Here is a 56,658-nt window from a genome sequence, read left to right as displayed (position 1 = left end):
CAGGGTGGCCGTGAAGGCTGCCGCGGCTCCAATCGCCCCGGTCAGCTTGAGGAAGTTGCGTCGGCTGGCGTCGCTGACCAGCGGCAGGGTGTTAATCGTGTTGCTCATAAGATGCCTCACCATTCAAGTTTTCTGGTTATCGGATGTAGGACATCCGATGCTCGTAAAGAAACTGTAAGGGCGGTCACATGAAGTCGTCAAGCGAGATTTGGATCACTGGTGACCCGACGAGCGACTGTGGTGCTCCCGGCGGGTGCTGCCGATGGGCGCTGCGCCGCGGTTCACCTTGCGAAGTTCAGCCTGGGGCTCGGTCAAAAATAAGGGCGAACATCTATCAAGGAGATGGGACATCCGATATTGTATGTTGCGAAGCACTATATCCACGGTGGGCGCTAGGCTCACCTCAACATTAACACTGCACTGATTCCTTGTCCCCGGTCCTGAAAGGATCCGGGCCAAGGATGGGTACTTTTGCAAGGAGAGCCATGACCACTTCCGGTGTCGTTCCGCAGGCGCGGTTCAGCGCACAGGCCCGGCTCAGGGCCCTCCAGTCGGACATTATGGAATTGATCCTCGAACGCGAGCTCGAGGCGGGCGATCCTCTGCCCACGGAAAATGAACTCTCCGTGGCGTTGGGGGTAGGGCGCAATACCCTTCGCGAATCCCTGAAGGTGCTGCAGGCGCTGGGTGTCATCGAGATCCGCCATGGCTTTGGCATGTTCGTCGCCCCGAGCAACTTCGAGGCGCTCGCCGACGGCCTCACGTTCCGGGGCCGCTTGTCGCTGCGCCACCAGGGGCTCGAGGCGCTGCAACTCGTGGACGTGCGCCAAGCGCTCGAATCGGGGCTGATCGGCTCCTCCATGGACGTGATGACCACTGAGCAGCTTGCCCTGATCGAAGAAGCCGTCAAGCAGATGGAGGAGCTGGCGCACGCTGGCGAGAACTTCGTAGCCGCCGACGCTGAGTTCCACCGCCGGCTGTTCGAGCCGTTGAATAACGAGCTCCTCATCAACCTCATGGGCGTTTTCTGGAAGGTCTACCGGAAGATCCACGTGGAGATCGGCTCCGCGAACGAAGATCTAGTTGCCACCGCTGCCATGCACCGAAGTATCTACACCGCCGTCGCAACCGGAGACAAGACCGCGGCCGCCGAGCTGCTCAACCGTCACTTCGACGGAATCCGCCGTCGTATCAGCGAGGCCGTCGCGGTCTAAGGCCTGGCACCCAAGCGCAAGGGCCGCCGTCGTACTTTGTCATGAAGTACGACGGCGGCCCTTGCCTTTTGCGCGCAACCCCCGGAGACGCTGCCCTTCCTGACCTTCTTTGGTTTGGGAAAGCGCTTACGACACGGCGAGTCTCGTCATGTGGTGGCCGTGGGGCGGCAAAGAGGGTCAGAACGGCGCGCGCGTCGGCTTGCACGTTGGATCGTAGAGCGATGCCCTGGGTAGGCGTCGGATTCTGCTGGATCATTCCCCCTGCCGAAGGTCTCTGGCCGTGTGATTCCAAGGGTGCCGGGCCCGGGGAGTGCTTGTGATCCAGCAGAATCGTACGCACCTCCGCCGTGGAGTGAGGTCTGCTGGCCGCGTAGTGCCGGGGGAGTCCTCCGGGTTCTTGAAGGGCTGCCCTTCCTGACCTTCATTGGTTTGGTAAAGCGCTTACGACACGGCGAGTCTCGTCATGTGGTGGCCGTGGGGCGGCAAAGAGGGTCAGGACGGCGCGCGCAACCCTCGAGACGAGGCGCGCCAACCAACCCGGCCCGGAATTTAACGAAAAAAGACCCGCACCGGGACCGGTGCGGGTCTTCATTTGTGCGCCCAAAGGGATTCGAACCCCTGACCTTCTGTTCCGTAGACAGACGCTCTATCCAGCTGAGCTATGGGCGCATCTTGGTGATTCTCGGGAGTTTCAAACTCGCTCCCCCCTCGAACCTCAATAAACTTTACGCGAGATCCCCGTTCGTGCCAAATCGGCGCGGTGTAATCTGCCTAACTAGACCGGTCTATGTGACCTTGGTCACTAAATTTGGCAAGTCGTTGACGCAGATCCTTGATTTTTAGGGGTTTTGCTCCGAAATGGTCAAGAGATCCTATGTCTGGACCCGGATTGGTCTACTCCGCGACCCCTAGCATTTAGGACACACCACTGAACCCGAGGAAGGGAACCACGATGGGCGATCTGGCGCGACTGCCGTTGCTTGAGAAGGCACCTACTACGCATGCACGCCTGCTGGCCTGGGTGGAGGAAGTAGCCGAGCTGACACAGCCGGACCGCATCCACTGGGTTGACGGCAGCGAAGCTGAAAATAAGAAGCTGACCGACGAACTCGTCGCAGCGGGCACCCTGAAAAGGCTGAACCCGGAGACTTTCCCGAACTCCTTCGCCGCATTCTCCGATCCCGCCGATGTTGCGCGTGTGGAAGAGCAGACCTTCATCTGCTCCGAGAACGAGCGCGATGCAGGCTTCACCAACAACTGGATGGCCCCGGCCGAGATGAAGCAGAAGCTGCGCGGCTTGTTCGCCGGCTCCATGCGCGGCCGCACCATGTACGTCATTCCATTCGTCATGGGCCACCTGGATGCCGAAGATCCGAAGTTCGGCGTCGAGATCACTGACTCCGCCTACGTTGTTGCCTCGATGCGCATCATGGCCCGCATCGGTACCGACGTCCTTGAGCGCATTACGCAGACCGACGCTTTCTTCGTCCCGGCGTTGCACTCCCTGGGTGCTCCTTTGGAAGCCGGCCAGGCAGACGTGGCTTGGCCCTGCAACCCGGACAAATGGATCGTGCACTTCCCGGAAGAGCGCTCCATTTGGTCCTTCGGCTCGGGTTACGGCGGCAACGCCCTCCTTGGCAAGAAGTGCTACGCCCTGCGCATCGCGTCCGTCATGGCCCGCGACGAAGGCTGGCTGGCCGAGCACATGCTCATCCTGAAGCTGACTTCCCCGGAGCAGAAGACCTACTACATCTCTGCAGCATTCCCCTCCGCCTGCGGCAAGACCAACCTCGCGTTGCTCGACCCCACCATCAAGGGCTGGAAGGTGGAGACCCTCGGCGACGACATCACCTGGATGCGCTTCGGCAAGGAGGGCGAGCTTCGCGCCGTCAACCCCGAGGCCGGCCTGTTCGGCGTCGCTCCCGGCACCGGTTGGGGCACCAACCCCAATGCCATGCGTGCCATCGCCAAGGGCAACAGCATCTTCACCAACGTCGCGATGACCGACGACGGCGGCGTGTGGTGGGAGGGTATGACCGAGGAAACTCCGGCACACCTGACCGACTGGCAGGGCAACTCCTGGACTCCCGATTCCGACAAGCCTGCAGCGCACCCGAACTCGCGCTTCTGCACGCCGATCGACCAGATCGACATGCTGGCCGAGGAATACTTCAGCCCCGAAGGCGTGGAGCTTTCCGCGATCCTCTTCGGCGGCCGCCGCAAGACCACCATCCCGCTGGTCACCGAGGCCCGCGACTGGTCCAACGGCATCTTCATGGGTTCCACGCTGTCCTCCGAAACCACCGCTGCAGCGGCCGGTGCCGTTGGCGTTGTGCGTCGCGACCCGATGGCCATGCTGCCGTTCATCGGCTACGACGCAGGCGACTACCTGAACCACTGGGTCAACCTGTCCGCCAAGGCCAACCCGGAGCGACTGCCCAAGATCTTCCTGGTCAACTGGTTCCGCCGCACTGCCGAGGGTGGCTTCGCCTGGCCCGGCTTTGGAGACAACGCCCGCGTCCTCAAGTGGGCCATCGAGCGGCTCGAAGGCAAGGCCGACGCGGTCGAGACTCCCATCGGCTTCGTGCCGACCGGTGAGGCCATCGACCTCGAAGGCCTGGACATGACCCCCGCCGAGGTGGAAGCCGCAGTGCGCGTCGACCCAGCCGAATGGGAGACCGAACTGGCATCGATCGAGGAATGGTACGCAAAGTTCGGCGGTTCCCTGCCGGCAGCTCTGCTCTCCGAGCTCGACGGCCTGAAGGCCCGCCTGGCCTAGCCCACCTGCCGGCAACCCGGCTTACGACGACGGCGGTCCCGCACCAAGGGTGSGGGACCGCCGTCGTTTCCCCTTCCAGAGCATTGTGCCGCGATGTGGCCGAGAGTAGCTTTTAGAGAACCAGCAGTTCTCTAATTTTCGGGGGGTCCGGCCATGGACGATGCCCAGCGGTACACAAAAGAGTCCACTCTGGCGTCAGGACCGCGTGAGGGGTCCAAGGTAACCGGGCAGGCCACCGCGCCCTTGGCCGATTTCGGCGTGGGGGACGTCGCCGTCGCCGGTGGAAAGGGTGCCGCTCTCGGGGAGTTGGTGCGTCAAGGGTTCCCGGTGCCGCCGGGTTTCATCGTCACCACGGGCGCGTACCTGTCCTTCCTGGCGGAAACGAATGTTGGGGCGGCGCTGGGCGGCTTTCTGTCCGTCGAACCCGATGAAGTGCCCGACGGCGGTGCGCCCGACGGAAGCGACGGCACCGGCGGGGCCGCCCTGCGAGCCCTCTTCGCCGGAGCGGAAATGCCTGGCCGGCTGCGGCAGGAGATCCTCGATGCCTATGCGGGGCTGGGCGGCGGGGCTGTCGCGGTCCGGTCCAGCGCTACGGCGGAGGATCTTCCGGGAGCCGCGTTCGCTGGTCAGCAGGACACCTATCTCAACGTGCAAGGCGGGGACGATGTAGTCCAGGCGGTAGCCAGCTGCTGGGCATCGTTGTGGACGGACCGCGCGATGGCCTATCGCCGGCGGCAGGGGATCGATCCGCACGAGGTGGCCATCGCCGTCGTCGTGCAAAAGATGGTGCCGGCCGCCATGGCAGGTGTCCTGTTCACTGCGAACCCGGTCACGGGCGAGCGCGGCGAGCTGGTGGTGGACGCGAACCCCGGACTGGGTGAGGCCGTGGTCTCCGGGCGCGTGACGCCGGAGCATTATGTCCTGGACGCCTCGGGAAAGGTGCTGAGTTTCACGCCCGGTGGCCGCGAGGTGGTGATCAGCGCGGCTGAGGGCGGCGGCACGCAGGAAAGCTTCGGTGCCCAAGGTACGACGCCCGGGCTCGCCGCTGCGGAATTGGCGGAATTGGCCACACTGGGAAAGAAGGCCCAGCAGCATTTCGGCCGGCCACAGGACATCGAATGGGCGGCGGTCGGCGGAAAGCTGTACTTGCTGCAGTCGAGGCCGATGACCGCACTTCCGCCCCAACCGCCCGTCCTCAACGCGGTCCAACGACGGGTGGGGCCGTTCTTCATCGAGATGTTCCAGTCGCGGCCGTATCCCTTGGATGTATCCGGCTGGATGAGCCGGGGAATCCTTGCCATGCTGCACGGCATGGCCGGGAGCGTGGGTGTGGTCTTCCCTACGGTTGAGGAGCTGCTGCCGGAGGAGGAAGGGGTGGTGGTGCAGCTCATCCTACCTGTGCCGCGCCCGACCATTCGAACGCTTGCCGCGCCAGCGTCTTTGCTGCGCAGGGCGATGCGATTCAACGCCGGCGCTTGGACCCAGGATCCTCGTTTCTCCTCGTTTATCGACAACATCGAACGACTGAATGGCAAAGACCTCGGCCCGCTGCGGTGGCGTGCGGTCACTGCCTTTGCCGGGGAATGCTTCGCGGCGATGCAGGGCATCACGGACTTGAGGGTCTCCTACCTGCCCGGCATCCTCGTGCCGGTGCTGAAAATGCGTTTCATGCTCTTGTTCCTGGGCAAGACAAAGCTCGCGCCAGCCCTGATTTCCGGGGCGGAAACCCGGACGAGCCAAGCGAACCGGGCCCTTGAACGGCTCGCGTCCATCGCGGCGGACGATCCCGGGCTGTCCCGCGCGCTACTTGATTCAGGCCCCCTTGAGCTCCTGGACTTGCTGGAAAAGGAACACGGACATCGTGCATTCCGCGAGGCTTTCGAGGCGTTTCAGCTCGAGTACGGCCACCGTGAGACCATGAGCGTTGTCCTCAGCAGTTCGCCCACTTGGTCCGATGCCCCCGAGGTGGTTTTGGGGCTCGTGAAGGCCATGTCCGGAGAACGGCCCCAAACAGTTGAACAGGCCGGGAATGCGCTTGTGGAATTGAAACGCCATCCGGCTCTCCGCTTCGAACTGCTGCGGCGGAGGGTGCTCGCCGCCGTTGAGTCCGCCCAAGCCGGAATGGCGTTCCGCGAGGACAGCCACTTCTACGCCACCAAAGCCATCCCGCCGATCCGCCGGGCCTACCGGGAGCTCGGCCGCCGACTGGCGCTGGCCGGCGTGTTGGATGAGCCGGACGAAATCTACCACCTGCGGTTCGAGGAGCTCGAGTCCATCACTGACGCCGACGACGGCGCGCTGCCGGCTTCGCTCCGTGACCGTTTCCGGCCGCTTGTGCTGGCTCGGGCGGCGAAGCGGCGCGAGCTCGAAGGCATCCCGCTGCTCGATCCGGCTTTGCTCTTTGGCCGGGGCCGCCAGGGCCGCCAGGTGGAAGGGGCCCTCGTCTCCGGCACTGCAGCCAGCCGCGGCCGAGCGAGCGGGCCGGTCCGCGTGATCCGCGGGCCGGCGGAGTTCGGACTGCTGCGCAGCGGAGAGGTCCTCGTCTGCCCATACACCAACCCCGCCTGGACGCCGCTGTTCCAGCGGGCAGCCGCGGTTGTGGTGGACGCCGGTGGGCTCGGCTCGCACGCGGCAATCGTTGCAAGGGAATACGGAATTCCGGCCGTTATGGGCACCGGTTCGGGCACCAGCACATTGGTTGACGGGCAGGATGTGCTCGTGGACGGAACCCTGGGAGTGGTCCTTCCGGGCGCCTCGGCGGAGAGGCCTTGAGATGCCGGGGCAACGGGACCAGACACCCGAACAGCGGGACCATCGAAAGTTGCCGCGCCGCCGCGGGGCGGCCCTGAACAGTGCAATCTTCGAAGCAGTCCGGGCAGAGATCGCCGAGTCCGGCTACGCGGCGTTGACGATGGACAGCGTGGCCGAACGCGCCAGGGCGAGTAAAGCTTCGCTCTACAGGCGGTGGCCCGGACGTGCGGCCTTGGTGCTCGAGGCAGCCTACGATGCCATGCCCGGTCCGGCATCCGCGCCGGATACCGGCAGCCTGCGCGAAGACGCCCTGGCGATATTGCGGCTCGTGGCCCAACAACTGGAAGGAGCGGTGGGGCAAGCCATGCGCGGGTTGTTGGGGGAGGCGCTCCAGAATCCGGCGGTGGCGGCTCAGATCCGGGAGTACGCCCGCGGCAACGTAGCTAAGATCATGCGCGCGATCATTGAGCAGGCCGCGGCCCGCGGCGAATGCGATCCCCGCCTGGCCACGGAGACGAGGGTCGAAGCCGGCCCCGCCTTGCTCAGGCAGAGGTTCATCTTCTCCGGAATGCCGATTGATGAGGATTTCTTGGTGCACGTGGTGGATGAAGTGATGCTGCCACTGCTGGTTGGGCCGCCCAACTGACTCGCAGTTGTTGTCGTTTTGAGGCTCCAAAACGACAACAACTGCGTGGGCCCACGCCGCCAGGGTTCCCTGGCCGTGGGGCCCCACCGGCGAGGGTCCCTGCCTGAGCTTGCGAGGGCTGGGAGCCGGTGCGGACTTGCGCGGCGAGGGTGGCGGTGGGGACTAGTTGGGGTCATCTGCTGCTTGCTAGTTGGCGAGCCAGATATCAGGTCCGAAGACTTCGTAGTGAATCTTTGTGGCAGGGATTCCGGCGTTGATGGCTTCGTTGCGGATGTGCTTCATGAATGGCAGCGGTCCGCACAGATACAGCGAGGCATCCGCCGGAAGGTCCACTTCGCGCAAGGACATGAAGCCGGCATTGGACCCGGGCTGCGGTTCCTCCAGCCAGAGCTGGAGTTCCGCTGCGTCCAGGCGCTCGACGTCGTCCGTCATCTGCCCGCGCAAGGCCCAACTGTCCAGATTGCTCTCCGCGTGCAGGACCAGGATTTGGCGGTCGGAGCCGGAATCGGCGAGCGAGCGCAGGATGGAAGCCGTGGGCGTGCAGCCGATTCCGGCCGAGGCGAGGACCACGGGACCGTCGCCATCCTTGAGCGTGATCTCGCCGTAGGGGTTGGAGATCTCCAGGACATCGCCCACCACGACCGTGTTGTGCAACACGGGCGAGACCTCGCCGCCGTCGTCGATCTTGGTCGTGAAGCTACGGCTGGTGCCGGCATCGCCCGAAAGCGAGTACTGGCGGACCTGGCGCAGGCCGTCCGGGAGGGTGACCTTGACGCTGATGTATTGGCCCGGCAGTGCTGCGGTGATGGCGGTATCGTCGGCCGGCTCCAGGGTGAAGGTCATGGAACCGGTACCGGCGGGAGTCTTGGACACGACCTTCCAAGGGCTCCACATCTTGCCGTTGGCCTGCGCTGCGTAGAGCCCCTTTTCGAGCTTGATCAGCGCGTCTGCCATGAGCCAATAGACCTCTGTCCAGGCTTCGGCGATTTCAGGGGTGATGACTTCTGCCAGGTCCTCCGCGATGGCGGCGAAGAGGTGCTCGTAGACCACTTGGTACTGCGGCTCGGTGATCCCCAGGGAAGCATGGCGGTGTGCAATGCGCGACAGGACCGTCTCCGGAAGGGTGCCGGGGTTGCTCACCAGATGGCTTGCGAACGCGGCGATGCTCCCAGCCAGGGCCTGTTGCTGGTTGCCGGAGCGCTGGTTCGAACGGCTGAATAGCCCATCGAGCAGTTCGGGGTGCGCAGCGAAGAGGCGGGAGTAGAACTTGGGGGTGATGTCACCAATCCGGGAGCCGACGAGCGGCAAGGTGGCCTCGATGACGGGGAAGGACTTGTCCGAGAGCATAGGTACTCCTGTCGTAGTGGCCCGTGGGGGTGCATGCGGACCGGGATCAATACTTGTATTTGGAATGCAAGTATCTATAGCTAAATTTCTACACGCTGTAGAAGGATTTGGCGAATCGACAGCCCGGAGATGACAGAGGCGCGCCAGGACCCTGGTTTACAGCCCCGGGCGTAGCCCGATCGCCTGGAACGCCGGCGCCATTTGCCGCAGGCGCGGTAGGGAGGATACGACGACGTCGTCCAGTTCCCGGTAGAAGGCTTCCCTTGCGCGGGCCAGGGCATGGCGAAGGCCGCATTCGGTGATCAGGGGGCAGTCGCCATGCACGGATTGGCACTCGGCGGGATCGGGCCTGTTATTCAACTCCCGCAGGATGTGGCCAACGGTGGCCTTCTGTCCGGCGGCGCTGAGCCGGGATCCCCCTTTGCGTCCTCGCTCGACGTCGATGAGGCCCAGCTCCCGTAGCCGAACAATGGCCTTGCTGACGTGGTGGTAAGGAGTCCCTACTGCGTCTGCGATGTTTTGGGTCGTCAGGAGTTCACCTGCGGGCGCGGACGAGAGAACCAGGAGCGCACGCAGGCTCACATCCGCGAAGGCATTGATCTTCATGCCCTCAAGCTTACGGAGTAAGGTCTAGTCAACCCATACGAGGCGTTCATTGGTGTCAGCTTCGGCATTGTCAAAGGTGAAGCCTTCGGCGATCTGGACATAGGGGACGACGGCTGCCATCAGCCCGCCGCTACGGTGCTCAGCCGCGGCGTGAATCCCGTCCGAGCCGTGTTCCGGAAGGATGACGTCGCTGGCGATCGCCACCGCGCGGTATTCGTCACGGCCTTGGCGCAGCAATTCGAGGATGTCTGCCAACATCGACTCCGTGTCGACGTGTCCCTCGTCGTCCGGCTCTCCGGGCGTTACGAAGACGATCCGAAGTTCGTTATCCTCCGCGAGCGTGACTGCGAAGGGCAGGAAGCCACCGTTTTGTTCCAAATGTTCCTGCGCCGTCGCCAGGGCGGCACCAAGCGTTTCACGGACTTCGCGGAGCTCTTGTTCCTTTGTGCTTTCGAGGCCGTTGCTTGCGGTGCTCATGCTCCTGCTCGCCTTCGGGGCTGCCGGTTAGGACCGGACCAGTGCAAGCACGCGGTCCCGGACCTTTTCCATGGTGGCAACATCCTTCGCCTCGGCGTTCAGGCGCAGGAATGGTTCCGTGTTGGACGGGCGAAGATTGAACCACCAGCTGCCGTCCTTCGCGGTGAACGTGCTGCCGTCCATGGTGTCCACGTCGACGTCTTCGTCATCGAAATCGGCGCGGACCCGCTCAATGGCTCCTGCCTTGTCTTCGATTTCGGAATTGATTTCACCGGAAGAGACATACGGCTCGTACTGGCGGCCAAGCTCGGACAGCGGGCCGTCCTGCTCGCCCAGTGCCGCCAAGACGTGCATGGCCGCGAGCATGCCGGTGTCTGCGTTCCAAAAATCGCGGAAGTAGAAGTGCGCCGAGTGTTCGCCGCCGAAGACGGCTCCTTCTTCGGCCATGACAGCCTTGATGAACGAGTGCCCTACGCGGGTGCGAACGGCCCTGCCACCATCCGTCGCCACGAGTTCCGGGACTGCTCGCGAGGTCAGCAGGTTGTGGATGATCACGGGTGTCTCTTCACCCGCTGCCTGTGCGCGGGCGATTTCCCGACGCGCAACCATGCCGGTGATGGCAGACGGAGATACCGGTTCGCCCTTCTCGTCAATCACGAAGCAACGGTCGGCGTCGCCGTCGAACGCCAGGCCGATATCCGCGCCGTGCTCGATGACTGCGGCCTGAAGATCGCGCAGGTTTTCGGGCTCAAGCGGATTGGCCGGGTGATTCGGGAAGGAGCCGTCCAGCTCAAAGTACAGCGGGACGATCTCGAACGGCAGGGCAGGAAGCAGCTGGTCACCAAGCACTGCGGGAGTGGTCAGCCCGGCCATGCCGTTTCCGGCGTCGACGACGATCTTCAGCGGACGGGAGCCCTTGAGTTCAACCAGGCTGCGCAAGTACTCCGAGTAGTCCTTCAGGACATCGCGGGTGCTGATCTTGCCTTGTACATCTGCAGCCGGGATGCTTCCGTTGTTGAGGTACTTCTCCGCCAGCGTCTGGATTTCCTTGAGGCCTGTTTCGGAGGAGATCGGCTGGGCGCCGGCCTTGGACATCTTGATGCCGTTGTACTCGGCGGGGTTGTGGCTTGCGGTGAACGTGGCACCAGCCGCGTTCAGGGCACCGCAGGCGTAGTAGAGCTCGTCGGTGGAGATAAGGTCCAGGAGCTGGACATTGGCGCCGCGGCGAGCAGCGCCGTCGGCGAATGCCTTGATGAATTCGGGGGATGACGGGCGCATGTCGCCGCCAACCAGCACAGTCTCGCCAGCCAGGCCGAGGGTGTCGACGAAGGCCGCGCCGACGGATTCCACGATGTGGGATGTGATGGATTCGCCGACGATTCCCCGCACGTCATAGGCCTTGAAGGAAGCTGAGAGGTCAAATGTCTTGTTCTGCTCGCTAGTCACGCGCTCAATCTTACTGTGGAGCGGGGGCGTCGCTGCGCAGGGACGCCATCTCTGTGGAAAACGCTTGTCCACATAGATGACGTTCCGGGTTCTGGCTGTCTGCGGGTGCTGGAATACTGAAGCCATGCCCAACAACCCGGATGCTGCCCTACTCGCAGCGGAACAGTCCACCACCCGGCTGCAGGCCCTTGAAGTCCTGAAGGAGCTTGTGGGAAATGGAGACGCCCGATTCCACGATGGACAGTACGAAGCGATTGAGGCGCTCGTCGACGCCGGACGGCGCGCTTTGGTGGTGCAGCGGACGGGCTGGGGCAAGTCGGCTGTGTACTTCGTCTCGTCGTTGCTGCTGAGGCGCCGGGGCGCAGGGCCCACGCTCATCGTTTCGCCGCTGCTTGCGCTCATGCGGGATCAAGTGGCGGCGGCCGCGCGTGCCGGCGTGCGAGCCGTGGCGATCAACTCCGCCAATCAACTTGAGTGGGACAACGTCCGCGAGCAACTGGCCGCGGACGAGGTGGATGTTCTCCTGGTTTCGCCGGAGCGGCTCACCAATCCTTCGTTCCGGGAAAACCAGCTTCCCGAGCTCATCCGGCGTACCGGTCTCCTCGTGATTGACGAGGCTCACTGCATTTCGGACTGGGGACACGATTTCCGTCCCGACTATAGGCGCATTTCCGATCTCATCGAGCAACTGCCTGGCAGTGTTCCAGTGCTGGCCACCACAGCCACGGCCAACTCCCGGGTGGTTCATGACATCGAAGAGCAGCTCGGCGCCGGAGTGCTGACCATCCGCGGGCAGCTTGGCCGCGAGTCCTTGCGGCTGGGTGTCTTGAAGCTCGCCGATTCGCGGGATCGCCTTGGCTGGTTGCTGACCCATCTGGCAGACATGCCAGGCAGCGGAATCATCTATACCTTGACCGTTTCGGCCGCTGAAGACACCGCACGGCTGCTCTCCGAGGCAGGCCACAACGTCTTGTCCTACACCGGGCGGACGGACCCCGCGGATCGTGAACGGGCCGAGCAACTCCTCAAGGACAACCAAGTGAAGGCGCTCGTTGCCACCTCGGCGCTCGGCATGGGCTTCGATAAACCGGATCTCGGGTTCGTCATCCACCTTGGTGCCCCGTCATCGCCGGTGGCTTACTACCAGCAAGTCGGCCGTGCCGGCCGTGGCGCCGCGAATGCGGATGTGCTCCTCCTGCCCGGATCCGAGGACCGCGAAATCTGGCAGTACTTTGCGACTGCTTCTATGCCCTCGGAGGAAAAGGCCGCAGCCGTCCTCAACGTCTTGGCCGAATCCGGCTCTGCCTTGTCAACGGTGGCCCTTGAGGCGCGGGTGGACCTGCGCCGGACGCCCTTGGAACTCCTGCTGAAGGTCTTGGCGGTGGATGGAGCGGTGGAGCGCGTAGGCGGTGGCTGGAGGTCCACGGGACGTCCGTGGATCTACGACGCCGAACGCTACGCCCGCATCGCCGAGGCCCGGGTGGATGAGCAGGATTCCATGGTGATTTACCAGGACACCGCCGGATGCCGCATGGAATACATCACCGCGGTCCTGGACGACGAATCCGCACGTGCATGCGGCCGTTGCGACAATTGCGCCGGCAAGTGGTTCCCGGCGGACGTGGCAGCCGCAGCCGCCGACGCCGCCGGGCAGACCCTCCGGCGCGCGGGCCTAGCGCTCGATCCACGGCTTCAATGGCCCAGCGGCATGGACCGGCTGGGCGTGACGGTAAAAGGCAAGATCAAGCCCGACGAGTTGCTGGCCGAAGGACGCGTCCTGGCCCGCCTGACCGATCTCGGCTGGGGTGGTGCCCTCCGTGAACTTTTTGCCGCCGGGGCGGCTGACCGCGAGGTTGAACCTGCCATGTTGCAGGCCTGCGTGCAGGTCTTGCGCGAATGGTCTGTCGGTGACGGCCGATCCACCGGGTGGAGCGGCCAAGGGCGTCCGGCGGCCGTCGTGAGCATTCCGTCCAGGAACAAGCCGGCGCTCGTCGAATCCTTGGCCCGCGGCATCGCCGGGATCGGCCAGATGCCGTATTTGGGTTCCCTCGAACTCCAGCACGGCGGCTCCACGGGCGGGCGCGGTGGCAACAGCGCCTATCGGCTCGCCGGCGTCTGGGAGCGCCTCGTGGTGGGTCCGGAACTTGGACAGAACCTTGCATCCCTAGGGGGTCAAGGGATCCTCTTGGTCGATGACCTGGCGGACAGCCGCTGGACCATGACTGTTGCTGGCCGCGCCCTCAGGCAAGCCGGGGCAGGATCGGTGTTGCCTCTCGTCCTCGGTCAAGCAGCGTGATGGGCGCAGCCCCGGATGTCCAGTCCGAATCCAAGTGGCAGCCACGGCTCGCGTTGCTGGTTGCCGCCACCTTCTTCATGGAGTTCCTGGACGGAACAGTCCTTACTACCGCCATGCCGAGCATCGCGGCCGACTTCAAAGTGGTCTCGGCCGATGTCAACGTTACGATGACTGCTTACTTGGTGACGGTGGCCATGGGCATTCCGCTCAGCAGTTGGCTCGCAGAACGCTTTGGCGCGCGTCGGATCTTCTGTCTGGCTATCGCTGTGTTCACCGTTGCGTCGCTGCTGTGCGCAGCAAGCCAGGACCTCATCTTGTTGACGTTGAGCCGGGTGGCACAAGGCGCCGGTGGGGCGATGATGGTGCCGGTAGGGACTCTCGTAGTGCTGCGGGGCACACCCAAGTCGGAGCTCCTCCGAGCCACGGCATTCCTTGTTTGGCCCGGGTTGTTGGCCCCCGTTTTGGCGCCGCTTGTGGGCGGAGCTTTCACAACCTATCTTTCCTGGCACTGGATCTTCCTGATCAACGTCCCGCTGGGCCTTGCTGCGTTCGTTGCAGCCCTGAGGCTGGTTCCGCGTACGGGAGGCGATGCCGGCCGGCGGCTCGACTGGCTCGGCCTCGCACTCACCACTTTCGGCGTCGGATCGCTTGTGGTGGGTCTTGAAGGGGTTGGCGGCCATGGCGCGGGCGCGGTCCCGGCAGCCGTGCTGCTGGCCGGGGCATTGGCTTTGGCCGGAGCGGCCTGGTGGATGCTCAAGGCCAAGGCCCCGCTCTTCGATCTCCGGGTTTTCGCCACTCGCACGTTCCGGGCCACTTCCACCGGAGGGTTCGTCTATCGCCTGACCATCAGCTCGGTGCCGTTTCTGCTACCGCTGTTGTTCCAGGACGGCTTTGGCTGGGATCCACTTAAATCCGGTGCGATGGTGGCCGCGGTGTTCATCGGCAACATCGGCATCAAGCCGGCCACGACGCCCATCATTCGGCGGTTCGGTTTCAAGCCTGTGTTGGTCTTCGCCTCTTTCGCGTCGGCCGTCACCTTTGCCGCTTGTGCGGCCCTCAACGCAGGGACCCCGGAGCCTTTGATTTTTGCCTTGCTGCTGGCCAGCGGGGCCTTCCGTTCGATCGGCTTCTCGGCGTACGCCTCCGTGCAGTATGCGGATATCGTCCCGGGGGAGCTTCCCTCGGCCAACGCAGTGTCAGCCACGTTGGTGCAACTGGCCGCGGGCGCTGGTATTGCAGTGGGTGCGCTCTTCCTGCGTCTCTTCGACCATGCGTCGTTCTTCGGCGACGGCCCTTCCTCGGCGTACCGTGGCGCCTTCCTCTCCATGGCTGCCGTGATGCTGTTGAGCACGGTGGACAGCCTCACGCTGCACCGGCACGCCGGAGCCGAAGTCAGCCGCAGCGTTGTGAGCAAGCCCGAGAAACGGCGCGGCTAGAGAGCCTTGGGGACGCCAATCGCCGGAACCTCCATCACGGAGACTCCGGCGACTCTTGGCCATCCGCGTCTTGCTTGGATCGCTTTGACTACGAAGCCGGGTGCGTGAACGGGACCCGTTCGAACGACATGACGCTCGTTGCTTCCTCCGGGTTGACCGTGACCTTGAGCCAGTCTTTGGCATTGTTGGATCCATCCACGGTGATTCGCGTCAGGTTCTTCGCCGCTGTGGCCTGACCGTAGAAGGACAGCCACGTGGAACCGGCGGCGAGGGGGTGGTCTTGGTTGTAAACGTGGCTGTCGCCGTTGATCAGGTAGACCGGGCCGCCGAACGCGTTCGATTCCTCGATCAAGGTCTGCACCAGGGGTTTGAAAGCGCCAAAATCCGCCTGTGAAGGGGCTGCGACTGTCGGGTCGAACATGTCCGCCTGCGTCATCACGACGACGGCCCGGTCGCCGTTGTTCCGCGCCTTGCGGAAGGTGTCCCTCAACTCCTGGATGTCAGCCTCGGTCCTCTGCTGTACCTCGTCCACTTGGGCGGCGGTGGGCTGGGTCTGGCCGAGTCCCGTCCAAGGCAGCATCGAATTATCGCTGCCCGGAATGTTGACCGCAGTGAAGGCGACCTCATGCTTGCGGAAGCTGACGTTCTCCGGGAAGCCTTCCTTTACCTGTGATTTCACCGTCATCGGTGCGCCAAGGGTGAATCCGGGCTTCGGGAAGAAGACTTCCCGAACCTTGGCCAGTCTTTCCAACGGGTTGTAGGCGCCGTTGTTCGTTCGGTGGCAGTCAGTCCACTCGTTGTCGCCCGGGGTGTAGACGAGCGGAGCAGTAAAGCTGTCGAAGTTCTTCTTGATGGCTTCGAAGTACTCGTCAGTGCACTGGGAAGATCCGTTCTTGATATCGCCCACGTGTGCTACAAAGCTCAGTTCCTTGTGTGCGTTGAGGTCCTGGATGTAGGACGGGAAGGCTTGGATCTCAGCGGCACCGTAGGGTACGTCGCCGATGACGCCGAAGCTGAAGCCTTCGGTATTGCCTTGGTGTCCGTTGCCGTTGGAGCCATTCTGTCCCGAAGTGTTGCTGTCATTGGCCGCCAGTGCCGGCGGAGTGAGCAACGCGGTTGACAACAGGACGGCCCCAACCGTCGCGATCGCGAATCTCGTCATTGAACGCATGAATCTCTCCTCGTCGTTGGTCTCCGTTACCCGGACGAGGCTATTGGCGCGAGCTGAATTCAAAGAGTCGGAGACATGAATCTTCGCCGCCAGGATCGGCCGCTGAAGACCGCGGCCGCTGAAGACCGTAAACGAAAAGACCCAGGAACGCTGAAAGTCCCGGAACCCAAAAACTCCCGGAACGCAAAAAGGCCCCGGTCAGGGACCGGGGCCAAAACGCGGAGACGGGGGGATTTGAACCCCCGGTGGAGTTGTGCCCCACACTTCATTAGCAGTGAAGCCCATTCGGCCGCTCTGGCACGTCTCCAGTTGCTATTGCTAGCCAACCAAGGATACGCAGAACTGGGCACCCAGTGCAAAACGGGGACGCGGGCAGCCGTCGGGGGCTCCGCCGTTAAGGGCGCTAGTGCCCCGAGCCCTTCTTGCCGGCAAGCGCCCGCCACAGGAAGTGCTGGCTGCGGGCTTGGAGCGAGGCCGCCTGGCGGTTGTCCGAGGCTCCTGCGTGACCGCCTTCAAGTGCTTCGTGGAACCACACGTTCGGGATGCCCATTGCCTGCATCCGGGCTGCCATCTTCCGGGCCTGGACCGGGCCTACACGGTCATCGGAGGTGGCTGTCCAGATGAACGTCTCCGGGTACTCCACTCCGTCTCGCAGCAGGTGGTACGGCGAGAAGGTGCGGATGTACTCCCACTGTTCCGGCACGTCGGGATCGCCGTACTCGGCAATCCAGGAGTAACCAGCCGAAAGCTTGGTGTAGCGGCGCATGTCCAGCAACGGGACGCCGCAGGAGATCGCTCCGAACAGCTCCGGGTACTGGGTCAGCATGTTGCCCACCAGTAGTCCGCCGTTGGAGCCGCCCACGCAGCCGAGCCTCCGCGGACTGGTGACGCCCCGCGAAATGAGATGCTGCGCCACAGCGGCGAAATCCTCGAACGCGCGGTGCCGATTCTCCTGCAAGGCTGCCCGGTGCCATGCGGGACCATACTCGCCGCCGCCGCGGATGTTGGCCACGACGTAGACGCCGCCACGTGAATGTGGCGCGGAGCCGTCGTCGGAAGTGATGCTTTCGCTCCGGCGCTCCAGCCAGGCGCGCCCGATGGCTCCGCTGTAGGCGGGGGTCCTTGAGACTTCGAACCCGCCGTAGCCCGAGAGCTGTGTGGGGTTCTCGCCGTCGAGGTCCAGATCTTTGGACGCGACCTGGAAATAGGGCACGCGCGTACCGTCTGCTGAGGTAGCGAAGTGCTGCTGGACCTCGTAGTCCGCCTCGTTGAAGAACGACGGCGAGGACTTCACTACTGCGTGCGTGCTCGCCACCCCGCCGTCATGGCCTGCGTCGAGCGTGTAGCCGGCGATGCCCGGGGACAAGGTGCCGCGCATGAGTGTCGTGGGGGTGGTGAAGCCGGTAGCGACGAGCCAGTAGTCGTTGCCGGCGTCGTCGCCTTCTGCTTCGTCCTCGTCATCCACGGCGTAGGCGTTCACGTCGTGCAGCGGCGGGCACGCATCCAACAAAGTCGAAGCCCAACCGCCGGCGGAATCCTTGCTGGCCGGGTCGAGCACCCTGATTTCGGAAGAGACGTCGTGCAGCAGGTTCAGGAGGAGGTAGTTCCGGGTCCAGCTCCACGACTGGAGGGACGTGTGCTCATCCGGGGTGAAAAGCACCGAGAAGTCGCGTGCCCCGGACAAGTAGCCCTCAAAGTCGGCAGCCAGCAGGGACCCGGAGGCGTAGGTGGTTCCGTCCACGTTCCAGTCCTGCCGTGGACGGAACATGAGCCATTCGCGGTGGGAACTGAGGTTGACGTCAGTGGGGACATCAATGGCCAGCCACGCGTCGTCGCGTAGCACGGAAGTGGTCCGGTTGAAGAAGTCGATCCAGTCCACGGCGAAAGTGCGTTCGAATCCCGGGGTGGAGTCGTGGGCGACGAGCGCCATCATGTGGTCTTCGGGGATCTCGAAGATCCGCTCGGCTTCGGCCAGGGATTGGCCGCGACGGAGCTTCACCCCGGTGCGCGCGTAGGAAGAGCTGGTTTTCGGCAGGCCGTCGGCGGTCGTGGCAACCAGGAGGGTATCGGCGTCGAGCCAGCTCACGTTTCCTTTCGCGGTCGGAAGGTCGAAGCCGCCTGCGGCAGGGTCCACGAAGGTGCGGGTTTCGACGTCGAACTCGCGGTGGCGGTTGGCGTCGCCGCCGTCGGGGGAGAGGGCGATGATGGCGAGGCGGTGCGGTTCACCCTCGGCGGGGCGCAGGAAGTTTGCGCCGTGGAAAACCCATTCTTCGCCCTCGGCTGCGGCGAGTGCATCGATGTCGAGGAGGACGTCCCATTCCGGGGCGTCGCTGAGGTAGCTCTCCCACGTGGTCCGGCGCCAGAGCCCCTTGGGGTTCTGCTGGTCCTTCCAGAAGTTGTAGTAGTGCTCGCCGCGCTTGTTGACCATGGCAATCCTGTCCGTGGAGTCCAGAACCTCCAGGATTCCGGCTTCCAATGCGGCGTAGTCGGCGTCGTCGAGCAAGTCTTCGGTGCGGGCATTTTGCTCCCGTACCCAGGCCAGCTGTTCCTCGCCGTGGATGTCCTCGAGCCAGATATTCTCGTCGACAGGCTCGGGGGCGATTGCGGTTCCCTGGGCAGTTTCGTTGTCGGGCGCGGGCGCTTGATCAGCTGCTGTGGTGGTCATCCCTCATCCTAGAATGACTGTCTGAGAAGGAAGCAAGTCACAAGAAGTTAGGCTTGGGCGTGGGTAAATCGCAGAACATTCGGGTTGGGCTGATCGGGGCAGGTCCCCGCGGCACCAGTGTGCTGGAGCGTTTGCTCGCCAATTGGGCCGCGACGGAATCACAAGGGCGTTCGCTGCATATCGACGTCGTGGACCCCTATCCTGCCGGTCCCGGGCACGTCTGGCAGCCCGAGCAGTCCCGGCTGTACCTCATGAACACGCAGTCGTTCTACCCCACACTGATCCCCGAGGACGAGCGACTCGCGCCGCCCCTGGCCGGCGGCTCCTTTGAGCAGTGGCGGGCTGAGCAGCGGTCCGTCGGCGGCCATGGCTTGAGTGCTGAGGAACGGGCCGAACTTGCCGCCCTCGCCTCGGACGACTTTCCCAGCCGTGCCCTTTACGGACGGTACCTGCGATCCACTTTGGAGGAACTGCTGGACCGTGTCCCGGCCGGCGTGGAGATCGCCTTCCATCGGAAAAACGCCGTGGCGGCGCATCCCCTGGCTGGCGGTCCGGCGGAGGGCGATCCGGACGGTTCGCCTGGTCAGCCCGCGGGCGGAGGGTTCGACGTCGAACTCGTCGACGGCGCTCGGCTCACCGTGGATTCCCTTGTCCTCGCGCTGGGCCACCTTGAGTCCCGGCTCAACCCGGAGCAGCGTTCTTTCAGGGAGGTGGCGGGGGAGCTCGGGCTCCTGTACGTGCCGCCAGCCGCACCTGCCGACGTGGACTGGGCACTGGTCCCGGACGGGGAGACGGTCCTGGTCCGGGGCATGGGCCTGAATTTCTTCGACGTCATGGGCCAACTGACGGAAGGCCGCGGGGGACAGTTCGTTCCGGCCGAAGACGGTCTCGAGGGAAAGCTCAAGTACGTGCCTTCGGGCCGGGAACCGAAGATCATCGCGGCATCCAGGCGTGGCACTCCTTACCGGGCCAAGGCCGGTTTGGACGGCTATTATCCCAAGTCCGTGCGATTGCGCTACCTGACGGAGAGCGCGGTGGAACGCTTCGCCGCGGCGGGCATCCAACCTGGCTTCGACCACGATCTTTGGCCCCTCCTGCATCGGGATGCGTTGTGGGCATACTATTCGACGCTGGTCGTAGCCGAACCCGTGGCCGTGTCTGATGCGACGGAATTCCTGGCCGCCCTCGAGGACTTGTTGCAGCCCCACGCGCATGCCACCGGGCGGTGGGAAAACCAGGTCGGGGAGTTGGTCTCCACCCATGTCGCAGCGTCGCGCCGCCTTGACCTGCTGGGACTCGCCGCGCCTTTGGCCGGACATTCCTTCGCGTCCAGGAAGGAACTCGACGCCGCCGTCGTCGACTATTTGGACGACGACGCCCGCCGCTCCGCGCTCGGAGAAGCAGATCCAGTGAAGATGGCGATCGGTGCCTTGCATACCGGACGGGCCATCCTGAAGAGCGCCGTGGCCGACGGCGGCATCACGGACGAGTCGTGGGTCGGTGAGCTCCGGGGCTGGTTCGAATCCTTCGTTGAGGGACTCGCGAGCGGTCCTCCGGCCCTGCGCGCCGAACAGCTGGCCGCTTTGGCGCGTGCCGGCGTCGTAAGTTTCGTGGGCCCGGATCCTCGATTCAGTGTTGACCGTTCCCAGCGCGTCTTCCGCGCTGTGTCCGCATGGGTGCACGACGACGCCGCGGAAGCCAGGACGCTGATTGAGGCCATGTCCCCGGCGAACCGGGTGGGCGTGAGTGTTTCTCCGCTCCTGCGGCAGTTGCTCGCCGACGGCTTGGTGCGGCCCAAGGTAATGATGACTGCCGAGGGAACGCCGGTGCAGACCTCCGGCTTGGACGTCCAGCCGCATCCCTACCGTTTGGTGGGCGCCAACGGTTCCGTGACTCCGGGAATGTACGCCCTTGGCCTGCAGCTTTCTTCGACCCAGTGGGGGACGGCCATTGCCGCTGAAGCCCGGCCTTCCGATGGTCGCGGCTATCGGAGTGGCCAACGGACCCTCCGCGACGCCGATGAAATCGCCAGGGACATGCTCGGCCTTCCCCTCCAGAAATGAGCATGTTCCACCAATAAAAATGAGCATGCTCTCCGCCCGTACCGACGAGTGGACATAAACCTGATATGTCCACTCGCCGGGGCCGGGGGAGAGCATGCTCTCTGGTGGGTGGTGGGCTGCGCCTAGCTGGTGGGCCCTAGGCAGCCTGGTTTTCGATGAGCTTGAAGATCGCACCCGTGGGGTCGGTCAGGGTGGCCATCCGCCCGTAGGGGGTGTCTTCAGCCGCCTGGATCACGGTAGCGCCCAAGGAGACGGCCTGCTCGATCGTGGCATCGACCTTGTCCACCGCGAAGTAGACGCCCCAGTAGGACGGCACCTCGGCCGGGAGGAAACCGGAGGCATCCATGATGCCTGCCTTGGAGTCATCGCCCGCCCCGAGCGTGGTGTAACGGAACTCCGGGGTATCGCCCACGACGGTGGTTTCCCAACCGAAGACGTTCTGGTAGAAGGAAACGGCGGAGTCGTACTCCTTGGCGAAGAGCTCGTGCCAGGCGGGTGCGCCTGTTTCGGCAGCCAGCTGATAGCCCTTCATCTCGCCGAACTGCCAGGCACCGATGGCCGCTCCGGACGAATCCGCGTACATCGCCATGGTTCCCTGGTCCGGCACTTCCATGGGTTCCATGTAGACCTGGCCTCCGTTGGCGAGGGCCGCTTCGGTGGTGGCCTTGATGTCGTCAGTGCGCAGGTAGGTGGACCAGACATCGGGCATCTGGCCCATGTCTTCCTGCTTCTGCATGATCCCGGCCACCATTTTGCCGTCCTTCGAGGCCGTGATGTAGCCGCCGTACTTTTCCTGGTCGCCGGTCTCGTAGGTCCAGCCGAAGAGCGTGTTGTAGAAGGACTTTGCCTTCTCCGGGTCCGAGGTCATCAGGTCGATCCAGCACGGTGAACCGGGGGTGATGTCAGGCGTGGGCATGTTTGCTCCTGTGTCGTTACCGCGGTTGTTCCACGGTTTCATGAGTGGGTGGTGGAGACAGACAAAACCCTATGCGGGGCCTCTGACAGTTTCAATGCCTTCGCTCGAGGCCTTCGGCGGAACTTAGCCCATGAAGAGCATCAGGATGAAGTAGATCGCTCCGCCGACCACCGAGTAGATCGCGAAGGGAGTCAGCGTCCGGGTCTCGAAGAAGCGAAGCAGGAACTTGGTGGCGAACCACGCGGCGACACCGGCGCACAGTGCCCCCACCAGGAACACGCCACGTTCGTCGGCCATGGCCGGGGTGAAGAGGTCAGGCAGCTTGAGCACGGCTGCGGCGCCGATGATCGGCGTGGCGAGCAAGAAGCTGAAGCGCGCGGCGTTCTCGTTGTTCAGACCGGACAGCAGGCCGCCGGCCATTGACGAGCCGGAGCGGGAGATGCCGGGGATCAGGGCGGCTGCCTGGGCGGTTCCGATTGCCAAGGCGCGTTTCCACGGCAAGGTGGCGATTTCGGCGTCGGAAGCCGTTGCGGTGGCCGGCTGCTCCGCGGCACGGCGGCTATCCCTTGTCCGCAGGCGTTCGGCCCCGAAAAGGACGAGACCGTTGACCACCAGGAAGGCGGCTGCGATCAGCGGGGAACCGAAGAGATTTCGAATGGGCTTTTCCAGGACCAAGCCGATAATTCCGGCAGGCACGGTTCCAACCACAAGGAGCCAGCCGAGCTTCGCATACGTGTCTGACGGAGCGATCTTCCTGTCCCGGATGGAACGGCCAAGACCTTTGGCGATTTCAATCCAGTCCCGGAGGAAGAAGAAGAACAGCACAATTGCTGTAGCCAAGTGGGTGGCAATGAGGAAGTTCAGGAATTCCGGTGCCTTCTGGTCCAGGCCCCAACCGAAGAGTTTGGGAAGGATGACGCTGTGGCCGAGGCTGGAAATCGGGAAGAGCTCGGTGATTCCCTGCAGCAGGCCCATAACGATGGCCTGGATCATATTAATCATGGGCTCGATCCTAGCCAGCGCCGGTTACTGGGAGATGAACGTTTGCTGGGAGGCAGCCGTGTGCCAGCAGGTGAACACGGCTATTAGGGTAGGTAGCTAATATCGACGAATGACCCAAGAGCGATGGCGGCAGGTTTCCGAGTGGCCCATGGTGGCGGCAGCTGTGCTGTTCCTGGTGGCCTATTCGTTCCAAGTGATCGCCAATCTTAGCGAGGCCCAATCCACGGTCGTTGACACCATCATTTGGGTCACGTGGCTGGTGTTTGCCCTGGACTACGCGATGTGCCTCGTCTTGGCGCGGCGTCGCGCGCAGTGGTTCGTGCGGAACCTGCACGAATTGCTGATACTGGCCCTCCCGGTCCTCAGGCCCTTGAGGTTGTTGCGGCTCGTAACACTGCTGAAGCTGCTTCATCGCACCGCCGGGAACGCCATGCGGGGCCGCATCCTCACTTTTGTTCTCGGGTCCGCGGCCCTCCTGACGTACTGTGGTGCGCTCGCCGTGCTTGATGCGGAGGAGAACGCCGCGGGCGCCAACATCACCAACTTTGGCGATGCCATCTGGTGGGCGATGGTCACCATCACCACTGTTGGCTACGGGGACCACTACCCGGTGACGGTCGTGGGCCGCTGCGTTGCCGGAGGCTTGATGGTCTGTGGAATCGCTGTCTTGGGCGTCGTGACGGCTTCGGTTGCCTCGTGGCTTGTTGAACAGGTCTCCTCCGGAGCTGCGGCGGCCGCAACGGTCGCCGAGGAGCCCATGAAGCAGGAGATTCGCCGGCTGGCTGAGCAGGTCGAGCGCCTGAGCGCCCTTCTGGAAAACGCCGACGGCGAGCTACGGGGCGGCGTGGTCGGAGCCCGCGGCGACCACTCGCCGTCGCCGTAGCCCGCCGTCGAGGTGCGTCTTATTCCTTCCCGCGGACCGGGATGCTGGCGGAAGAAATCAAGACGGCACTCTTTTCTTCGTTGGTGGCGGGGCGGATCTGGCCGCGTTCGGGGACGAAGACGATGGCCTCGTCCTCCTGTTCGGGGGCGTTGACGAAGGAACGGAAGCGGCGGAGCCGTTCGGGGTCCTTGAGGGTCGCGGCCCACTCGTCCTCGTAGGACTCGACGTGCTTGGCCATAGCGGCCTCGAGCTCGTCGGCAATGCCGAGCGAGTCCTCGACTACCACCTGGCGCACGTGCTCAAGGCCGCCGTCGAGTTCCGTCTGCCAGTGGGCGGTGCGCTGGAGGCGGTCGGCGGTACGGATGTAGTACATGAAGTAGCGGTCGATGTACTTCACCAGGGTCTCGTCGTCCAAGCCGCCGGCGAGGAGCTGGGCGTGGGCGGGGTTCGCGCCGCCGTTGCCGCCGACGTACAGGTTCCAGCCTTCCGAAGTGGCGATCACGCCGACGTCCTTGCCGCGGGCTTCTGCGCATTCGCGGGCGCAGCCGGACACGCCCATTTTGAGTTTGTGCGGGCTGCGCAGGCCGCGGTAGCGCAGTTCCAAGTTGATGGCCATGGAAACAGAGTCGAGCACACCGAAGCGGCACCAGGTGGATCCCACGCAGGATTTCACGGTGCGCAGGCTCTTGCCGTACGCCTGACCGGACTCCATGCCTGCGTCAATGAGCTCGCCCCAGATGTCCGGGAGTTGTTCGAGGCGGGCGCCGAACATGTCGATGCGCTGCCCGCCGGTGATCTTCGTATACAGGCCGTACTTCTTGGCGATCGTGCCGATGACCACGAGCTTGTCGGGCGTAATCTCCCCGCCCGGGATGCGGGGGACCACGGAGTAGGTGCCGTCCTTTTGCATATTGGCCAGGGCGCGGTCGTTGGTGTCCTGCAGGGTGCCGCGGCCGGCGTCGAGCACGTACGCGGAATGCTGCGACGCGAGGATCGAGGCGATGGTGGGTTTGCAGATATCGCAGCCCGCGCCGGTGCCGTATTTGCCCAGGATGTCCTCGAAGGAGGTCAGTTCCAGCACACGGATCGCGTCGAAAAGCTCCTGGCGGGAGAGCTCGAAGTGCTCGCACAGGGCCTTGGAGACCTCGATGCCGGACTTCTTCAGTTCCCCTTCGAGGAGCTTCTTGATCATCGGCACGCAGGAGCCGCACTGCGTTCCGGCCCGGGTGCAGGCCTTGAGGCCTGGAACGTCCTGGACCGGCTCCTTGCCTTCGCACGTCCCGCACGCGTTGACGGCGGCCCGGATAGACCCGGCGGCCACGTTGTTGCAGGAGCACAGGATCGCGTCATCCGGCAGTTCGGTCTCGGGGGCGTCCCCGCCGCCGGCAGCGGTGAGGTAGGCGCCGGGTTCGGCGGGCAGTTCCCGGCCGAGCAGGGGGCGCAGGCTCATGTACGGTGTGGCGTCGCCGACGAAGATCCCGCCGAGCAGGGTCTTGGCGTCGTCGGTGGTGACGATCTTCTGGTAGACGCCCCGGGCCGGATCCGCGTAAACGATTTCCAGGGAATGCTCGGTCTTGGCGAAGGCGTCGCCGAAGCTGGCCACATCCACGCCGGAAAGCTTGAGCTTGGTGGCCGTGTCGAAACCGGGGAAGGTCGCTTGCCCGCCGTGCAGGCGGTCGGCGACGATCTCGGCCATCGTGTTCGCCGGAGCCACGAGCCCCAGGCACATCCCGCCGAAGTTCGCCACCTCACCGATCGCGAAGATGCCGGGGATCTCGGTCTCGCAACCGTCGGAAATGACAACGCCACCGCGCTGGCCAAGCGTGAAGACCTGTTCCTCGCCCTCCGCTGCGCGAAAGAGCTCATCGCGCGGCCTGACCCCGATCGCGACGATCACGATGTCGGCGTCGATGATGCGGCCGTCAGCCATGAGGACACCGGTGACCTGGCCGTCGTCGTCGGACAATACTTCCGAGGGGAACACGCCGCCGTGGATTTCGAAGCCCTTGTCCTTGATGAGGCGGCCCATTGCCTGGCCAGCGCCTTCGTCGAGCTGGGTGGCCATCAGCCATGGCGCGCCGTCGATGACGATCGGGGTGGCGCCCAGCCGCTCAGTCCCGGCGGCTGATTCGAGGCCGAGGAGCCCGCCGCCGATAGTGACGGCGTTGATCTTGCGCCCCAGTTTCTCGGTAAGTTCGGTGATCGCCTTGTTGATGGCCCACACGTCTTCGAGCGTGCGGTAGACATGTGTGTGCTCGGCGCCCGGGATGGGCAGGCGGGCGGCATTCGAACCCGTTGCGACCACGAGGGCGTCGTATTCGTAGCTGTTGCCGGCCGCGGTTTCCACGGACTTGGCTTCGGGATTGATCTTGACGACCCGCTCGCCCGTGCGCAGCTCCAGCGCATCGTGCTCCCACATCGACGCATGCCCGAGGGTGAGGTCGTAGTCCACCTCGATGAGTGCCTTGCTCAGCGTGACCCGGTCATAGGGAAGATGCGCTTCCTCGGTCAGGACCGTGACGTGCCAGCCCTCGAGACCGCGGGTATGCATGGCATCGGCAAAACGGTGGGCCGCAGGGCCCCCGCCCGCGACAACAATGCGGCGCGGGTTCTCTGAAGGGGAAGTATGTCCGGTCACTGGCGGCCTTTCGCATGTGCCGCAGAACCGTCATCCGCGACTTGTCACTTCAGACTAAAGACACGCAGTTTCGCGTCAGTTTCCCCTTTGTTTCGGGGGCTTAACTTCGGCATCACGGTGAGGATTGCGGCGATGTGAGGTCTCCTTTACGAGCAGGACACATTGATTGCATTCCGGCGAAACATGGCGGGCCTACCGTGAAGTTGTGGCCGCAAACGGCCCGTGCCGGATGGCGGAATTGGATCCGCCGGACCGGCAGGCTAAGCGATAGGGGCTGAAATGACCGTAATTCTGGATCGGGAAAACCAAGAACAGCTGAGTGCACCGACCGCGTCCGGTTGGCACCGAGTCTGCGCCATCGACGAGCTCGAACCGGCCTGGGGCGAAGCTGCCTTGGTCGGAGGCAAGCAAGTAGCGCTGTTCCGCACCACGCCGGACGAGGTCTTGGCGGTGTCCCAACAGGACCCGGCAACTCTCTCCAACGTCATGGCGCGGGGAATCGTCGGTTCCCGGGGCAGCCGTCCCACGATCGCCTCGCCGCTTCACAAAGAGGTCTACGACCTTGAAACGGGCGAATGCTTCACTAACCCCGAACTGCGGCTCGCAAGCTACGCCACCCGCCTCGTGGACGGATACGTCGAAGTAGCCGTCTAGGCCGTAGCCGGGGCGCCCCGGCGTCGCTGCCCCGTCTGACGGCGGGCTCAAGTTCCTACTCGACGTGCAGCGCCGATTCGGCGACCGCAGCTACTGAACAGGCTAGCGTCGTCGAAAAAGCAGCAGATACCCACAAGAAGCGATTCTGTGGGCATCTGCTGCCAGTTCGCGCCTCAAGACGCGCCACGCGGAAGGTAAGGGATTTGAACCCTTGGTGCGGGGTTACCGCACACTGGTTTTCAAGACCAGCTCCTTAGGCCGCTCGGACAACCTTCCCTGCCTAGTAGTGTTTCATAGGGAGTTGGCTGCGCCAAAAACCTGCCGCCGCGATTAACGCGGTTAAGGTGTCTGAAAAGGCCAACTGCACTGAGCGAGGGATCGGGAGCACTCTATGAAAGCCGTCTACATCTCCGAACCGGGCGGGCCCGAGGTTCTGGAAATCCGTGACGTCCCCGCTCCGGTTCCCGGACCCGGCGAGGTTCTCATCGACGTCGTCGCCGCCGGTCTCAACAGGGCGGATGTTCAGCAGCGCCGCGGGTTCTACCCGCCACCACCGGGTGCATCCGAAATTCCGGGCCTTGAGGTCTCCGGCAGGATTGCGGCGTTCGGACCGGAGGTGAGCAAGCCGTTTTCCGTGGGCGACAAGGTAGTTGCCCTGCTTTCGGGTGGCGGCTACGCGCAACAGGTTGCCGTCCCGGCGGAGCAGGTTTTGCGATTGCCCGACGGCGTGGACCTGGTCACCGCGGCGTCATTGCCTGAGGTAGCCGCCACGGTGTACTCGAACCTCATCATGACTGCACAGCTGCACGCGGGTGAGACGGTATTGATCCATGGCGCCACTGGCGGCATCGGCACCATGGCTATCCAACTCGCCAAAGCGTACGGTGCCACGGTCGCGACGACGGCAGGAACGGCCGAAAAGGTCGGAACCGCGAAAGCCTTCCTCGGAGCCGACATCGCCATCAATTACACGGAAGAAGATTTCGCCGAAAGCCTCAAGGCACAAAACGGCGGCAAAGGCGCGGACGTGATTCTCGACGTCGTGGGTGCCAAATACCTGCAGCAAAACGTGGAAGCACTCGCGGACTACGGCCGGCTGGTGGTCATCGGACTGCAAGGCGGCGTGAAGGGCGAACTCAACCTCGGCCAGTTGGTCAGCAAACGCGCGGCGATCATCGGCACAGCGCTGCGTCCGCGTCCGGTCGCTGAGAAGGGCGTCATCATGAACGCAGTCCGCGAGTCGGTTTGGCCGATGCTGGCCGACGGCCGAATCAAGCCGTTCGTGGCCAAGTCGTTCCCCTTGGAGCAGGTCCGCGAAGCCCACGCGTACTTCGATTCCGGCGAACACATGGGCAAAGTCCTGCTACTGCTCTAGCGGCGCCCGCCAAACCGGCAGTACGAAGGAGAGCGATGTCCATCCGGTACAGCATCCTGGCATTGCTTCAGGAGCAGCCACGCTACGGCTACCAATTGCGGGCGGCGTTCGAGGAACGCACAGGAGCCGTCTGGCCGCTGAACATCGGGCAGGTGTACACCACCCTGAACCGGCTGGAGCGCGACGCTTTGGTCCGCAAAGAGGGCGACGACGGCCGCGGCCACGTGCTTTTCAGCATCACCGACGCCGGGGCTGAAGAGATCCGCCGATGGTTCTCAACCGCAGTGGATCGTGGAGCGCCGCCGAGGAACGAATTGGCCATCAAGCTGGCGCTGGCCGTCACGACGGCGGGCACCGACGTCCCCGCGCTCATCCAGGCCCAACGTGAGATTTCCCTGCGCGAACTGCAGGACTATACCCAGGACCGCAAGGACGTGGCCGCCAACCAACGAGTGACGGACACGGCCAGGCTGCTCGTCCTGGACTCCCTGATCTTCCATGCCGAGGCGGAGGCCCGTTGGCTTGATCTCTGCGAAGCCAGGCTGGTGCAGCAGGCCAATGGCGCCAGCAACGGCATGATCGGAACCGTCCGTGGTAACGGGACAACCACCGCATAGACTGCTCCGCCGGGGAGGTGCTGACATCGAAACCTTGACGAATGCCGACGTTCGGATCCGGCTGATTGGCCCGGACGACGCCGACGCGCTGATCCGCCTGGCGGAGACGGATAACTTGTTCGACGAGGATCCTTCAGTCGCGCCGTCGGGCGCATTGACGTACGACGCCGCCCGCTCCTTTTTGGGCGACCCGACCGTTCTGTTTTGGCTGGCTGAGCTCGGTGGCGGGATCGTGGGGTTCCTCCACTGCTGCATTCAGCGCCGTCGCAATGCCGGACCTTGGGCCGAGCTGCTCCTCATGGAAATGGGAACTCATATCGAGTGGCGCCGCCGCGGTGTCGGCCGGTCCCTCTTGGCTGTCATGGAGGAATGGATGCGGGAACACGGAATGGAAGAGGTCTGGGTCCCCGCCAACCTCTATGCCACGGGATTCTACGAAAAATGTGGTTTCGCTAAGGACGAAGGCGAAATACTCGTCAAGGCACTGGGCTGAGTTGCGGCCCATGAGAGTATGAACGCATGAGCGATCAGGACGACACTCAACCCAGTGGCGAGAGTTTTGACGACATCCCGGTGGAGGGCACAACCTTGGACGCTGGCACGGCACAGAGCACATCGGAAGCGGGTCCCAAGGCCAATGGGAAGCCTGGCGCCAAGAAGGGCACCACCCTGCAGGACCTCGTCGACGAGCCCGCCAAGGTCATGCGGATCGGCACCATGATCCGCCAGCTCCTCGAAGAAGTGAAGAGCGCTCCCTTGGACGAGGCAGCGCGCGGACGCCTTGCCGAAATCCACGAACGCTCCATCAAAGAGTTGGAAGAGGGCCTCGCCCCGGAACTCGTGGAAGAGCTGGAACGCATCAGCCTCCCGTTCCCTGAAAACGCAACTCCCTCCGACGCTGAGCTCCGGATCGCGCAGGCGCAGCTTGTCGGTTGGCTCGAGGGCTTGTTCCATGGAATCCAGACCGCCATTGCAGCCCAGCAAGCAGCCCGGGAGCACGCTGTTGCCCAGTTGCAGCTTCGCCAGCTCCCGCCCGGAACCATGATCGCCCCGGGAGTCGTTATTGGCGAGAACGGTGAGCCTCAGCGTGCCCACCTTCCCGGCAAGGAAGCCGAACCCGGCAAACCTGCCCGAGTTGAAGATCCGGACCGCCACCCGGGCCAGTACCTCTGAGCACCGGGTTGGGATTCTTTGGGGCCGTCCGGCAAGGGCGGAAGGATGACGCTGAACTTGGCAAAGGATTGTGGCGGCGTGCCCACGACCGTTTTCACCGCGGCCTTGATCGGTATCACCAAGTGCTGGAAGGCGTCGAAGACGAGCAGCTCTACGGTGAACTCGTAGTCATTGCCAACGAGCTGGCGGACTTGTCGTCCAGGGTTCGTGCGGTCTGCGTGGAGGCGCAGCTCCGTTCGCCCAGTGATGGGCTGGATATTCCCGGATCGCTCGCAGGTGTCCATCGTGCGCTGTCCAAAGCGGGGAACTCTCTTGCCACAACGGCGGAGGCGGCCGCGATGCTGCGACTCGCCGTCGGGCCCGTTCCTGTGGGAGCGGTTTCGGTGCGACGACGAGCCGAAGCCGTTTACGAACATGTGGAGGAAGCCGAACGGCTACTGAGGGCTATAGCCGGCGCGTAAGCGTTCGTGGGAGTTAGGTGCAGACGCGTCTATTCCCACATAACAACTATTAAGCGCCTAGCTTAGAGGCGCCGGAATCCGTAGCCGCTGCGTGTGCGCGCTGGCAGGATGGAAGCCATGACTTCGTCACCGAACCTTACTTTTAACGACGGCAACTCCATTCCCCAGCTCGGCTACGGGGTGTGGCAGGTTGAGGACGATGTAGCCGAAAAGGTGGTGCGTCAGGCCTTCGACGCCGGCTACCGCCACATCGATACCGCCAAGATCTACGGCAACGAGGCGGGCGTCGGACGCGCCATCGCATCTTCCGGCCTCAAGCCCGAGGAAATCTTCATCACCACCAAGCTGTGGAACGCGGACCAGGGCTACGAGTCCACGCTCGCGGCTTTCGAAGAGTCCATGAACCGCCTCGGCCTGGAAACCCTCGACCTGTACCTGATCCACTGGATGCAGCCCAAGCAGGACAAGTTCGTGGATACCTGGAAGGCTCTCATCGAGCTCCAGAAGCGCGGACGCATCAAGTCCATCGGCGTCTCCAACTTCAGCAAGGAAGGCCTGCAGCGCCTGATCGAGGAGACCGGCGTTGTTCCGGCCATCCACCAGATCGAACTGCACCCGTTCTTCAACCAGGCCGAACTCCGTGAGTTCGCTACGGCACGGGGCATTTTGACGCAGGCCTGGTCGCCACTGGGCCAGGGCGGCGAGCTCCTTGAGAACGCCACTATCGCCCAGATTGCTGCCAAGCACGGTGCCACCCCGGCGCAGGTGGTTATCGCCTGGCATCTGGCGATCGGCAACGTCGTGATCCCCAAGTCCGTGACCGAGTCCCGGATCCAGGAGAACTTCGCAGCGCTTGGCGTCACCTTGGAGGAGGCCGACATCGAAGCCATCAACGGCCTGGACCGAGGCGCCGAAGGCCGCATCGGACCGGACCCGGCAGTCTCGGACTTCGCATAGTTTCTTAACTGCTGCAGTTTCACAACTCGCGGAATTTCTCAACGGGAAGACCTCGCACCAAAACAGGTGCGGGGCCTTCTTGCGTGTATCGGGCAGGATCTCGCAACGCGGGGTCACTTACGGCCCATTCAGCGGCACCAAATGGGCCGTAAGTGACCCCGCGTTGCCCAGAGGGGAGCGCTGAGGGTTCATTGATGTAGTCCGGAACGTGGGATGTCTGTTCGGGACGGGGGATAAACTCTGACGATGGGGGATTCGAGGGACAACGAAGGCATCTTCGGGGAGGTCACCGGCGGCTCGGCATCTGGGCCACGGAAAGTGCCGGAACGTATTCCGCTGTGGAAGCTCGAAGAAATGCTGGGAGAGCATACGCCGACCCCGACTGCCTGGCGTGAAGCAGCTGATCCTACCCCGCGACCTAAAAAACTGCGGCGGGTTGCTAGAGCTGTTTCGATCGTCGCCGGGATTGTTGTGCTTCTGGCCGGGCTCTATTTCGTAGGCCCCTTTGTGCCCGGGCTGAACGGACTTGGTGGACTACCCGGCGCTGCCAATCCGGGTGCGATGGGACCGTTGGCACCAGGTGGCCCTGCATCCGGCGCGGCGGCACTCCGGGCAAAGGATCATCCACCAGCGGGTGTCGGGGAAAACCCGGGCCCGCTCGGGCGGCCCGCAACCCTGACCGTGACCAGCAAGTCGTACGCTTTCCTACAGAAGCGCGAGGACGGCAGCCCGGTCACCTATGATCCCTGCCGGGCGATCCATTACGTCACCCGCCCCGACAACTCACCCGCCGTCGGCCCTGAGCTCATCCAGGAAGCTATCACTGAGATCTCCCACGCAACTGGATTGACCTTCGTCAACGATGGCGACACCACAGAGGTGCCATCCGCGGACCATCGGTCATATCAGAAGGATCGTTACGGGGACCGTTGGGCCCCTGTGCTCATCGCGTGGGAGACCCACGCCGAACAACCGAAATTCACGAATCCTGCCCAAGGGGAGACTGTCACGGGTCTGGGAGGCAGCGAAGCTGTCAGCTTCGGGAATACCGGCTTCACCTACGTCAGCGGGCAGGTGGAACTGAACGGGCCTGCGCTTCAACGGATGTCCGCGGAAATAGGCACCGACCAGGTGAGGGCCGTGATCGAACACGAGCTCGGTCACCTGGTTGGCCTGGACCATGTCAATGACCCGAGCCAGATCATGAATCCCTCCGAGACCCCAGGCGTGGTGTCGTTCGGCGCCGGCGACCTCACCGGGCTCTCCCTCCTTGGTCAAGGAAAGTGCCAGCCCACCTTGTAGGGGAGCGGGACAGGAGGAGCTTGTTACTCGGCGGCTTCGCCGGTCGGTTGCTCGCCGGCAAGTTCGACTAATCGAGGCGCGACTTCCGGAACTGCATGAGCCGAGTCCACCGAGGGTGGCGGGCTGTCGGGCTTGCGGGCCATGTCCGGCTCCAGATCCGATCGCAACCAAACCCGGAGGGAACCGTACCGGTACAGCAGGCTCCCTGGATCAGGAGACTGGGCCTGAACGGTTGTGTTTCGTCGCCACGCTATCTCACTGATCGGCGGCCCATCCGGGTCCGGATTCGCCAAGGTCAGGCCAGCGGCCCCTGCGATCTCCCGGGCTTTGAGGAAGCGTTCCCCCACAACATCCGGGACGAGGACGAAGTCCGCGGCCCGCCGGTCGTCGTCGAGCGTGTCAGACATGGCATCTAACCTCCTGCCGGTATTGTCCGCCTCGTCCAACATCCAGGCAACATCGCCGATGAGGCTTCCCTGTCAGCGGGTCCCGGACCCGATTGCCATCTTGCGCCGATGGCCATGTCCTCGCCACTAATAGTCTGGGCATCATCGGGCATGTCGGATTCCAGAGAAGGATGATCGTCGTCGACCGAGGCCGCGCATGCTCTATCCGGCGATGAGCTCCTTGACCGGCCCCTCGTGCAGGGCAAGGTAAACATCGTCGCGGATGTGGTTGGCCTGTGGATCTGTCATGGTTCGGGTGAGGGGACGAAGCACCAGACGTATCAGGGCGTTGGCCTGTCCGTTGCGAATGCGGAGCCGCGCCCGCGCTGACGCGGGAAGCTCTTCATAGGAAGTCAGAGCCAGGAGTTCGACGCTTTCCAGGTCTTCGGCTTGCTTGCCCAAGGCTGTCCGCACTCGGTCTCGGAGCAATTCGGCATCCAAATCCGCGGGAATGACGATAGAAATGTCTCTGCAGATTGAGGGCATCTGCGAGACCGGTTTCCATTGGGACAGGTCAAGCATCTGCTGTTCGATTCTCTTGTCGGTCGACCTGAGCAATCTGATGTCCGGGATGCCTTTGCGGAGCATCAGGGCCCGGTCCAAGCCCATCCCCAGAGCCAGTCCCGACCACTTTGCGGGATCCAGGCCAGCCTCGGAGAACAGATGTGGGGCCATGAGTCCGCACTCCGCGAGTTCGAGCCATTCCCCGTCTATGAATACATCGAGCTGCAAGCCCTTCCTGGTGTAGGGGTGAACTGCCGGAACTGCTCGCCACTGCGCCCCCGGAATGACCGCTTGTACGAGGGAGGCGATCATTTCCTGCAAGTCACCGGCGTCGAGGGCTTCCCGGGAGCTGACGCGCCACAAGTCGACCTGGTGTGGAGTACCGACGTGGGTGCGATCGATGGAATCGCGCCGGTAGACAAGACCGGGGATGGCCCAGAGCTCGTCGATGGATTCGTCTGGATCCAGTGCCCGCAGCAGAGAGGGGATGGAAGCCGAGGTATGGCTGCGGAGCATCACCGTCGGACTGACGTAGCGGGAGTATCTTTGATCCCGAGTGACATCCGATTCGTTGAATCCCAGGCGGTCGTAGTTGTCCGCCACGCTCACCAGCGGGCTGTGCCGAACGATCCGTTCTGGCACACCCCATTTGCTGCCGAACGCGTCGATTGCTCCTTGCAAGAGTGTCTGCATTGCATGAGGCCCGCCGTCCGGATTTGAGAGATCCCGGATGGTCAAAGCGTTGTTGAGTTCGGGGGGACTGAGATAAGCGGGCATTGCGGGTCCTTATGATCGGATTTGAGCGGCGGGTTCCACCCCCGACTCAAATCCGGCGCCAGGACCTAGGCGCGCGCCTCAGAGCCCTCGCGACCGGAACCCGGTCGGGGGCAAGTAAATCGACGCATGCAGAGCAGGGGGTGACTATACCCCAGCTGCTGACCCTGATCGTCGGAGTCAGCGGTTTGCGCCGCTACAAACCGAGGTCTTTGAGCGCGGTGACCCAGTTGTGGGCGATCGCATTCTGGGCAGCTGACAGGGTGACCCTGTGAGTGCAGACGGCCTTGTGCAGGGTGTTCTCCACCGCGTCTTTCGGGTTCGTGGTGCCCGTGGCGCTCGCCTTGTTCGGCTCAGGCCACAGATTCGACACGGAGTTAGTGCCGCCGAGCTCAAGACTGATGAGATGGTCGTATTCCGTGGTCTTCACAGCGGTCTGGCCGTATTCGCGCAGGCTCTCGGCCTTCACCTTGTCGGTATTCGAAGCGGGCGGGCGCACCGTGGCCGTATAGCCGCTCATGCAAATCGTCGAGTCGATGTTCTCCTGGGTAACCGCTGGATCTGCGGCCCCCGGAGTGCAGGCCGGGTCCGGCAGGTACGCGCCGCTGGCGGCGTCGACCACTTTGGCGGAGCACTGTCCTGCGGCAAGCTGCTCGTCGGTAGCGACGACGCCGGGGGAGTGGATGGACTTCACGGCTGCAGCCGCCGCACCACCGGGAACGGCTGCAACGGCCTGAGGAACTGCCGGTGACGCGGCCTTGGTCATCGCTTCGGCGGGGTGGGTTCCCTGCTGACATCCGGCGAGGGTCAATGCGGCAAAAAGGAATGCGGTGGGCAGGGCGAGGCGATTACGGAAGTTCATGACCCTCAGGTGTTCGGGAGCTCGGAAGTCTGTCCCACAGAACGAGGAAAGACGAGTGGAAGCCGGTAGCTCCCGCCCATCTTTTCTATCCTGTTGCCTGAACTTCGCAGCGCCCGGCGCGCCGGGCAGCCTACCGTTGCGAGCCAAGGCACTCGTGCCCGGGTCGTGAAAGCAGCCGTGAACCAAAAAAGGAAGCCCCGCTCATTCCTATGGAATGGCGGGGCTTTTCGAGCTTCCTATCAGAATCGAACTGATGACCTTTTCATTACGAGTGAAACGCTCTACCGACTGAGCTAAGGAAGCACCGCGTTATCGTCCGGGTACCGGCTGAATCACGCAAGATACAACTGTAATAGAGTCACCTCGTCCGGGTCAAAACGGCCCGGGCGGAGCTCCCGCGGCCCCGTTGTTGCGGAATTCACCCGCTCGTCGCGCCGGGTTCAGGCCGTCGTCGCGGACCGGGGGCAAGCTGGGCGGACTAACGTGGCCGGACGATTTCGGTCATCAACCAGCGAAGGGGCGCCATGAGCATGGACAGCAGCAAGAGGATCAACGCGGACGACGCCGGGGCACATCGTGCGCAGCGGCTCCGGCTTGCTGTCTTGGACATGGTGGGCACCACGATTACCGACGATGGCCGTACCGAGCGTGCGATGTCCTTCGCCCTGCAGGAGACCGGCGTCGAGCCTGGTTCGCCCCGCTTCGAAAGCATGCTCGGCTACGCCCGGGACACCATGGGCTTTTCGAAGTTGACGGTTTTCAGCCAACTTTTTGAAGAAGCCCAACGCGCCGAGAGCGCCAATAAGGCCTTTGAACGGGCCTACGACGATCTGATTGCCGACGGCGGCGTCCGGGCTATTCCAGGCGCCGAGGAGACCATCGACTGGATGCGGGACTCCGGCGTGAAAGTTTGCCTGGCTACGGGCTTTGGCCGGCACACCCAGAACATCGTGCTTGAGTCCTTGGGTTGGATGGGGAAGGCCGATCTCAGCCTGTGCCCCGCCGACGCCGGCCGCGGGCGCCCTTACCCGGACATGATTCTCACGGCTGTGTTGGCCCTCGACCTGGATGATGTCCGCGAGGTCGTCGTGGTGGGGGACACGAGCTCGGATATGTTGTCCGGCCTTCGCTCCGGCGCCTCCGCCGTGGTGGGCGTGCTCACTGGCTTCCATTCCGAGGCGGCTTTGCGCGCGGCCGGCGCCACCGCCGTCGTGCCCTCAGTCAAGGACCTTCCCGCACTGCTTGAGCCCCGCGCCGCAAGGCTCTGACGCAGGGTCCTCAACGAGCTACCACTTTTGGTCTGGTGTCCGCTACGCGGGAGCCGTCATTCCGCCACCTACGCTGCTGGGGCCCGCGCAAAAGTGCAGGCCGCCATCCGGCCCACCATTCCGGGCTACGCCTCAACAAATGACCACCGTTGCGGGCGAACCGCCCACAACGGAACCGCCAAGCTCAGCACATAGTCCCGTCTGAGGGCACCCTTCCGTCCACGAAGTAGTTGTCGACGGCGTCGGACACGCATTGGTTGGAGCGGCCGTAGGCGGTGTGGCCTTCGCCCCTCCACGTCACAAGGGAAGCGTTGCCGAGTTGTTTCCGCAATGAACCAGCCCAGGCGACTGGCGTCGCGGGGTCCCCGGTGGTGCCAACAACCACGACCGGCGCCGCGCCCGTGTACTTGACGGGGGCCGGAGTGTGCACCGGCTTGTAGGGCCAGTCCTTGCAGTTGATGCCGCCGTAGGCGAAGTAGTAGCCGAAGGTGGGGGAGAGCTGCTTCAACCGGGCTTCTTCGGAACGCATCCCGGCCGTGTCCGTGACCATGGGGTAGTCAAGGCAGTTGATGGCGTTGAACGCGAACTGGGTGTTCGAAGTATAGGTGCCGTTCGGGTCCCGGTCTGCGCCGAAGTCGGCAATCCGAAGCATGAGCGACACGTCGCCCTTGAACGCGGCCACCAGGGCCTGGGTCAGGACAGGCCACGATTCGTTGTCGTAGAGCGGGGTGAAAATACCGCTGACAAACGTCGCCCCGGTGACCAGCCGGCCGTCCTTGGCGCGCTTGGGATTCTGCTCGACGTCGGCAATGAGGTCCTGGATCTGCTGCACGCCGCTATCGACGCTGCCGGTCATAGGGCACCCGGACTTGGCCTGGCAATCCGCCACATAGGTGCGGAGCTCCTTTTCGAACGCCTCTGCCTGCCCCGCAGTGAGGTCCTCGTTGTTGAGGGCCGGATCAACTGCGCCATCCAAAACGAGCTTGCCGACGTTGTTCGGGAACAGGGACGCATAGGTGGCGCCGAGGGAGGTTCCGTAGGAGAAACCCAGGTAGTTGAGCTTTGCGTCATTCAGCACTGCGCGGAGGATGTCCATGTCCTTGGCGGAGCTGGCGGTGTCGATATGTGCCAGGGCGGGGCCGGATTTTTCCACGCACTTGGCATTGATGGCCTTGGTGTCGGCCAACGCCGCGGCGATGCCCTGGTCAGTTTCGTAGTTGTAGACCTTCTCGCGGGAAGCGTCCCGCTCGGCATCGCTGAGGCACGTCACCGGCGCCGATCGCTTGACGCCGCGGGGATCGAAGCCAACCAGGTCGAAACTGGACCTCAGCTTGCTGGTGAAGTGCGTCTTCCCGGCATCCCTGACGAAGTCATAGCCCGAAGCGCCGGGGCCACCGGGATTTACCAGCAGCGAGCCTTTCTTTGTGCCCTGGCCCTGGAGCCGAATGGCCGCGATGGAGATGCTGTCACCATCGGGTTTGGCATAGTCCACCGGTACTTTGATGTTGGCGCACTGGAATCCCTGCTCGCAGGATGTCCAGTCCACTTTTTGGGAGTAGAAACTCTCCAGTCCTGCCGGAGCCGCGGCGGCGATGGACGCGTCCGGGGTGCTGACGCTGCCGCTGCCGGTCCCATTGCTGGCGCCGTCGTTGGGCACCGGTACGGAGAACACGCAACCGCTCAGCAGCAGGCTGGCGGAGACCGTGGCAGCGACTGCCGCTGCCGCCCGCCGCAGTGATGGGAACCGTGTCCTGGATCTGGACCCGGCGGGCCGGCGTCGTGCGGGGGTCATGCGTTTCTCCTCAGGCTGGGGAAGCGTGCTGTACTTCTAAACTATCCGGCTATTGCTGAATCAGGCTGCTCGCCATGGACTCGACCGCCAACAGCGGTGCCACGTTGGTCGTGGTGATCCGTACGCGCGCCTTGTTGATGGCATCCATGCGCGCCAAGGTGATCTCAGGCGTGGAGCCTGCCGCGTAGGCCTCCAATTCACTCCTGAGTTCAACGTTGACCAACTCCACGGCGTTCCCCAACTGGATGACCAGAACGTCCCGGTAGAAGGAGAGCAGATCGGTCAGCGTGCGGTCGAGGGAATCTGTGATGGAGCGTTTGGCCCGCCGTTTCTGGTCGTCCTCAAGCTGCTTCACCTGGCTTCGCATCGACGGCGGCAATGTGCCCGACTCCGGAGCGCCCAGGCTCGCGAGCAGGGCAACCTTCTCGGCGGCGTCGCGTTCGTCGTTGGAGCTGTTGGCCTCATCGGTCGCGATCTTGACCAGCTTTTCGGCCATCATCACGGCAGCGGTGACGCCGCGCAGGCCCAGTGGGAAGCGGACAGTCTCCATCCGGCGCTCCCTGGCCTCCGGATCGCGGGCCAGCCGACGCGCAATGCCGATGTGGCTTTGGGCAGCGCGGGCGGCCCGGTCCGCAATGGCGGGGTCGACGCCGTCGCGCCTTACCAACAGGGCGGCGACGTCGGCAGCTGGCGGAATCCGGAGGCTCACCGGGCGGCAACGCGAGCGGATGGTGACCAGCACATCCGCGGGCGACGGCGCGCACAGCATCCATATCGTCCGGGGCGTGGGTTCCTCGATGGCCTTGAGGAGTACGTTGGTGGTGCGCTCGGCCATCCGGTCCGCGTCCTCCACCACAATGATGCGCCAACGGCCCGACGCCGGCCGGTCGCCGGCCTTGGACACCAGCTGGCGGGCTTCTTCGATGGTGATGGTGACCTTCTCCGTGCGGACAAAGGTCACGTCGGAGTGGGTCTCGCCGAGGATGGTCCGGCACGAGGCACATTCGCCGCAGCCTCGAAGGGCGACGTCGTCCTGCTCACAGTTCAACGCCGCCGCGAACGCCTTGGCCGCGTTCGAACGGCCTGAACCCGGCGGTCCCGTGAACAACCATGCGTGCGTGAGGCCTTCGCCTTGGGCCGCCGCACGCAATTGCGCGACGACGGGCGCCTGGCCCTGGAGCTCGTCCCAGACACTCATGTCCGGCTCCCGAGCAAGTCCCGCACGCGCCCGAGGATCTGGGCTGCGAGGTCCTCGATGGCGTCCTGGGCGGGCAGCACGAGGTACGTCTCCGGGCGGGCCCCGGCCAGCTCCAGGAACGCCGCACGGATCCGGGCGTGGAAATCGTCCGGTTCCGACTCGAGCCGGTCCTCGGCAACGTCTCCGGCAGTTCTGCGGTCCCGGCCATCGCCGGGGTGGACGTCGAGAAGTACCGTCAGGTCCGGCTCGAGGCCTTCGGTGGCCCATTCGTTGAGCCGCCTGACATCCACGGTCCCGAGGTCCCTGCCAGCACCCTGGTAGGCGACGGAGGAATCTATATAGCGGTCCGTGATCACCACTGAACCCTGTGCCAGGGCCGGGCGGATGACCTGGCTTGCGTGGGCGGCCCGGGATGCGGCGAACATGAGGGCCTCGGTCCGGGGATCGATAGTGCCGTGGCCGTGGTCCAGCACGAGGGAGCGCAGCTTTTCGCCGATCGGGGTGCCCCCGGGCTCTCGGGTGCGCAGCACGGAAAAGCCGAGCAACTCGAGCGCCTCAGCCAAGCGGGCGGCCTGCGTGGACTTGCCGGCCCCGTCCCCGCCCTCGAAGGCGATGAAGAGTCCTGGGCGCTGGTCCGGCATGGGGCTCTGGTCCTGCTTGAGGCGCTGCGTAGTCACGGATCTAAGCGTACAGAGGAACACTGACCGTGCCCGACGACGGCGCATGTCCGCGCGCGAGGGACGCACCCTGCCGCCTGCAGCAGTTCAGGGGTATGAGGTTCAGCCGTAACAGCTTTCCAGCGCCCGCTCCCTGCGCCGTAGGCTGGAGCAATGAGTCTTTCCCGAGAACATGCCGCAGATCTGTCCCCTGACACTGTGGTGGTAGCGGCAGGCCGTCCCGAACGAAGCCATGACCAGCCCGTCAACCCGCCGATCGTTCTGTCCTCCACGTATTTCGGCACAGGAGCACTGAGCGACGGCGACCGCGGCTACGGGCGCTATGCGAACCCCACGTGGGATCCGTTCGAAGAAGCGCTGGCCCAACTGGAGGGCGCCGAGCTCCCCGGCCTGCTTTATGCCTCGGGCCTGGCCGCAGTGAGTTCCGCGTTGTCGCTCGTGCCGGCCGGGGGAGTCCTCGTCATGCCGACGCACAGCTACGCAGGATCGCTCGTCATGGCCACCGAACTCGCGGCCAAGGGCATCCTTGAATTGCGGACCGTCGACATCGCGGACACCGACGCCGTCAAGGCACAGCTCGCCCCCGCGGAGGGAAAGCCCGCCAACATGCTGTGGATTGAAAGCCCCACCAACCCGACGCTCGGCATTGCCGACGTCCGGGCCCTGACCACCGCTGCCCGTGAGGCCGGCGCCATCGTGGTCACGGACAACACCTTCTCCACGCCGCTTGTCCAGCAGCCCCTCAGCCTGGGCTCCGACGTCGTGCTCCATTCGGTGACCAAATACCTGGCCGGCCACTCCGACGTCGTACTCGGCGCCTTGGTGACATCCAATCCGGAACTGCGCGCGGAACTCCTCCACCACCGCATCATCCACGGCGGCATCGCGGGTCCTTTCGAGGCCTGGCTCGCGCTCCGCGGACTGCGCACGCTGGCACTCCGGATCGAGCGCTCGCAAGCTTCTGCCGCAACGTTGGCCGAGCGGCTGAGCACCCACCCGCGTGTCGAATCCGTACGTTTCCCAGGACTGCCCAACGACCCCGGCCACGAACGGGCCAAGTCCCAGATGAAGGGCTTCGGTTCGATCCTGTGCATCCAACTGGCCGGGGACGGAACCCGCAGCGGTGCCGACGCAGCGGATCAACTCGTTCGTGCATTGCAGTTGTGGATCCCCGCGACGTCGCTGGGTGGGGTCGAATCCCTCATCGAACGCCGACGCCGGCACACCGCCGAGCCGCTCAGCGTGCCAGACAACCTGGTCAGGATGAGCGTAGGCATCGAGAACGTCGAAGACCTCTGGGCCGATTTAGAGCAAGCACTCAAGTCGCTTGACCGCTAGGCTTGAGGACGTGGACGGAAAAATTTTGATTTCATACATCCAGAATGGGATTTGGTTCATTCTGGGACTGGTTGCCTTCGCATTGGAGCTGTGGGCGCTGGTCGATTGCCTGCGCCACAAACCCTCGTCCTTTGAAGCCGCATCCAAGCGCACCAAGACCTTCTGGCTGGCCCTGACCGGCGTCGCCGCGGTGATCGGCGGCCTTTCCGTCCTCGGTGGCGGCGGTGGCTTTGGTATCTTTGGCATCGCCGCCGTGACCGCGGCATGCGTCTACTTGGCGGACGTCCGTCCCGCGGTGAAGGAAATCGGCAACAGCGGCCGCAACCAGGGGCCGTACGGTCCTTGGTGAGCCCCACCGGCTCCCTAAGCTCGCAAGCTCGCTCAGGGAACCCTGCCGGCGTGGGCCCAGGTTAGCTAGGCCGGAGCCACCGCTGACCAGTCGACAGTAAGTTCACCCAAGCGCCAGCGCGACGTTCCGTCCTGAAGCGGCCAACCGGCGTCGCGCATTGATTGGCACATGGCGGTCCACCGCTGCCTCCTGCCAAAGGACGCAAGCGGCGCGGCCTCCAACCAGGCCTGGTCCAGAGCATTCAGGAAAGCATGAATGCGTTCTCCGGGGATGTTGCGGTGGATGAGTGCCTTCGGGAGGCGTTCGGCCACGTCGGAGGGCAGTTCGAAACTGCCGAACCGCATGGACAAGCTCAGGCTCAACGGTCCGTTCGGATCCAACGCAACCCACGTCACCCTTCGGCCGATTTCGTCGCACGTGCCGTCGATGAACAATCCTTGCGGTGCCAACCGCGACTGCACGAGCGCCCAGATCCCGGCCACATCCGATTCCTCGTATTGCCGCAGCACGTTGAAGGCCCGCACCAACACGGGATTGCCTGGAACAGGAACCTCGAAACCGCCCACATGGAAGCTGAGCCCGGGCCTCTCCAAGGATTTCGCGATCCGGACGCGCTCGGGTTCGATCTCGATCCCGCACACGCGGACGTCCGGACGGACGGCCTGCAGCCTTTCGAAGAGTTCGACGGCGGTGGCCGGGGAAGCGCCGTAGCCGAGGTCCACTACCAAGGGGTCGACGGCGGAGCGCAGCCGCCATCCCTGCGGGCCCGCCAACCAGCGGTCCAGGCGGCGCATGCGGTTGGGATTGGTGGTGCCTCTGGTGATGTTGCCGACGGGTTTGCCGCGTCTTCCCTGCACCCGCTCCGCTTTTTGCACCACCGTCCAACTTTATCCTCCAACGCGGGGTCACTTACGGCCCATCCGAGGCGCAAACACCGGCGCTAAGTGACCCCGCGTTGCGGAGGGCGTAACGCCCGGCAGCGGCAGGGCCTGATCGCTTAGGATGAAAACCATGACTTACAAGCTGATTCTGCTGCGCCACGGCCACAGCGACTGGAACGCCAAGAACCTGTTCACCGGCTGGGTGGACGTCGACCTGAACGACCAAGGCCGCGAGGAAGCAGCGCGCGGTGGAGAGCTACTGGTCGAGAACAACGTTCTCCCGGACATCCTGTACACGTCCCTCCTCAAGCGGGCCATCAACACCGCGAACATCTCCCTGGACAAGGCTGACCGCGGCTGGATCCCGGTGAAGCGTGACTGGCGCCTCAACGAGCGCCACTACGGTGCGCTGCAGGGCAAGGACAAGGCCCAGACGCTCGCCGAATTCGGTGAAGCGCAGTTCATGGAATGGCGCCGCAGCTACGACACCCCGCCGCCTGCCCTTTCCGATGACAGCGAGTTCTCCCAGGTGAACGACGTGCGCTACGCAGGCCTCGGCGACGCCCTGCCTCGCACCGAGTGCCTCAAGGACGTCCTCGTGCGTCTCCTGCCGTATTGGGAGTCCGACATCAAGGAAGACCTCAAAGCAGGCAAGACGGTCCTGGTCACGGCCCACGGCAACTCCCTGCGCGCCCTCGTCAAGCACCTCGACGGCATCAGCGACGAAGACATAACCGGCCTGAACATCCCCACGGGCATCCCGCTGGTCTACGACCTGGACGAGAACTTGGGGGCGGCCCAACCACCAATGGTGGGCCGGCCGCCGTCGTTGTTTATTAAGCCCGGCTAGAAGCCTTCTGGCTGCCATTCACCGGTGACCAGGTAGGTCACTTTGCGGGCAACGGAGACGCCGTGGTCCGCGAAACGCTCGAAGTATCGGCTGGCAAGCGCCACATCCACCGTGGTGGCCGCAGTCTCGGCCCAGGCGGGATCTGCGATTGCCCTGAAGACGCTCAAGTGCAGATCGTCCACCCGGATGTTGAGCTTGAGGATGTCCCGGGCGACTTCCAAGTCACGCGACTCCAAGAGCAGGGTGACCTTCTGGATGATTTCGAGGTCGAGGCGCGCCATGTCCTTGAACGTTGCTGTCAGCTGCTCCGGGATGACCGTGGCCGGGTAGCGCAAACGGGCCAGTTGGGCCACGTGCCGGGCGAGGTCACCCATGCGCTCCAGGGATGCGCTCATCCGCAGGGAGCCGACAATCATCCGGAGATCGCTTGCCACGGGGCCCTGGAGGGCCAGGATGTCGATGGCCCGTTCGTCGAGTCCGTTCTGCAGGAAATCGATGCGGGCATCGGCAGCAATGACATCCTGGGCAAGATCAACGTCGGCACCTTCGAAAGCGGTGGTCGCGTTCTGGATCGCCTCTGTGACCAGTTTTGAGATCTCGATGAGGTCCTCACCGACCTGGATGAGCTCCTCCTGAAAAACCTTGCGCACGGTGGCGTCCTCTCCTTGGAAATCTCCTCCGCACCCCTCTGACGGCGCGGAAAATCATCACAGCTAACTACGGTCCAACTAGTAAGGGTGGCAGTGGTCAATGAACGATTGCGCACCTTTAGGTGAACGTTAGCTGAACCGGGGCCGTTTGGTGACCGTTCCATATTTTGCAGTGTTTTGAGCGCATAAGCTAGATCCGTGGATCCAGTGCTCATCGGTGTCATCGCAGGTCTAGTCGGCCTGTCGTGCGGCGTCTTTGGCGTGCTCGCGTTCAGGCTCAGTGAACGGCAGCGGAAGATCGTGGACCTGGACGTCACCGAGCCGCTGCTTCCGGAGGGAGCCGCGGAGGTGCTGTCCGTCGTCGGGCGCGCTTTCGTCGTGGTGGACGCGATCGACGGCGTCGTCCGGGCCAGTCCCGCGGCCTATGCGTACGGCCTCGTGCGGGGCCACACGGTGGTCCACAAGCAGTTGCTGGACATGACCGCAAAGGTGCGGCGCGACGGCGTGATCCTGGAGGAGACTTTCGAGTTGCCCCGCGGTCCCCTTGGCAAGGGAACCATTGTGGTGCAGGTGCGGGCAGCCATGCTCGGATGGGAATATATCGTCCTCTTGGCCGATGACCGCACCGAAATCACGCGCACCGAAGAGATCCGCAACGACTTCGTGGCCAACGTATCGCACGAACTCAAGACGCCGGTGGGTGCCATCTCCCTGCTGGCCGAGGCGCTCGAGGCAAGCCCGGACGACGAAGAAGCCGTGCGCCGCTTCGCCAAGCGCATGCACAAGGAATCCACACGGCTCGCCGCGCTGGTGCAGGACATCATTGAGCTGTCCCGGCTTCAGGGCGCGAACGTGGCACAGCAAGGGCACACCGTGGATATCAATACGGTGATCGCCGAAGCCGTGGATCGTTCGCAGCTCCCGGCCGAACTCAAGAACATCAAGATCGTGGTCGGCGGCCGCTCGGAAACAATGGTGTTCGGTGACCAGGACTTGTTGGTGACCGCCTTGCGGAACCTGATCGACAATGCCATCCGTTATTCGCCGGAGAACACCCGTGTGGGAGTGGGGGTCCGCGCTAAAGAGGGCGTGGTGGCCATTTCCGTCACGGACCAGGGCGAGGGCCTCAGCCCCGAGGATCAGGAACGCATCTTCGAACGCTTCTACCGCGTGGATGCGGCGAGGTCCAGGCAGACCGGGGGAACAGGCTTGGGCCTGAGTATCGTCAAGCACGTGGTGTCCAACCACGGCGGCGAAGTCACCGTCTGGTCGCAGCCCGGCCAAGGTTCTACTTTCACCATCCGCCTTCCGGAAATGGAAGGCCAGGAGGACGACGCCGGGGCGAAGCCCCGAAGCGTGATTCAAACGACGGGCGCTGTGCGCGCCCTAGAGCAAGGAGCTGGCGCTTGAGCAGGATTCTGATCGTGGAGGACGAAGAGTCCTTCAGCGACCCTCTTTCCTACCTATTGGGCAAGGAAGGCTTCGATGTCCAGGTTGTGGACAACGGCAGTGACGCCTTGGTGGAGTTCGACCGGAACGGGGCCGACCTTGTGCTGCTGGACCTGCAGCTTCCGGGGACCCCTGGCACCGAGGTTTGCCGGCAATTGCGCCAGCGCTCCAGCGTCCCGGTCATCATGCTGACGGCCAAGGACTCGGAAATCGACAAGGTGGTTGGCCTGGAGCTTGGCGCGGACGACTACGTCACCAAGCCGTACTCCTCCCGGGAACTCGTGGCGCGCGTTCGTGCCGTGCTGCGGCGGCAAGGCGAGCCGGAGGAACTCATCACGTCCACCGTGCAGGCCGGCCCTGTCAGGATGGACATCGAGCGGCATGTGGTGAGCGTCAACGGCGAACAGGTGTCTCTTCCGCTGAAGGAGTTCGAACTCCTCGAGATGCTCCTTCGCAATTCGGGCCGCGTGCTCACCCGCGGGCAGTTGATCGACCGCGTCTGGGGCTCCGACTACGTGGGCGACACCAAGACCTTGGATGTCCATGTGAAGCGTTTGCGCAGCAAGATCGAGCCTGACCCTTCGGTGCCCCGCTACCTCGTGACAGTGCGCGGCCTGGGCTACAAGTTCGAGCCGTAGGAACCCGTGGGGCCGGCGAGGTCCGGAACGGCCGCGTAAGGCGAACAGAGAGCAACATAGCAAAAGGAAGGGCTCCCGTGGTGGGAGCCCTTCCTTTTGCGTTCGTGGAGCCGGATCTGTTGCAGACCCGAGCGGCGCAGGTCGCTGGCCGACTAGTGGCCGGTGGCGCTCGGCGTCGGGGTCGCGCTGGTGCCCGAGGTCGCGCTGCTGCCCGGGGTGGCGGAACCGCTGACCGAGGGGCTCGGAGAAGCGGAAACGGTGGGGAGGTACTTCGCGTATTCCTTCAACGAAGCATCCAGGACCGGGAACTGCACGGTGCGGGAATCGGAGCCGGACTTGATGGTCACGGAAACCATGGAGCCCGGGGCTCCGCCGCTCGTGCTCAGAATCGCGGGGTCGGTGTTCTCGTTGAGGTAGGTCTGGGACTTGGCCTTGACCGGAATGGTCGCCTGTGACCCGCCGGCACCACTGATGGTCAGGGTTGCATCGCTCGAGGAGGTGTTGAACACGGCACCAATGACGCGCCCCGGCTTGTTGGCATCCGTGGAGACGATGAGCATGTTGCGCAGCTGGAGCGAACCGAGGTCATCCCTGACGCCGTCAGACGGAGAATACTGCTCGTTGGTCTGCTGGGGGTTGATGTAGCCACAGCCGGTCACGGACAAGAGACCGATGCCGATGGCGGCCGCTGCCATCGCCAGTTTGCCGCGCTGGACACGGTTCATCGCAGTAATGCGCACGACACGTACTCCTCTAAGAGTCATTGGAACACTTTTCAGGCATAGCCTATCGGCAAACTAGCAGGAACAAGGATTCCGATCACCATTGTGGCGGCCCTCCAGAAGGAGTAGCGTCATCGGGAACGCTGTGTCCAATGCACTTTTATGCCCTCCCGTCAAGGGGGTGCCGGAGGGCTGAAAAGGCCATTTTCCGCGTATTTACAGGGCTCAGGACCCCTTTCCGTGCCAATCGTATGCCTTAAGCGTGATAAACTGGTCTGCGGGAAAGGGGAAAGTCCACATGGTTTTTGAGGTCGGCGAGACAGTAGTTTACCCTCACCACGGTGCAGCAAAAATTGAAGAAATCAAGATGCGCACTATCAAGGGCGAAGAGAAAATGTATCTCAAGCTCAAGGTGGCTCAGGGTGATCTGACCATTGAAGTTCCAGCAGAAAACGTAGACCTTGTTGGGGTTCGCGACGTAGTGGGTAAGGAAGGCTTGGAGCACGTATTTGACGTCCTCCGTGCCGAGTTCACTGAAGAGCCCACCAACTGGTCCCGTCGCTACAAGGCAAACCTGGAGAAGCTTGCTTCCGGCGACGTCATCAAGGTTGCAGAGGTCGTCCGCGATCTTTGGCGCCGTGATCACGATCGCGGCCTTTCCGCAGGTGAAAAGCGAATGCTGGCCAAAGCCCGTCAGATTCTGATTTCAGAACTGGCATTGGCTGAGAAGACCGACGAAGAGAAGGCCGCAAGCGTTCTCGACGAAGTTCTGGCTTCCTAACAGAGATTCAAAGATTTGAACCCCGGTGGCAACCTGCCGCCGGGGTTTCCTTTTGCCCAAAAGCACAACTCCCGGCCCCGCAGCCCAACTGTCCCCACCGGCTCCCAGCCTTCGCAAGCTCAGGCAGGGGCCCTCGCCGGCGTTGGCCCACGCAGTAGGTGTCGTTTTTAGCGCCCAAAACGACACCTAGTGCGAGCTAGTTGGGCGGGTGGGCACCACGTAGGCTTGGGCGCATGACTACACAATCCCAGCGCGAGGCCACCGCCGTCGTCGTCGTTGCGGCCGGCTCAGGGGAGCGGCTTGGCTACGGCATGCCCAAGGCAAAAGTGCCGCTGGGCGGCGAAACGATCCTGACCCATGCCCTTCGCGGCGTCGCGACGGCGGACGTTGCCCGCCAGATTTGCGTGGCCGTCCCGGCGGGGGACCTGGAACTGCGCGAGCTTTGTGAACAATTCCGCCAAGAGCTGGGCGCTGACGGGCCGCTGATCACAGTGGTCGACGGCGGATCCACCCGCGCCGCTTCGGTCCGCGCCGCCCTAGCGGCGCTACTTGAGGGAACGCGCGCCGTGCTCGTTCACGACGCCGCGCGGGCGTTGACTCCCGACCGGGTCTTCCACCGCGTCGCCATGGCGCTCTCGTCGGGCGCCAAAGCAGTCATCCCCGCAATGCCGGTGGTGGATACCGTCAAGATGGTTGTGGAAACTGACGGGGACGACGCCGGAATCGCGCCGGAGATCGTCACCGGCACCGCCCCGCGCGAACAACTTCGTGCGGTGCAGACCCCGCAGGGGTTCGACTACGAGACATTGTTGCGCGCCCACGCGGCGGCCGCGACGTTCGACGACGAGCAATCGGCGGCAGTCACGGATGACGCCATGCTCGTTGAGCTCCTGGGCGTTCCCGTTCACGCAGTCCGAGGTGCCAGCCAATCGCTGAAGATCACCACGCCGCTGGACCTCATCATTGCCGAAGGCCTGCTGGAAGGGCCGCTCGGATTCCGCTGGGTGGAAGGCTGATGGCAGCCTCGGAGAACGTAGCGATGATCCTGCCGCGCACGGGCATCGGGGTTGACGTGCACGCCTACGCGCCCGAGAACGATCCGCAGCCGCTATGGCTCGGCGGACTGTTTTGGGAAGGGGAACGCGGACTGTCAGGCCATTCCGACGGCGATTGCGTCGCCCATGCAGCGGCCGACGCGCTCTTCTCCGCGTGCGGCATCGGCGATCTGGGCACGCATTTTGGTACCGACCGTCCCGAGTTCGCAGGTGCGTCCGGGGTGAAGCTGCTGGGGGAGGCGGCCAGGATTGTCCGTGCCGCCGGTTTCGAAATCGGGAACGTGGCTGTGCAGTTCGTTGCCAACAGGCCAAAATTCGGGCCGCGGCGTGAAGAGTCGCAGCGCGTCCTGAGCGCCGCCGCGGGAGCTTCCGTCAGCGTCACGGCGACCACGAGCGATGGCTTGGGTTTCACGGGGCGCGGCGAGGGCATTTCCGCCGTCGCCACGGCCCTCGTTTACGCCGTGGCGGCAGCGCCCCCAGGCGATGCCGCCTAAAAAGAGTTAGTTGGTGTGCAACGAAGCCAGATGGTGCGCATCCGCTAATCTGGAGCGGTGACCCTGCGCTTTTACGACACTGCATCCGCCGAAGTCCGCGACTTCGTTCCCCTTGAAGCCGGCAAGGCCAGCGTCTACTACTGCGGTGCCACGGTGCAGGGGGTGCCGCACGTGGGGCATGTCCGTTCCGCGATCGCCTTTGACCAGTTGACCCGCTGGCTTGAATACCGCGGGCTGCGTGTCACTGTTGTCCGCAACGTCACGGACATCGACGACAAGATCCTTGCGAAGTCGGCGCAGTCGTTCGGGCCGGACTGGGCCGAGGAACCCACAGCCAAGGCCGAGGAAGAATGGTGGGCCCTGGCCTACCGCTACGAGCAGGAGTTCGAGCAGGCCTACGACGTCCTCGGCGTTTCCCGCCCCACCTACGAACCCCGCGCCACCGGCCACATCCCCGAGATGCACGCCCTCATTCAAAGGCTTATCGACCGCGGGCACGCCTATCCTGCGCTGGACGACTCCGGGGACGTCTACTTCGACGTCCGCTCCTGGAGCAAGTACGGCTCGCTGACCCGCCAGAACATCGACGACATGCAGGGAGCCGCCGACGTCGAGCCTCAATTCAGCAACAGGAAGCGCGACCCGCGCGACTTTGCGCTCTGGAAGGGCTACAAGGACGGGGAGCCGACGACGGCGAGCTGGGTTTCGCCGTGGGGAACCGGCCGGCCGGGTTGGCACCTTGAATGCTCCGCCATGGCTACGAAGTACCTGGGCCAGCAGTTCGACATCCACGGCGGCGGCTTGGACCTCCGCTTCCCGCACCATGAGAACGAGATGGCACAATCGCAAGCTGCGGGTGACGAGTTCGCCAACTTCTGGCTGCACAACGGCATGGTCACGTATGAGGGCGAAAAGATGTCCAAATCCGTAGGCAACACGGTGAGCCCCGAAGAAATGCTCGAGCTCGCGAGTCCACGGGTTGTCCGGTACTACCTCGGCCAGGCGCAGTACCGCTCCATCCTGGACTACCGGCCCACCTCGCTCCAGGAGGCCGCGGCCGCCGTGGAGCGCATTTACGGTTTTATTGCGAAAGCCTCCAAGAAGTTCGGTGGCGAGTTCGCCGCGCACCCCGAGTCGAGCCCCGTGCCGGATGCCTTCGCAGCTGCCATGGATGACGATCTCAACGTTCCGCAGGCCCTCGGCGCCCTGCACGAGACTGTCCGTGCCGGAAATACGGCGCTGGCGTCCGGGGATGACACCGTGGCCCGGCAGTCACTCCAAGCCGTGCTCGCCATGACAACCGTTCTTGGACTCAACGATGTCCGCGGCGAAGTCCAGGAAAACTCCGAGACGGCCCAAGCCCTTGAAGTCCTCGTGGAAGCCCAGTTGCAGGCCCGCGCCGAGGCGCGCGCCAACAAGGACTGGGCCGCTTCCGACGCGATCCGCGACACTCTCGCGGCAGCCGGAATCGCCGTCGAGGACGGCGCCGATGGGGCGAGTTGGAGCCTCAAAAAGGACTGAGAAAGCGCCGTCGTCCCGATTTAAGTTGATTCAGTAGACTTGATTGCAGACGTACTCAACACAATCAAGGGTGGAATTCATGGCCAACAACGGTCGCCGGGCTGTCAAAAGCAAGAAGGGCCCCACCACCGGAACCGGTGGCCACGGTCGAAAGGCCTTGGAAGGCAGGGGTCCAACCCCCAAGGCTGAGGACCGCGAGTACCACAAGGCGTACAAGAGCAAGCAGCTCGCCGAGCGCTCCGCGGCCAAACGCGCAGCCGGGGGCGCCAGCCGCTCCAACCCGGGCGCCCGCTCAGGCCCGAAGGGTCGGGCTACCGAGGAAGTGGTCACTGGACGCAACTCCGTGGTGGAGGCGCTGCGCGCCGGAATCCCCGCGAAGGCACTGCACGTTGCCATCCGGATCGAGATGGACGACCGCGTCAAGGAGTCCCTCAAGCTCGCCGCCGAACGGGGCATCCCGCTGCTGGAAACCGGTAAGCCCGAACTGGACCGCATGACCGAAGACGCCGTCCACCAGGGCCTCGTACTGCAGATCCCGCCGTACGAATACCAGGACGCCTACGACCTCGCCGAAGAGACGGTCGCCAAATGGAAGAAGGGGTACATTCCCAACGCGCCCCTCTTCGTTGCGCTCGACGGCATCACTGACCCCCGCAACCTGGGCGCCATCATCCGCTCCGTTTCCGCCTTCAGCGGCCACGGCGTGATTGTTCCGGAGCGCCGCTCCGTCGGCGTCACCGCTTCGGCTTGGAAGACCAGCGCAGGCGCGGCGGTCCGCGTCCCCGTGGCCCGGGCGGCCAACCTGAACAACGCCCTCAAGCAGTTCAAGCAGATGGGCATCTTCGTGTTGGGCCTGGACGGCGACGGCGATGTCTCGCTGCCGGATCTCTCCTTGGCCACCGATCCCGTGTGCATTGTCGTGGGTTCCGAGGGCAAGGGCCTCAGCCGCCTGGTCCGCGAAAACTGCGACCAGATCATCTCCATTCCGATCGACTCGGCCATGGAATCGCTCAACGCCTCCATGGCCGTGGGCATCTCCTTGTACGAAGTCTCAAGGCAGCGCGCCACGAAGTAACCCTGCGGTGGGTGGCGGCACAGCCACCGGCCAAATACAGACGCTCGCTCACTTATAGGGTGTTTCCGACGGACGCTCGCTCACTTGATGTGAGCGAGCGTCCGTCGATTTAACACCAGATGTGAGCGAGCGTCCGTCGATTTAACGCCAGATGTGAGCGAGCGTCAGTGTTCCCTCGAGAAGGCGGGGTTAGAAGTCGCGGCGGTTGGCTAGGACCGGGAGCTTGGCCCGTGCGTCCTCGACGACGGCGGCATCCAGCTCCGCGAACAAGAGGCCTGGCTCGGCGTCGAGCTCTTCAAGCACGTTTCCCAAGGGGGACACGACGACGGAGTGCCCCACTCCGGTCGGCGCCGCACCCTTGGGTTCACGGCCTTGGCTCGCGGGATCGCCCTGGCCGCAAGCAAGCACGAAGGTCGTGGTGTCGATCGCCCGGGCGCGCGCGAGCAGTTTCCACTGTTCCGCCTTCCCCGGCCCGGCACCCCAGGAAGCGGACACGATATTCACGACGGCTCCACGATCGGCATTGGCGGTGAAGAGGGCAGGGAAACGGATGTCGTAGCACGTGGCCAAGCCAAAGGTGAGCCCTCCGGCGTCGAACGTCACCGGATCAGTGCCTGCGTCGACGGTGTCCGATTCGGCAAAGCCGAAGGCGTCGAAGAGGTGGATCTTGTCGTAGCTGGTGTCCACTCCGGGCCCGGTGGCGATCAGGGTGTTCCGGACCTTGCCGTTGTTGCTGCCGTCGGACGCCAGCCCGGGAGTGAACATTCCGGCCACGATCACGATCCCAAGGTCCTGGGCGATCTTCCGCACCTGGCTGGCCCATGGCCCGTCAAGGGGTTCGGCGATGTCAAGCAGGGAATTCCCGAACGCCCGCATGGTCGCTTCGGGGAACACCACGAGCTCTGCGCCGCCTTCCTTGGCCCGGCGGGCGTAGTCTTCCAACAGGACCAGGTTCTCTGCCAGCTCGCGGCCGCTGATGAGTTGAGCAAGGGCGATTCGCACAATTACCTCCACATTGGTGTATAGCCAAAGTATGCAACGACCGTGCCGAGGATTCGAACTCATCCGCGTGCGTGGGGGCGCATTCGGCGCAACCGACACAATCCGCTCAAACGGCTGGTTTCACGAAAAGCGCAATGAGCCGGGCGATTCGACGTTTCAGCAGGTGAGGGGCTTGTTTGCGTTCGCCGGGGCCGCCGGCTTGGTTCCGGTTGCCGGGCATGACCACTGTCATATGGGCCGCGGGCAAGGGAGAATTGGCGTCGGAGACTAAACTCTCAAGTAATGGTTATGCCGATTTTTGACACAGCATCTACAGTGGACGCCTCGCGGCCGTCGCCGCTCGGGCTGAGTATTCCGCGGCCTGAAGTGTCCGACGGCGACACCCCCTCGCCGGACCGGGTCAACGTCGCTCTATGGGCCCCCGGACTTACTAGGGTCGAAATCGCCTACAAGGCCCCCGGTGACTCCTGGAAAGTCCACACGCTGCCCAAACTTGAGGACGGCGTGCACTACGGGATCGTGGACGGGCTGCCACCCGGCACCCGGTACGGCTTCCGCGCGGCAGTCCACGATGACGCGCTTCCACTGTCCGTTCCTGCTCTGGACTTTGACGCCGACGACGCCGAGCAGCTGTTGCTGGATCCGTACGGTCGGGCGGTGCACCAGCGCGGTGAACTGCTGACCTCCGTGCGGATGGAATCGGGTTTTGACTGGGGTGACGACCGTCCGCTGCGCACGACGTGGCGGGACACCATTGTCTACGAGGCCCACGTCCGCGGCCAAAGCATGCTGCATCCCGATATCCCGGAGCACCTCCGCGGCACCTACGCCGGCATGGCCCACCCCGCAATGATCGAGCACTTCCACTCACTGGGAGTCACGGCCGTTCAATTGCTGCCCATCCACTTCCACATGGACGAGCAGCACCTGCAGTACCTGGGCCTGACCAACTATTGGGGCTACAACACCGCAGCCTTCTTTGCGCCCCATGCGGACTACGCCACGCAGGCCGCCCAGCAGGCCGGCCCCCACGCCGTCCAGGACGAATTCAAGGGCATGGTGAAGCTCCTGCACGCCGCCGGGATCGAGGTGATCCTCGACGTCGTCTACAACCACACAGCGGAAGGCGGGCCCGACGGCGACACCTTCAGTTTCAGGGGCCTGGGCGAGGAGCGGTACTACCGCCACGATGCCCACGGCCGCTACCTCGATACGACGGGCTGCGGCAACACCCTCAATTTCGCCGAACCCAGGGTAGTGGATCTGGCCATTGAGTCGCTGCGCTATTGGGCGGAAGAATTCCACATAGACGGCTTCCGTTTCGACCTTGCCGTGACCCTGTGCCGCAACGCGGGCAACGAGTTCGATCCTGAGCACCCATTCCTGAAGCGGATCGCGGAGGATCCGGTGATCTCCCGGACCAAGCTCATTTCCGAACCGTGGGACGTGGGCTACGGTGGCTGGCAGACCGGGCGCTTCCCCGAAGGATGGGTGGACTGGAACGATCACTTCCGCGACGGCGTGCGGCGCTTCTGGCTCTCTGACCGGGGCGCTGCCGACGCGGGGATGTCCGGCGGCAACGTGGGAGTCCTGGCCGACGCCTTGACTGGCTCCACGCGGGTATTTGAATCGTCGGGACGCTCCAGGCTCGCCTCCCTCAACTTCATCACCGCCCACGACGGTTTCACGCTCGCCGACTTGGTGTCCTACGACCGTAAGCACAACGAGGCCAACGGCGAACAAAACCGCGACGGCCACAGTGACAACCGCAGCTACAACCACGGATTCGAAGGACGCACGGAGAACGAGAGGATCCTTGCGGCGCGCGCCCTTTCGAAGAGGAACCTCATGACCACGTTGATGATCTCCATCGGCGTGCCCATGATCACTGCCGGAGACGAACTCGGGCGCACACAGCAGGGAAACAACAACGCCTATTGCCAAGACAACCCCCTGACGTGGATCGACTGGACCCAGACACCCGAATCGCATGAGATGCTGCGGAGCACCAAACGGGTGATCCGGCTCCGCAAGGAGTTCATGCAGGCCCAGGACGCAGGCTTCCCGGACAAGGGGACGGGCCTGGATTGGTTTGACGACAAGGGCCAGCCCATGACCGCGGCCCGTTGGCACGATCCCTCCCTGCGGGTTGTGCAGCTTTTGGTGAGCTCGGAGGGCGGCGCTTACCGCGGCTTGATCGTGATCAACGGGAACAAGGATGACCAGAAGGTTGTCCTGCCCAAGCTGGTTGCCGAATCCGGGGCGGGGAGCCGGATGTTCGAACTACGCCTGACGACGTCCGAGCTCAATGACCGCAGGCAGGGAGCACTGGTCGCGGCAGGCGAGCGGGAAGTCGTCCAAGGCAACACCATCAACGTCTACCGCACCTAGGAACCATGAAGATCTATTCCGCAGACACCTGGACACTGGAAGAACTGCAGGAACAAGTGTCCGACGCCGGCCGCCGCACCGTGATGGTGCCGCCGGCAGCCAGCAAGAAGGCCGTCTTGGAAGTGTTCGGCCAGGTGCTCGATTTCCCCGAGTACTACGGGGTGAACCTGGACGCGCTCAACGATTCACTCCACGATTTCGCAGACAGCGTCTCTGAGGATGACCAACCACCCGTCACCCTGATTTGGCAGGTCCCGGCGGCCTACCGGACAGACCGCTCCTTCGGGTTGGTTTGCGAAATCCTCCAGGACGCCGAATCCTACTCCGGGCGGGACATCGCCGTCATAGCGGTCTTCCAGCAGTAGCCAACTAAACCGAATCCGCCGGGTGTCAGTGATCCGGAAGCGTGCGTCAAAAGCGACGAAGGAGCTAGCACGCGTAGGATTGCTGACACCCGGGGCCCGGTTAGCCGCTACGCGTTGACGATCAGCCCCAGTTCGGCCTTGGAGGCCAGGGAGGGGTGCTTCGGGAAGACCCGGACGGTGTAGCCGAAGGATCCGGAGCGGTTGATCAGGATGGACCCCGTGAACAGGTGGCGCCCGTTGCCAAGATCCTCGAACGAGTTCAGTTCGGCCACGGTGATGTCCTCCAACTCATCGCTTTCTTCAGCCCGCCCGTAAGCTACCTCGACGCTGACGTCGTCCGGTGTCAGGGTGTGCAGGGCGATGTACGCGTTGACCTGGAGGGTGTCCCCGACCTGGGGCTCCTCGGAGACGCCCACGGAGTCAACGTGTTCAACGATCAGTTGCGGCCAGGCGTTGCGGACCTTGGTGGTCCACGCCGCGAGTTCCTTCGCTTCCTTGAAGGAGCCCGCCACGGCATGCCGTCCGGACTCCGCTGCCGGGCGGTAGAGGGTATTGACGTAGTCCTGGAGCATCCGGTCGGCCGAGACGGCCGGGCCGAGGTGGGCCAGGGTGTGCTTGATCATGGAGACCCAGTGCGTCGGGATCGCTTCCGGGCCGGACTGCGAGGGCCCGGCCGCGCCGGCTTCCGCGGAGACCGTGGA

Annotated in this window: 49 protein-coding genes, 4 tRNA genes and 1 pseudogene (1 of these 54 only partly in view); 29 read left to right on the top strand and 25 right to left on the bottom strand. The window is 63.9% G+C overall.

Going from position 1 to position 56,658, the window contains the following annotated elements:
* Positions 1-123: the beginning of an ABC transporter substrate-binding protein gene (locus tag AC1DJW_RS11935; protein WP_459341510.1), read on the bottom strand. Its footprint begins 1,518 nt before the window's first position; the window shows 123 of its 1,641 coding nt (coding positions 1-123); the start codon lies at positions 121-123; its stop codon lies off the left edge, out of view.
* A gap of 362 nt (positions 124-485) precedes the next feature.
* On the opposite strand from AC1DJW_RS11935, the gene AC1DJW_RS11930 reads away from it, so the two are divergent.
* Complete coding sequence (locus AC1DJW_RS11930; RefSeq protein WP_284753451.1) at positions 486-1,214, top strand: FadR/GntR family transcriptional regulator; 729 nt, start codon at positions 486-488, stop codon at positions 1,212-1,214.
* A gap of 595 nt (positions 1,215-1,809) precedes the next feature.
* Here AC1DJW_RS11930 and AC1DJW_RS11925 read toward each other — a convergent pair.
* Positions 1,810-1,883: transfer RNA gene (locus tag AC1DJW_RS11925), tRNA-Arg, on the bottom strand.
* Between the two features lie 283 nt (positions 1,884-2,166).
* Here AC1DJW_RS11925 and AC1DJW_RS11920 point away from each other — a divergent pair.
* The 3 genes from AC1DJW_RS11920 (at position 2,167) to AC1DJW_RS11910 (ending at position 7,390) form a co-directional block, all read left to right on the top strand.
* The gene (locus tag AC1DJW_RS11920) at positions 2,167-3,993 is read left to right on the top strand and encodes a phosphoenolpyruvate carboxykinase (GTP) (RefSeq protein WP_390281167.1); all 1,827 of its coding nucleotides are present in this window, start codon (positions 2,167-2,169) and stop codon (positions 3,991-3,993) included.
* A 153-nt stretch (positions 3,994-4,146) separates the two neighbouring features.
* Positions 4,147-6,765: a PEP/pyruvate-binding domain-containing protein gene (locus tag AC1DJW_RS11915; RefSeq protein WP_476901488.1), complete on the top strand. Its 2,619-nt coding sequence runs from the start codon at positions 4,147-4,149 to the stop codon at positions 6,763-6,765.
* A 1-nt stretch (position 6,766) separates the two neighbouring features.
* Positions 6,767-7,390, top strand: a complete 624-nt coding sequence (locus tag AC1DJW_RS11910) for a TetR/AcrR family transcriptional regulator (protein ID WP_476901487.1) — start codon at positions 6,767-6,769, stop codon at positions 7,388-7,390.
* A gap of 186 nt (positions 7,391-7,576) precedes the next feature.
* On the opposite strand, the gene AC1DJW_RS11905 is transcribed toward AC1DJW_RS11910, so the two are convergent.
* From AC1DJW_RS11905 to AC1DJW_RS11890, 4 genes are all read right to left on the bottom strand, one after another.
* The gene (locus AC1DJW_RS11905) at positions 7,577-8,737 is read right to left on the bottom strand and encodes a globin domain-containing protein (RefSeq protein ID WP_390281162.1); all 1,161 of its coding nucleotides are present in this window, start codon (positions 8,735-8,737) and stop codon (positions 7,577-7,579) included.
* A 156-nt stretch (positions 8,738-8,893) separates the two neighbouring features.
* The gene (locus AC1DJW_RS11900; protein ID WP_284753446.1) at positions 8,894-9,343 is read right to left on the bottom strand and encodes an RrF2 family transcriptional regulator; all 450 of its coding nucleotides are present in this window, start codon (positions 9,341-9,343) and stop codon (positions 8,894-8,896) included.
* Between the two features lie 24 nt (positions 9,344-9,367).
* Entirely contained in the window at positions 9,368-9,820 is a 453-nt protein-coding gene (locus AC1DJW_RS11895) for a hypothetical protein (protein WP_390281160.1), read from the bottom strand.
* Between the two features lie 27 nt (positions 9,821-9,847).
* Complete coding sequence (locus AC1DJW_RS11890; protein WP_476901486.1) at positions 9,848-11,266, bottom strand: phosphomannomutase/phosphoglucomutase; 1,419 nt, start codon at positions 11,264-11,266, stop codon at positions 9,848-9,850.
* A gap of 124 nt (positions 11,267-11,390) precedes the next feature.
* Here AC1DJW_RS11890 and AC1DJW_RS11885 point away from each other — a divergent pair, with 124 nt between their 5' ends.
* Both AC1DJW_RS11885 and AC1DJW_RS11880 read left to right on the top strand, forming a co-directional pair.
* The gene (locus tag AC1DJW_RS11885) at positions 11,391-13,562 is read left to right on the top strand and encodes a RecQ family ATP-dependent DNA helicase (protein ID WP_476901485.1); all 2,172 of its coding nucleotides are present in this window, start codon (positions 11,391-11,393) and stop codon (positions 13,560-13,562) included.
* Entirely contained in the window at positions 13,562-14,998 is a 1,437-nt protein-coding gene (locus AC1DJW_RS11880; protein WP_476901484.1) for an MFS transporter, read from the top strand. The genes AC1DJW_RS11885 and AC1DJW_RS11880 overlap by 1 nt, the downstream gene beginning before the upstream one ends.
* A gap of 88 nt (positions 14,999-15,086) precedes the next feature.
* On the opposite strand, the gene AC1DJW_RS11875 is transcribed toward AC1DJW_RS11880, so the two are convergent.
* From AC1DJW_RS11875 to AC1DJW_RS11865, 3 genes are all read right to left on the bottom strand, one after another.
* The gene (locus AC1DJW_RS11875) at positions 15,087-16,169 is read right to left on the bottom strand and encodes a hypothetical protein (protein ID WP_476901483.1); all 1,083 of its coding nucleotides are present in this window, start codon (positions 16,167-16,169) and stop codon (positions 15,087-15,089) included.
* 219 nt (positions 16,170-16,388) lie between these two features.
* Positions 16,389-16,476: transfer RNA gene (locus AC1DJW_RS11870), tRNA-Ser, on the bottom strand.
* A gap of 96 nt (positions 16,477-16,572) precedes the next feature.
* Positions 16,573-18,834, bottom strand: coding sequence for a prolyl oligopeptidase family serine peptidase (locus AC1DJW_RS11865; protein ID WP_476901482.1), 2,262 nt, complete (start codon positions 18,832-18,834; stop codon positions 16,573-16,575).
* Between the two features lie 59 nt (positions 18,835-18,893).
* Here AC1DJW_RS11865 and AC1DJW_RS11860 point away from each other — a divergent pair, with 59 nt between their 5' ends.
* On the top strand, positions 18,894-20,897 hold the full coding sequence (locus AC1DJW_RS11860; protein WP_476901481.1) for an FAD/NAD(P)-binding protein: 2,004 nt from the start codon (positions 18,894-18,896) through the stop codon (positions 20,895-20,897).
* A gap of 136 nt (positions 20,898-21,033) precedes the next feature.
* On the opposite strand, the gene AC1DJW_RS11855 is transcribed toward AC1DJW_RS11860, so the two are convergent.
* Positions 21,034-21,813 (bottom strand): VOC family protein, encoded by a 780-nt coding sequence (locus AC1DJW_RS11855; RefSeq protein WP_390281146.1) that lies wholly within the window; start codon positions 21,811-21,813, stop codon positions 21,034-21,036.
* Between the two features lie 123 nt (positions 21,814-21,936).
* On the bottom strand, positions 21,937-22,815 hold the full coding sequence (locus AC1DJW_RS11850; protein ID WP_390281144.1) for an undecaprenyl-diphosphate phosphatase: 879 nt from the start codon (positions 22,813-22,815) through the stop codon (positions 21,937-21,939).
* 109 nt (positions 22,816-22,924) lie between these two features.
* Between AC1DJW_RS11850 and AC1DJW_RS11845 the strand changes: the two genes are divergently transcribed.
* Positions 22,925-23,698 (top strand): potassium channel family protein, encoded by a 774-nt coding sequence (locus AC1DJW_RS11845; RefSeq protein WP_476901480.1) that lies wholly within the window; start codon positions 22,925-22,927, stop codon positions 23,696-23,698.
* A gap of 19 nt (positions 23,699-23,717) precedes the next feature.
* Here the strand turns inward: AC1DJW_RS11845 and nirB are convergent, their stop codons facing one another.
* Positions 23,718-26,336, bottom strand: a complete 2,619-nt coding sequence (gene nirB, locus AC1DJW_RS11840; protein WP_476901479.1) for a nitrite reductase large subunit NirB — start codon at positions 26,334-26,336, stop codon at positions 23,718-23,720.
* Between the two features lie 279 nt (positions 26,337-26,615).
* On the opposite strand from nirB, the gene nirD reads away from it, so the two are divergent.
* Positions 26,616-26,990 carry a nitrite reductase small subunit NirD gene (nirD, locus tag AC1DJW_RS11835; protein WP_284753433.1) on the top strand — a complete coding sequence of 125 codons (375 nt, stop codon included), beginning with the start codon at positions 26,616-26,618 and terminating at the stop codon, positions 26,988-26,990.
* A 188-nt stretch (positions 26,991-27,178) separates the two neighbouring features.
* On the opposite strand, the gene AC1DJW_RS11830 is transcribed toward nirD, so the two are convergent.
* Positions 27,179-27,266 (bottom strand) — tRNA-Ser (locus AC1DJW_RS11830).
* A gap of 115 nt (positions 27,267-27,381) precedes the next feature.
* On the opposite strand from AC1DJW_RS11830, the gene AC1DJW_RS11825 reads away from it, so the two are divergent.
* From AC1DJW_RS11825 to AC1DJW_RS11795, 7 genes are all read left to right on the top strand, one after another.
* Positions 27,382-28,365, top strand: coding sequence for an NAD(P)H-quinone oxidoreductase (locus tag AC1DJW_RS11825; protein WP_390281137.1), 984 nt, complete (start codon positions 27,382-27,384; stop codon positions 28,363-28,365).
* Positions 28,366-28,400: 35 nt separating this feature from the next.
* On the top strand, positions 28,401-28,982 hold the full coding sequence (locus tag AC1DJW_RS11820) for a PadR family transcriptional regulator (RefSeq protein WP_476901478.1): 582 nt from the start codon (positions 28,401-28,403) through the stop codon (positions 28,980-28,982).
* 34 nt (positions 28,983-29,016) lie between these two features.
* Positions 29,017-29,475, top strand: coding sequence for a GNAT family N-acetyltransferase (locus AC1DJW_RS11815; protein WP_284753428.1), 459 nt, complete (start codon positions 29,017-29,019; stop codon positions 29,473-29,475).
* Between the two features lie 26 nt (positions 29,476-29,501).
* Entirely contained in the window at positions 29,502-30,155 is a 654-nt protein-coding gene (locus tag AC1DJW_RS11810) for a bacterial proteasome activator family protein (protein WP_284753427.1), read from the top strand.
* Positions 30,156-30,163: 8 nt separating this feature from the next.
* On the top strand, positions 30,164-30,616 hold the full coding sequence (locus AC1DJW_RS11805) for a hypothetical protein (RefSeq protein ID WP_476901477.1): 453 nt from the start codon (positions 30,164-30,166) through the stop codon (positions 30,614-30,616).
* 117 nt (positions 30,617-30,733) lie between these two features.
* Complete coding sequence (locus AC1DJW_RS11800; protein WP_284753424.1) at positions 30,734-31,573, top strand: aldo/keto reductase; 840 nt, start codon at positions 30,734-30,736, stop codon at positions 31,571-31,573.
* Between the two features lie 246 nt (positions 31,574-31,819).
* Positions 31,820-32,875: a matrixin family metalloprotease gene (locus AC1DJW_RS11795; protein WP_476901476.1), complete on the top strand. Its 1,056-nt coding sequence runs from the start codon at positions 31,820-31,822 to the stop codon at positions 32,873-32,875.
* Between the two features lie 23 nt (positions 32,876-32,898).
* On the opposite strand, the gene AC1DJW_RS11790 is transcribed toward AC1DJW_RS11795, so the two are convergent.
* From AC1DJW_RS11790 to AC1DJW_RS11775, 4 genes are all read right to left on the bottom strand, one after another.
* The gene (locus AC1DJW_RS11790) at positions 32,899-33,282 is read right to left on the bottom strand and encodes a PASTA domain-containing protein (protein WP_476901475.1); all 384 of its coding nucleotides are present in this window, start codon (positions 33,280-33,282) and stop codon (positions 32,899-32,901) included.
* 201 nt (positions 33,283-33,483) lie between these two features.
* Positions 33,484-34,602 (bottom strand): PheS-related mystery ligase SrmL, encoded by a 1,119-nt coding sequence (srmL, locus tag AC1DJW_RS11785; protein WP_476901474.1) that lies wholly within the window; start codon positions 34,600-34,602, stop codon positions 33,484-33,486.
* Positions 34,603-34,795: 193 nt separating this feature from the next.
* The gene (locus AC1DJW_RS11780; protein ID WP_284753419.1) at positions 34,796-35,461 is read right to left on the bottom strand and encodes a hypothetical protein; all 666 of its coding nucleotides are present in this window, start codon (positions 35,459-35,461) and stop codon (positions 34,796-34,798) included.
* 230 nt (positions 35,462-35,691) lie between these two features.
* Positions 35,692-35,764: transfer RNA gene (locus AC1DJW_RS11775), tRNA-Thr, on the bottom strand.
* Between the two features lie 221 nt (positions 35,765-35,985).
* On the opposite strand from AC1DJW_RS11775, the gene AC1DJW_RS11770 reads away from it, so the two are divergent.
* A complete protein-coding gene (locus AC1DJW_RS11770) occupies positions 35,986-36,729 on the top strand; it encodes an HAD-IA family hydrolase (protein ID WP_476901473.1) in 744 nt (247 codons plus the stop codon).
* A gap of 184 nt (positions 36,730-36,913) precedes the next feature.
* Here the strand turns inward: AC1DJW_RS11770 and AC1DJW_RS11765 are convergent, their stop codons facing one another.
* Genes AC1DJW_RS11765 through tmk form a run of 3 tightly spaced genes read right to left on the bottom strand, consistent with a single transcriptional unit; the run spans position 36,914 to position 40,360 of the window.
* Entirely contained in the window at positions 36,914-38,521 is a 1,608-nt protein-coding gene (locus AC1DJW_RS11765; RefSeq protein WP_390281119.1) for an alpha/beta hydrolase, read from the bottom strand.
* 49 nt (positions 38,522-38,570) lie between these two features.
* Positions 38,571-39,719 (bottom strand): DNA polymerase III subunit delta', encoded by a 1,149-nt coding sequence (locus AC1DJW_RS11760; RefSeq protein WP_390281117.1) that lies wholly within the window; start codon positions 39,717-39,719, stop codon positions 38,571-38,573.
* Positions 39,716-40,360, bottom strand: a complete 645-nt coding sequence (tmk, locus tag AC1DJW_RS11755) for a dTMP kinase (RefSeq protein WP_476901534.1) — start codon at positions 40,358-40,360, stop codon at positions 39,716-39,718. Before tmk ends, AC1DJW_RS11760 begins: the two co-directional genes overlap by 4 nt.
* A gap of 189 nt (positions 40,361-40,549) precedes the next feature.
* On the opposite strand from tmk, the gene AC1DJW_RS11750 reads away from it, so the two are divergent.
* A complete protein-coding gene (locus AC1DJW_RS11750; RefSeq protein WP_476901472.1) occupies positions 40,550-41,734 on the top strand; it encodes a trans-sulfuration enzyme family protein in 1,185 nt (394 codons plus the stop codon).
* Between the two features lie 10 nt (positions 41,735-41,744).
* Positions 41,745-42,083: a DUF2516 family protein gene (locus AC1DJW_RS11745; RefSeq protein ID WP_284753414.1), complete on the top strand. Its 339-nt coding sequence runs from the start codon at positions 41,745-41,747 to the stop codon at positions 42,081-42,083.
* A 65-nt stretch (positions 42,084-42,148) separates the two neighbouring features.
* Here AC1DJW_RS11745 and AC1DJW_RS11740 read toward each other — a convergent pair whose 3' ends face one another.
* Positions 42,149-42,961 (bottom strand): class I SAM-dependent methyltransferase, encoded by an 813-nt coding sequence (locus AC1DJW_RS11740; RefSeq protein ID WP_390281113.1) that lies wholly within the window; start codon positions 42,959-42,961, stop codon positions 42,149-42,151.
* A gap of 133 nt (positions 42,962-43,094) precedes the next feature.
* Here AC1DJW_RS11740 and AC1DJW_RS11735 point away from each other — a divergent pair, with 133 nt between their 5' ends.
* Positions 43,095-43,814 (top strand): phosphoglyceromutase, encoded by a 720-nt coding sequence (locus AC1DJW_RS11735; RefSeq protein WP_476901471.1) that lies wholly within the window; start codon positions 43,095-43,097, stop codon positions 43,812-43,814.
* Here AC1DJW_RS11735 and phoU read toward each other — a convergent pair.
* Entirely contained in the window at positions 43,811-44,464 is a 654-nt protein-coding gene (gene phoU / locus AC1DJW_RS11730) for a phosphate signaling complex protein PhoU (RefSeq protein ID WP_284753411.1), read from the bottom strand. The two genes, AC1DJW_RS11735 and phoU, sit on opposite strands and share 4 nt — an antisense overlap.
* A 207-nt stretch (positions 44,465-44,671) precedes the next feature.
* On the opposite strand from phoU, the gene AC1DJW_RS11725 reads away from it, so the two are divergent.
* Both AC1DJW_RS11725 and AC1DJW_RS11720 read left to right on the top strand, forming a co-directional pair.
* On the top strand, positions 44,672-45,874 hold the full coding sequence (locus AC1DJW_RS11725) for a sensor histidine kinase (RefSeq protein WP_284753532.1): 1,203 nt from the start codon (positions 44,672-44,674) through the stop codon (positions 45,872-45,874).
* A complete protein-coding gene (locus AC1DJW_RS11720; RefSeq protein WP_059388662.1) occupies positions 45,871-46,551 on the top strand; it encodes a response regulator transcription factor in 681 nt (226 codons plus the stop codon). Before AC1DJW_RS11725 ends, AC1DJW_RS11720 begins: the two co-directional genes overlap by 4 nt.
* Before the next feature lie 152 nt (positions 46,552-46,703).
* Here the strand turns inward: AC1DJW_RS11720 and AC1DJW_RS11715 are convergent, their stop codons facing one another.
* On the bottom strand, positions 46,704-47,276 hold the full coding sequence (locus AC1DJW_RS11715) for a hypothetical protein (RefSeq protein WP_390281337.1): 573 nt from the start codon (positions 47,274-47,276) through the stop codon (positions 46,704-46,706).
* Between the two features lie 295 nt (positions 47,277-47,571).
* Here AC1DJW_RS11715 and AC1DJW_RS11710 point away from each other — a divergent pair, with 295 nt between their 5' ends.
* The 5 genes from AC1DJW_RS11710 to rlmB all read left to right on the top strand — a co-directional run bounded on the left by AC1DJW_RS11710 (position 47,572) and on the right by rlmB (position 52,199).
* Entirely contained in the window at positions 47,572-48,054 is a 483-nt protein-coding gene (locus AC1DJW_RS11710; protein WP_011690592.1) for a CarD family transcriptional regulator, read from the top strand.
* Between the two features lie 233 nt (positions 48,055-48,287).
* A complete protein-coding gene (ispD, locus tag AC1DJW_RS11705; protein WP_390281110.1) occupies positions 48,288-49,070 on the top strand; it encodes a 2-C-methyl-D-erythritol 4-phosphate cytidylyltransferase in 783 nt (260 codons plus the stop codon).
* 23 nt (positions 49,071-49,093) lie between these two features.
* Positions 49,094-49,603 (top strand): 2-C-methyl-D-erythritol 2,4-cyclodiphosphate synthase, encoded by a 510-nt coding sequence (gene ispF, locus AC1DJW_RS11700; RefSeq protein WP_476901533.1) that lies wholly within the window; start codon positions 49,094-49,096, stop codon positions 49,601-49,603.
* A 57-nt stretch (positions 49,604-49,660) separates the two neighbouring features.
* A complete protein-coding gene (gene cysS / locus AC1DJW_RS11695) occupies positions 49,661-51,124 on the top strand; it encodes a cysteine--tRNA ligase (protein WP_476901470.1) in 1,464 nt (487 codons plus the stop codon).
* Positions 51,125-51,203: 79 nt separating this feature from the next.
* On the top strand, positions 51,204-52,199 hold the full coding sequence (gene rlmB / locus AC1DJW_RS11690; RefSeq protein WP_390281106.1) for a 23S rRNA (guanosine(2251)-2'-O)-methyltransferase RlmB: 996 nt from the start codon (positions 51,204-51,206) through the stop codon (positions 52,197-52,199).
* Positions 52,200-52,388: 189 nt separating this feature from the next.
* On the opposite strand, the gene AC1DJW_RS11685 is transcribed toward rlmB, so the two are convergent.
* The gene (locus tag AC1DJW_RS11685) at positions 52,389-53,201 is read right to left on the bottom strand and encodes a carbon-nitrogen hydrolase family protein (RefSeq protein WP_284753370.1); all 813 of its coding nucleotides are present in this window, start codon (positions 53,199-53,201) and stop codon (positions 52,389-52,391) included.
* Between the two features lie 282 nt (positions 53,202-53,483).
* Between AC1DJW_RS11685 and glgX the strand changes: the two genes are divergently transcribed.
* Positions 53,484-55,592: a glycogen debranching protein GlgX gene (gene glgX, locus AC1DJW_RS11680; protein WP_476901469.1), complete on the top strand. Its 2,109-nt coding sequence runs from the start codon at positions 53,484-53,486 to the stop codon at positions 55,590-55,592.
* A 5-nt stretch (positions 55,593-55,597) separates the two neighbouring features.
* Positions 55,598-55,957: a barstar family protein gene (locus AC1DJW_RS11675; RefSeq protein WP_390281100.1), complete on the top strand. Its 360-nt coding sequence runs from the start codon at positions 55,598-55,600 to the stop codon at positions 55,955-55,957.
* 107 nt (positions 55,958-56,064) lie between these two features.
* Here AC1DJW_RS11675 and AC1DJW_RS11670 read toward each other — a convergent pair.
* Positions 56,065-56,658: pseudogene (locus tag AC1DJW_RS11670) on the bottom strand (DUF3417 domain-containing protein); the annotation flags it as partial.

The organism is Arthrobacter sp. 05L417 (genome assembly GCF_056397865.1).
Note: the sequence above shows the minus strand (reverse complement) of the source record. Positions and strands in the feature narration are given on the sequence as shown.

What these genes read in the sequence shown, in the direction of transcription:
- AC1DJW_RS11710 (WP_011690592.1), top strand. Translation starts at nt 47,572, where the DNA reads ATGGTTTTTGAGGTCGGCGAGACAGTAGTTTACCCTCACCACGGTGCA.
- rlmB (WP_390281106.1), top strand. Translation starts at nt 51,204, where the DNA reads ATGGCCAACAACGGTCGCCGGGCTGTCAAAAGCAAGAAGGGCCCCACC.
- AC1DJW_RS11850 (WP_390281144.1), bottom strand. Translation starts at nt 22,815, where the DNA reads ATGATTAATATGATCCAGGCCATCGTTATGGGCCTGCTGCAGGGAATC.
- AC1DJW_RS11715 (WP_390281337.1), bottom strand. Translation starts at nt 47,276, where the DNA reads ATGAACCGTGTCCAGCGCGGCAAACTGGCGATGGCAGCGGCCGCCATC.
- AC1DJW_RS11820 (WP_476901478.1), top strand. Translation starts at nt 28,401, where the DNA reads ATGTCCATCCGGTACAGCATCCTGGCATTGCTTCAGGAGCAGCCACGC.
- AC1DJW_RS11930 (WP_284753451.1), top strand. Translation starts at nt 486, where the DNA reads ATGACCACTTCCGGTGTCGTTCCGCAGGCGCGGTTCAGCGCACAGGCC.
- ispF (WP_476901533.1), top strand. Translation starts at nt 49,094, where the DNA reads ATGATCCTGCCGCGCACGGGCATCGGGGTTGACGTGCACGCCTACGCG.
- AC1DJW_RS11825 (WP_390281137.1), top strand. Translation starts at nt 27,382, where the DNA reads ATGAAAGCCGTCTACATCTCCGAACCGGGCGGGCCCGAGGTTCTGGAA.
- ispD (WP_390281110.1), top strand. Translation starts at nt 48,288, where the DNA reads ATGACTACACAATCCCAGCGCGAGGCCACCGCCGTCGTCGTCGTTGCG.
- AC1DJW_RS11675 (WP_390281100.1), top strand. Translation starts at nt 55,598, where the DNA reads ATGAAGATCTATTCCGCAGACACCTGGACACTGGAAGAACTGCAGGAA.
- AC1DJW_RS11810 (WP_284753427.1), top strand. Translation starts at nt 29,502, where the DNA reads ATGAGCGATCAGGACGACACTCAACCCAGTGGCGAGAGTTTTGACGAC.
- AC1DJW_RS11920 (WP_390281167.1), top strand. Translation starts at nt 2,167, where the DNA reads ATGGGCGATCTGGCGCGACTGCCGTTGCTTGAGAAGGCACCTACTACG.
- AC1DJW_RS11900 (WP_284753446.1), bottom strand. Translation starts at nt 9,343, where the DNA reads ATGAAGATCAATGCCTTCGCGGATGTGAGCCTGCGTGCGCTCCTGGTT.
- AC1DJW_RS11770 (WP_476901473.1), top strand. Translation starts at nt 35,986, where the DNA reads ATGAGCATGGACAGCAGCAAGAGGATCAACGCGGACGACGCCGGGGCA.
- AC1DJW_RS11750 (WP_476901472.1), top strand. Translation starts at nt 40,550, where the DNA reads ATGAGTCTTTCCCGAGAACATGCCGCAGATCTGTCCCCTGACACTGTG.
- AC1DJW_RS11895 (WP_390281160.1), bottom strand. Translation starts at nt 9,820, where the DNA reads ATGAGCACCGCAAGCAACGGCCTCGAAAGCACAAAGGAACAAGAGCTC.
- AC1DJW_RS11910 (WP_476901487.1), top strand. Translation starts at nt 6,767, where the DNA reads ATGCCGGGGCAACGGGACCAGACACCCGAACAGCGGGACCATCGAAAG.
- AC1DJW_RS11765 (WP_390281119.1), bottom strand. Translation starts at nt 38,521, where the DNA reads ATGACCCCCGCACGACGCCGGCCCGCCGGGTCCAGATCCAGGACACGG.
- AC1DJW_RS11915 (WP_476901488.1), top strand. Translation starts at nt 4,147, where the DNA reads ATGGACGATGCCCAGCGGTACACAAAAGAGTCCACTCTGGCGTCAGGA.
- AC1DJW_RS11795 (WP_476901476.1), top strand. Translation starts at nt 31,820, where the DNA reads ATGGGGGATTCGAGGGACAACGAAGGCATCTTCGGGGAGGTCACCGGC.
- AC1DJW_RS11790 (WP_476901475.1), bottom strand. Translation starts at nt 33,282, where the DNA reads ATGTCTGACACGCTCGACGACGACCGGCGGGCCGCGGACTTCGTCCTC.
- AC1DJW_RS11760 (WP_390281117.1), bottom strand. Translation starts at nt 39,719, where the DNA reads ATGAGTGTCTGGGACGAGCTCCAGGGCCAGGCGCCCGTCGTCGCGCAA.
- AC1DJW_RS11845 (WP_476901480.1), top strand. Translation starts at nt 22,925, where the DNA reads ATGACCCAAGAGCGATGGCGGCAGGTTTCCGAGTGGCCCATGGTGGCG.
- glgX (WP_476901469.1), top strand. Translation starts at nt 53,484, where the DNA reads ATGGTTATGCCGATTTTTGACACAGCATCTACAGTGGACGCCTCGCGG.
- AC1DJW_RS11880 (WP_476901484.1), top strand. Translation starts at nt 13,562, where the DNA reads ATGGGCGCAGCCCCGGATGTCCAGTCCGAATCCAAGTGGCAGCCACGG.
- AC1DJW_RS11780 (WP_284753419.1), bottom strand. Translation starts at nt 35,461, where the DNA reads ATGAACTTCCGTAATCGCCTCGCCCTGCCCACCGCATTCCTTTTTGCC.
- AC1DJW_RS11800 (WP_284753424.1), top strand. Translation starts at nt 30,734, where the DNA reads ATGACTTCGTCACCGAACCTTACTTTTAACGACGGCAACTCCATTCCC.
- AC1DJW_RS11855 (WP_390281146.1), bottom strand. Translation starts at nt 21,813, where the DNA reads ATGCCCACGCCTGACATCACCCCCGGTTCACCGTGCTGGATCGACCTG.
- AC1DJW_RS11885 (WP_476901485.1), top strand. Translation starts at nt 11,391, where the DNA reads ATGCCCAACAACCCGGATGCTGCCCTACTCGCAGCGGAACAGTCCACC.
- srmL (WP_476901474.1), bottom strand. Translation starts at nt 34,602, where the DNA reads ATGCCCGCTTATCTCAGTCCCCCCGAACTCAACAACGCTTTGACCATC.
- AC1DJW_RS11875 (WP_476901483.1), bottom strand. Translation starts at nt 16,169, where the DNA reads ATGCGTTCAATGACGAGATTCGCGATCGCGACGGTTGGGGCCGTCCTG.
- AC1DJW_RS11865 (WP_476901482.1), bottom strand. Translation starts at nt 18,834, where the DNA reads ATGACCACCACAGCAGCTGATCAAGCGCCCGCGCCCGACAACGAAACT.
- nirD (WP_284753433.1), top strand. Translation starts at nt 26,616, where the DNA reads ATGACCGTAATTCTGGATCGGGAAAACCAAGAACAGCTGAGTGCACCG.
- AC1DJW_RS11735 (WP_476901471.1), top strand. Translation starts at nt 43,095, where the DNA reads ATGACTTACAAGCTGATTCTGCTGCGCCACGGCCACAGCGACTGGAAC.
- tmk (WP_476901534.1), bottom strand. Translation starts at nt 40,360, where the DNA reads ATGCCGGACCAGCGCCCAGGACTCTTCATCGCCTTCGAGGGCGGGGAC.
- AC1DJW_RS11905 (WP_390281162.1), bottom strand. Translation starts at nt 8,737, where the DNA reads ATGCTCTCGGACAAGTCCTTCCCCGTCATCGAGGCCACCTTGCCGCTC.